This is a genomic window from Brotomerdimonas butyrica, assembly GCF_025567305.1.
GTDB lineage: Bacteria > Bacillota > Clostridia > Peptostreptococcales > Anaerovoracaceae > Lentihominibacter > Lentihominibacter butyricus.
Genome location: NZ_JAOQJP010000007.1, coordinates 1 through 57,671 on the forward strand (window position 1 = coordinate 1; position 57,671 = coordinate 57,671).

54 protein-coding genes, 2 rRNA genes and 1 pseudogene (1 of these 57 running past the window's edge) are annotated in these 57,671 nt (G+C 46.7%); 52 read left to right on the plus strand and 5 right to left on the minus strand.

Annotation, left to right across the window (positions count from 1 at the left end):
- The 14 genes and pseudogenes from OCV59_RS05940 to OCV59_RS06005 form a co-directional block, all read left to right on the plus strand.
- Window positions 1–133: ribosomal RNA gene (locus tag OCV59_RS05940) — 23S ribosomal RNA — on the plus strand; the annotation flags it as partial.
- A gap of 67 nt (window positions 134–200) precedes the next feature.
- Window positions 201–317, plus strand: a 5S ribosomal RNA gene (rrf, locus tag OCV59_RS05945).
- Entirely contained in the window at window positions 317–535 is a 219-nt protein-coding gene (locus OCV59_RS05950) for a hypothetical protein (protein WP_147593583.1), read from the plus strand. Before rrf ends, OCV59_RS05950 begins: the two co-directional genes overlap by 1 nt.
- Before the next feature lie 36 nt (window positions 536–571).
- The gene (locus OCV59_RS05955) at window positions 572–2,071 is read left to right on the plus strand and encodes a TIGR02677 family protein (RefSeq protein WP_147593584.1); all 1,500 of its coding nucleotides are present in this window, start codon (window positions 572–574) and stop codon (window positions 2,069–2,071) included.
- Entirely contained in the window at window positions 2,068–3,204 is a 1,137-nt protein-coding gene (locus tag OCV59_RS05960) for a TIGR02678 family protein (protein ID WP_147593585.1), read from the plus strand. The genes OCV59_RS05955 and OCV59_RS05960 overlap by 4 nt, the downstream gene beginning before the upstream one ends.
- Entirely contained in the window at window positions 3,194–7,297 is a 4,104-nt protein-coding gene (locus OCV59_RS05965) for a TIGR02680 family protein (RefSeq protein ID WP_147593586.1), read from the plus strand. Before OCV59_RS05960 ends, OCV59_RS05965 begins: the two co-directional genes overlap by 11 nt.
- On the plus strand, window positions 7,294–8,595 hold the full coding sequence (locus tag OCV59_RS05970) for a TIGR02679 domain-containing protein (RefSeq protein WP_147593587.1): 1,302 nt from the start codon (window positions 7,294–7,296) through the stop codon (window positions 8,593–8,595). Before OCV59_RS05965 ends, OCV59_RS05970 begins: the two co-directional genes overlap by 4 nt.
- Before the next feature lie 112 nt (window positions 8,596–8,707).
- Complete coding sequence (locus OCV59_RS05975) at window positions 8,708–9,553, plus strand: tyrosine-type recombinase/integrase (RefSeq protein WP_262584154.1); 846 nt, start codon at window positions 8,708–8,710, stop codon at window positions 9,551–9,553.
- Between the two features lie 451 nt (window positions 9,554–10,004).
- The gene (locus OCV59_RS05980; protein WP_147593588.1) at window positions 10,005–11,591 is read left to right on the plus strand and encodes a vWA domain-containing protein; all 1,587 of its coding nucleotides are present in this window, start codon (window positions 10,005–10,007) and stop codon (window positions 11,589–11,591) included.
- 194 nt (window positions 11,592–11,785) lie between these two features.
- A complete protein-coding gene (locus OCV59_RS05985) occupies window positions 11,786–13,162 on the plus strand; it encodes an MATE family efflux transporter (protein WP_262584155.1) in 1,377 nt (458 codons plus the stop codon).
- 3 nt (window positions 13,163–13,165) lie between these two features.
- The gene (locus OCV59_RS05990) at window positions 13,166–13,915 is read left to right on the plus strand and encodes an EFR1 family ferrodoxin (RefSeq protein WP_147593589.1); all 750 of its coding nucleotides are present in this window, start codon (window positions 13,166–13,168) and stop codon (window positions 13,913–13,915) included.
- 40 nt (window positions 13,916–13,955) lie between these two features.
- Complete coding sequence (gene sfsA / locus OCV59_RS05995; RefSeq protein ID WP_147593590.1) at window positions 13,956–14,621, plus strand: DNA/RNA nuclease SfsA; 666 nt, start codon at window positions 13,956–13,958, stop codon at window positions 14,619–14,621.
- 274 nt (window positions 14,622–14,895) lie between these two features.
- Entirely contained in the window at window positions 14,896–15,099 is a 204-nt protein-coding gene (locus OCV59_RS06000) for a hypothetical protein (protein WP_147593591.1), read from the plus strand.
- 13 nt (window positions 15,100–15,112) lie between these two features.
- Window positions 15,113–15,442, plus strand: a pseudogene (locus OCV59_RS06005) (EamA family transporter); the annotation flags it as partial.
- Between the two features lie 115 nt (window positions 15,443–15,557).
- On the opposite strand, the gene OCV59_RS06010 reads toward OCV59_RS06005, so the two are convergent.
- Complete coding sequence (locus OCV59_RS06010) at window positions 15,558–16,178, minus strand: DUF2238 domain-containing protein (protein WP_147593592.1); 621 nt, start codon at window positions 16,176–16,178, stop codon at window positions 15,558–15,560.
- Between the two features lie 281 nt (window positions 16,179–16,459).
- Here OCV59_RS06010 and OCV59_RS12000 point away from each other — a divergent pair, with 281 nt between their 5' ends.
- The 15 genes from OCV59_RS12000 (at window position 16,460) to OCV59_RS06090 (ending at window position 31,240) form a co-directional block, all read left to right on the plus strand.
- Window positions 16,460–17,653, plus strand: coding sequence for a DUF6198 family protein (locus OCV59_RS12000; RefSeq protein WP_147593593.1), 1,194 nt, complete (start codon window positions 16,460–16,462; stop codon window positions 17,651–17,653).
- 532 nt (window positions 17,654–18,185) lie between these two features.
- On the plus strand, window positions 18,186–19,184 hold the full coding sequence (locus OCV59_RS06025) for a metal ABC transporter substrate-binding protein (RefSeq protein WP_147593594.1): 999 nt from the start codon (window positions 18,186–18,188) through the stop codon (window positions 19,182–19,184).
- An 11-nt stretch (window positions 19,185–19,195) separates the two neighbouring features.
- The gene (locus tag OCV59_RS06030) at window positions 19,196–19,852 is read left to right on the plus strand and encodes a metal ABC transporter ATP-binding protein (RefSeq protein WP_147593595.1); all 657 of its coding nucleotides are present in this window, start codon (window positions 19,196–19,198) and stop codon (window positions 19,850–19,852) included.
- 3 nt (window positions 19,853–19,855) lie between these two features.
- Window positions 19,856–20,710: a metal ABC transporter permease gene (locus OCV59_RS06035; RefSeq protein ID WP_262584157.1), complete on the plus strand. Its 855-nt coding sequence runs from the start codon at window positions 19,856–19,858 to the stop codon at window positions 20,708–20,710.
- Entirely contained in the window at window positions 20,707–21,204 is a 498-nt protein-coding gene (locus OCV59_RS06040) for a hypothetical protein (RefSeq protein ID WP_147593596.1), read from the plus strand. The genes OCV59_RS06035 and OCV59_RS06040 overlap by 4 nt, the downstream gene beginning before the upstream one ends.
- A 148-nt stretch (window positions 21,205–21,352) precedes the next feature.
- On the plus strand, window positions 21,353–21,700 hold the full coding sequence (locus tag OCV59_RS06045) for a hypothetical protein (protein WP_147593597.1): 348 nt from the start codon (window positions 21,353–21,355) through the stop codon (window positions 21,698–21,700).
- A gap of 234 nt (window positions 21,701–21,934) precedes the next feature.
- Entirely contained in the window at window positions 21,935–22,231 is a 297-nt protein-coding gene (yhbY, locus tag OCV59_RS06050) for a ribosome assembly RNA-binding protein YhbY (protein ID WP_147593598.1), read from the plus strand.
- Window positions 22,232–22,303: 72 nt separating this feature from the next.
- Window positions 22,304–22,960: an HAD family hydrolase gene (locus OCV59_RS06055; protein ID WP_147593599.1), complete on the plus strand. Its 657-nt coding sequence runs from the start codon at window positions 22,304–22,306 to the stop codon at window positions 22,958–22,960.
- 45 nt (window positions 22,961–23,005) lie between these two features.
- A complete protein-coding gene (locus tag OCV59_RS06060; RefSeq protein WP_147593600.1) occupies window positions 23,006–23,992 on the plus strand; it encodes an MBL fold metallo-hydrolase in 987 nt (328 codons plus the stop codon).
- Window positions 23,993–24,000: 8 nt separating this feature from the next.
- Window positions 24,001–24,729, plus strand: a complete 729-nt coding sequence (locus tag OCV59_RS06065; protein ID WP_147593601.1) for a metallophosphoesterase — start codon at window positions 24,001–24,003, stop codon at window positions 24,727–24,729.
- A gap of 172 nt (window positions 24,730–24,901) precedes the next feature.
- Entirely contained in the window at window positions 24,902–26,296 is a 1,395-nt protein-coding gene (locus OCV59_RS06070) for a C69 family dipeptidase (RefSeq protein WP_262584158.1), read from the plus strand.
- Window positions 26,297–26,573: 277 nt separating this feature from the next.
- A complete protein-coding gene (gene uraA, locus OCV59_RS06075; protein WP_147593603.1) occupies window positions 26,574–27,851 on the plus strand; it encodes a uracil permease in 1,278 nt (425 codons plus the stop codon).
- Between the two features lie 281 nt (window positions 27,852–28,132).
- Window positions 28,133–28,546, plus strand: coding sequence for a potassium channel family protein (locus OCV59_RS06080; RefSeq protein ID WP_262584159.1), 414 nt, complete (start codon window positions 28,133–28,135; stop codon window positions 28,544–28,546).
- Window positions 28,547–28,561: 15 nt separating this feature from the next.
- Window positions 28,562–29,842, plus strand: a complete 1,281-nt coding sequence (locus OCV59_RS06085; protein WP_147593605.1) for a chloride channel protein — start codon at window positions 28,562–28,564, stop codon at window positions 29,840–29,842.
- A 117-nt stretch (window positions 29,843–29,959) separates the two neighbouring features.
- Window positions 29,960–31,240: an MFS transporter gene (locus OCV59_RS06090; RefSeq protein WP_147593606.1), complete on the plus strand. Its 1,281-nt coding sequence runs from the start codon at window positions 29,960–29,962 to the stop codon at window positions 31,238–31,240.
- Window positions 31,241–31,412: 172 nt separating this feature from the next.
- On the opposite strand, the gene OCV59_RS12040 is transcribed toward OCV59_RS06090, so the two are convergent.
- Both OCV59_RS12040 and OCV59_RS06095 read right to left on the minus strand, forming a co-directional pair.
- Window positions 31,413–31,502 (minus strand): putative holin-like toxin, encoded by a 90-nt coding sequence (locus OCV59_RS12040; protein ID WP_147593607.1) that lies wholly within the window; start codon window positions 31,500–31,502, stop codon window positions 31,413–31,415.
- A gap of 121 nt (window positions 31,503–31,623) precedes the next feature.
- A complete protein-coding gene (locus tag OCV59_RS06095) occupies window positions 31,624–32,388 on the minus strand; it encodes a YlmH family RNA-binding protein (protein ID WP_147593608.1) in 765 nt (254 codons plus the stop codon).
- Between the two features lie 156 nt (window positions 32,389–32,544).
- Here OCV59_RS06095 and OCV59_RS06100 point away from each other — a divergent pair, with 156 nt between their 5' ends.
- From OCV59_RS06100 to OCV59_RS06180, 17 genes are all read left to right on the plus strand, one after another.
- Window positions 32,545–33,501 carry an alpha/beta hydrolase gene (locus OCV59_RS06100; protein ID WP_262584160.1) on the plus strand — a complete coding sequence of 319 codons (957 nt, stop codon included), beginning with the start codon at window positions 32,545–32,547 and terminating at the stop codon, window positions 33,499–33,501.
- Window positions 33,498–35,249: a B12-binding domain-containing radical SAM protein gene (locus OCV59_RS06105; RefSeq protein ID WP_147593609.1), complete on the plus strand. Its 1,752-nt coding sequence runs from the start codon at window positions 33,498–33,500 to the stop codon at window positions 35,247–35,249. Before OCV59_RS06100 ends, OCV59_RS06105 begins: the two co-directional genes overlap by 4 nt.
- 472 nt (window positions 35,250–35,721) lie before the next feature.
- Complete coding sequence (locus tag OCV59_RS06110; protein ID WP_147593610.1) at window positions 35,722–36,264, plus strand: phosphatase PAP2 family protein; 543 nt, start codon at window positions 35,722–35,724, stop codon at window positions 36,262–36,264.
- Between the two features lie 85 nt (window positions 36,265–36,349).
- A complete protein-coding gene (locus OCV59_RS06115; RefSeq protein ID WP_147593611.1) occupies window positions 36,350–39,064 on the plus strand; it encodes a translation factor GTPase family protein in 2,715 nt (904 codons plus the stop codon).
- A gap of 102 nt (window positions 39,065–39,166) precedes the next feature.
- Window positions 39,167–40,438 carry a CpaF family protein gene (locus OCV59_RS06120; protein ID WP_262584161.1) on the plus strand — a complete coding sequence of 424 codons (1,272 nt, stop codon included), beginning with the start codon at window positions 39,167–39,169 and terminating at the stop codon, window positions 40,436–40,438.
- A complete protein-coding gene (locus tag OCV59_RS06125; RefSeq protein WP_147593612.1) occupies window positions 40,435–41,181 on the plus strand; it encodes a type II secretion system F family protein in 747 nt (248 codons plus the stop codon). Before OCV59_RS06120 ends, OCV59_RS06125 begins: the two co-directional genes overlap by 4 nt.
- 173 nt (window positions 41,182–41,354) lie before the next feature.
- Window positions 41,355–42,362 carry a hypothetical protein gene (locus tag OCV59_RS06130; RefSeq protein ID WP_147593613.1) on the plus strand — a complete coding sequence of 336 codons (1,008 nt, stop codon included), beginning with the start codon at window positions 41,355–41,357 and terminating at the stop codon, window positions 42,360–42,362.
- Window positions 42,363–42,392: 30 nt separating this feature from the next.
- Window positions 42,393–42,551, plus strand: coding sequence for a Flp1 family type IVb pilin (locus OCV59_RS06135; RefSeq protein ID WP_147593614.1), 159 nt, complete (start codon window positions 42,393–42,395; stop codon window positions 42,549–42,551).
- A complete protein-coding gene (locus OCV59_RS06140; protein WP_147593615.1) occupies window positions 42,511–42,984 on the plus strand; it encodes a TadE/TadG family type IV pilus assembly protein in 474 nt (157 codons plus the stop codon). Before OCV59_RS06135 ends, OCV59_RS06140 begins: the two co-directional genes overlap by 41 nt.
- On the plus strand, window positions 42,974–44,188 hold the full coding sequence (locus tag OCV59_RS06145; RefSeq protein ID WP_147593616.1) for a DUF5702 domain-containing protein: 1,215 nt from the start codon (window positions 42,974–42,976) through the stop codon (window positions 44,186–44,188). The genes OCV59_RS06140 and OCV59_RS06145 overlap by 11 nt, the downstream gene beginning before the upstream one ends.
- The gene (locus OCV59_RS06150; protein ID WP_147593617.1) at window positions 44,172–44,927 is read left to right on the plus strand and encodes a hypothetical protein; all 756 of its coding nucleotides are present in this window, start codon (window positions 44,172–44,174) and stop codon (window positions 44,925–44,927) included. The genes OCV59_RS06145 and OCV59_RS06150 overlap by 17 nt, the downstream gene beginning before the upstream one ends.
- A 93-nt stretch (window positions 44,928–45,020) precedes the next feature.
- Window positions 45,021–45,572: a DUF6382 domain-containing protein gene (locus OCV59_RS06155; protein ID WP_147593618.1), complete on the plus strand. Its 552-nt coding sequence runs from the start codon at window positions 45,021–45,023 to the stop codon at window positions 45,570–45,572.
- 192 nt (window positions 45,573–45,764) lie between these two features.
- On the plus strand, window positions 45,765–46,286 hold the full coding sequence (locus OCV59_RS06160) for a hypothetical protein (protein WP_147593619.1): 522 nt from the start codon (window positions 45,765–45,767) through the stop codon (window positions 46,284–46,286).
- A 49-nt stretch (window positions 46,287–46,335) separates the two neighbouring features.
- The gene (locus OCV59_RS06165) at window positions 46,336–47,628 is read left to right on the plus strand and encodes a replication-associated recombination protein A (protein WP_147593620.1); all 1,293 of its coding nucleotides are present in this window, start codon (window positions 46,336–46,338) and stop codon (window positions 47,626–47,628) included.
- Window positions 47,606–49,558 carry a bifunctional 4-hydroxy-3-methylbut-2-enyl diphosphate reductase/30S ribosomal protein S1 gene (locus OCV59_RS06170; protein ID WP_147593621.1) on the plus strand — a complete coding sequence of 651 codons (1,953 nt, stop codon included), beginning with the start codon at window positions 47,606–47,608 and terminating at the stop codon, window positions 49,556–49,558. The genes OCV59_RS06165 and OCV59_RS06170 overlap by 23 nt, the downstream gene beginning before the upstream one ends.
- A gap of 128 nt (window positions 49,559–49,686) precedes the next feature.
- Window positions 49,687–50,163, plus strand: coding sequence for a DUF523 domain-containing protein (locus tag OCV59_RS06175; protein ID WP_147593622.1), 477 nt, complete (start codon window positions 49,687–49,689; stop codon window positions 50,161–50,163).
- A 33-nt stretch (window positions 50,164–50,196) separates the two neighbouring features.
- Window positions 50,197–50,703, plus strand: coding sequence for a shikimate kinase (locus tag OCV59_RS06180; RefSeq protein WP_147593623.1), 507 nt, complete (start codon window positions 50,197–50,199; stop codon window positions 50,701–50,703).
- A gap of 64 nt (window positions 50,704–50,767) precedes the next feature.
- Here OCV59_RS06180 and recN read toward each other — a convergent pair whose 3' ends face one another.
- Together recN and OCV59_RS06190 are read right to left on the minus strand one after the other, a co-directional pair.
- The gene (recN, locus tag OCV59_RS06185; protein ID WP_147593624.1) at window positions 50,768–52,387 is read right to left on the minus strand and encodes a DNA repair protein RecN; all 1,620 of its coding nucleotides are present in this window, start codon (window positions 52,385–52,387) and stop codon (window positions 50,768–50,770) included.
- A 14-nt stretch (window positions 52,388–52,401) separates the two neighbouring features.
- A complete protein-coding gene (locus OCV59_RS06190; protein ID WP_147593625.1) occupies window positions 52,402–52,854 on the minus strand; it encodes an arginine repressor in 453 nt (150 codons plus the stop codon).
- 202 nt (window positions 52,855–53,056) lie between these two features.
- On the opposite strand from OCV59_RS06190, the gene ruvC reads away from it, so the two are divergent.
- From ruvC to tgt, 6 genes are all read left to right on the plus strand, one after another.
- Complete coding sequence (gene ruvC / locus OCV59_RS06195; RefSeq protein ID WP_147593626.1) at window positions 53,057–53,560, plus strand: crossover junction endodeoxyribonuclease RuvC; 504 nt, start codon at window positions 53,057–53,059, stop codon at window positions 53,558–53,560.
- A complete protein-coding gene (gene ruvA / locus OCV59_RS06200; RefSeq protein ID WP_262584163.1) occupies window positions 53,557–54,159 on the plus strand; it encodes a Holliday junction branch migration protein RuvA in 603 nt (200 codons plus the stop codon). Before ruvC ends, ruvA begins: the two co-directional genes overlap by 4 nt.
- A gap of 12 nt (window positions 54,160–54,171) precedes the next feature.
- A complete protein-coding gene (ruvB, locus tag OCV59_RS06205; protein WP_147593628.1) occupies window positions 54,172–55,215 on the plus strand; it encodes a Holliday junction branch migration DNA helicase RuvB in 1,044 nt (347 codons plus the stop codon).
- Between the two features lie 94 nt (window positions 55,216–55,309).
- The gene (queA, locus tag OCV59_RS06210) at window positions 55,310–56,380 is read left to right on the plus strand and encodes a tRNA preQ1(34) S-adenosylmethionine ribosyltransferase-isomerase QueA (protein WP_147593629.1); all 1,071 of its coding nucleotides are present in this window, start codon (window positions 55,310–55,312) and stop codon (window positions 56,378–56,380) included.
- A gap of 143 nt (window positions 56,381–56,523) precedes the next feature.
- Window positions 56,524–57,021: a DNA-deoxyinosine glycosylase gene (locus OCV59_RS06215; RefSeq protein ID WP_262584164.1), complete on the plus strand. Its 498-nt coding sequence runs from the start codon at window positions 56,524–56,526 to the stop codon at window positions 57,019–57,021.
- Window positions 57,022–57,084: 63 nt separating this feature from the next.
- Window positions 57,085–57,671: the 5' portion of a tRNA guanosine(34) transglycosylase Tgt gene (gene tgt, locus OCV59_RS06220; RefSeq protein ID WP_147593630.1), read on the plus strand. It continues 532 nt past the right edge of the window; only the first 587 of its 1,119 coding nucleotides appear in the window; it begins with the start codon at window positions 57,085–57,087; its stop codon lies beyond the right edge, outside the window.

Consider the following 57,671-nt stretch of genomic DNA (forward strand, 5'->3'; position numbering starts at 1 on the left):
GAAGCCCCCCACAAGAAGAGATCTCCTCCAGAGATGGTAAGACCCGTGAGAGACTATCACGTAGATAGGCCTTGGGTGTAAGTGCAGTAATGCATTGAGCTGAAAGGTACTAATAGGTCGAAGACTTGACCAAGGTTTCAAGGAAGGAAAGAAGCTTGACACAAAGGTTATTCAGTTTTGAGTGTGCGAAGCACGCTTGATGCGGTGATGATAGCGAGGAGGATACACCTGTACCCATACCGAACACAGAAGTTAAGCTCCTTAGCGCTGATGATACTTGGCGGGAGACCGCCTGGGAAAGTAGGACGTTGCCGTTTTGGTTAAAAAAGAAGTTCACGAAAGTGAGCTTCTTTTTTTAGCGCAGCGTACCAAAAGGGACAGCGGAGCCGAAGGCGGAGGAGAGAGCGAAGCGAACGTTGCCGCTTTGATTAAAAACACAGCTTACGAAAGTAGGCTGTGTTTTTTCACGTACCAAATTGATGAATCTTATCGGGACATATGTTATACTGGATATAAATTTATAAAAGAGGTATGAGTTATCCATTATATTGCAATGGGAAAGGAACATTGGATGAGATTAAAGGAAACAGTAAGAAAGCCGATGCAGGAAGTGAACTATCTGAACGTTGAAAATTCAGATCGATATCGTTCTATTATGCGGCTTTTTTATTTATATTACGAGAGTTTGAAGTACTGGATGTTTCCGGAGGAAATTCATGCAGAATTGCAGAAGGATCCATATTTTAGAGAATATACATTAGAGCAGTGTAAGCAGGATTTGACGGTTTTAGCAGAATGGGGAAATTTGACCCCAACGCAGGATACACGAAGAGTCTCAACTATTGAGGAATTTAAAAATAAAAAGTTTCGATATCAGATGACGGAAACTTCTGTTGAAATTGAACGAATGGTGATGCGAGTCGAGAATCTGTTTTTAGAAAACTCATCGTTGGAACCAACATTACTGGAACGAATTCGTGTCACGATAAAACGTATGGAGGATATGGCAGAAGAATCTGATGAAAAACTTTATTCCTGGTGGAATGATCTGAATACTGATTTTAAACGATTAAATCAAAACTATCAGGATTATATGCGGGAATTGAACAGTGCAAAAGCTGAGGAGTTAATGCAGACAAAAGATTTTCTGCTGTTCAAAGATCGACTTATCGAATATTTAAGGGGATTTGTTAAGAGCTTGCAGAATAATGCAAATATTATTGAACAGTATTTGCGCAGGCTGGATCCATATCTTAAAGAGAAGGTTCTGAAACGAATCACAGAGTATACCTTTGCCATTCCTCGTGTAGGTACTGAAATTGAGTATGAAGATATTTCCCGGACAGTACAAGGTAGATGGAACAGCCTGGAAGAATGGTTTGCAGCGGGAGATGGTAAGGAGTCAGAAGCATTCAGAGTGTTTGATGCGACAAACGAGATCATTCGTAAAATCACGCGGTATGCAATGCGGATCGGAGAGCAGAGCAGCAGTAGTTCTAACCGGCGGGAAGAGTACCGTAAAATGGCAGAGATGTTCTGGAAATGTGATGATATCGGAGATGCACATCGGCTGTCTGCCTGCGTTTTTGGAATAGAAAAGCCATTTCATTTCAAAGGGATTCCGGAACGAAAAACCGAGAGTATCAACAGTGGCGTTTTTGAGGAGGAGCCGTATGAGATTATAATCAAGCCAAGAGTGCGGACTTATAGAGAAAAAGTTCAAAAAAGCAGTATTATAGATCGTTCGGCAGAAAAAGAAGCTATGAGAACGGCAACGATTAAACGTATACAGGAAGAACGAAAATTGCTTCAAAGCTACATTCGGGATGGGAAACTTGATTTTGCAGCCCTTCCTGAAATAAGTCCATATGTTCGTGATATGTTCCTTTTATGGTTGTCCAAGGCTCTGGAAAGTAAGACTTTAAAAGGGAAGACAGAAGATGGACAGGTATATTATGTAGAAAATGCAGATACGAAAGAATACTGCAGGATCGTTTCCGATGATGGGATCTTAGAATTACCAGCTTACCGGATTCGATTCGAATTAAATAAAGAAAATGAGGAGATATGAGCACACTGGAAATTTTGCTGGAACGACGCTGGATCTTGAAGCATCGTGAAAAAGAATTGTATTATAAGGTAAAAGATGAGATAGGCGGACTGCGCCCGTTTTTCATGGAAAAACTGGGGTATCAGATAGTTATGAATCCATATTTGATCAAAGTAGAAAAACTGCCGGCAAGACCAGAGCCATGGATGGGAATCACAGATTTTAAGGATAAAAGGGAGTATGTGTTTTTTTGTCTGGTGCTGATGTTTCTTGAGGATGCATCGGAACAGTTTATTCTGTCACAGCTTACAGAATACATTCAGGCGCAGTTTAGAGAAGAAGATATCGACTGGAAAGAGTATCTGTATCGGCGACAATTGATCAGGGTCTTGAAATACTGTGTAAAAATGGGGATCCTTACTGTAAATGATGGCAGTGAGGATGAATTTGCAAGTGATGGACAGGGAGAAGTCCTGTATGAAAACACCGGAGTGGCTCGTTATTTTATGAGAACATTTACGCAGGATATAATGAATTATACGGATCCGAAACAGTTTGGAAAAGAAGAGTGGATCGGCGTAGATGAGGATCGAGGTATCGTTAGAAGGCAGCGGGTGTACAGGGCATTACTTATGACACCGGGCTTGTATAAAGATAAGAGTTTGGAAGAAGACTTTGCCTATATCAGAAACCAGAGAAATTTTCTGGGAGGAGATCTGGCAAACTATCTGGATTGTGAACTGCAGGTGTATCGAAATAGTGTTTTTTTGATTTTAGGCGAAAATTGTTATATGGGAAGAACTTTTCCGGAAGAAAATATGCGATCGGATATCGTGCTGCTGTTCCATGGATTAGTGCTTGAAAAAGTGCATAGTGGTGAAATATCCGTGGGAACAGAAGAACTGGTTTTGATTTCGGAGGAGTATTTTCTGGAGCTGCTGGAGCTGTGCAGGGAACATTATAGAAATGGATTCATAAAAACGTTTCGAGATATGACTACACAGGAATTTTGTATGGAAATGACCACATATATGATGCAGATGGGGTTTATTCAATGGGAAAATGGGAACATACGGATCAGTACTGCAGCAGGGAAAATAACGGGTAAATATCCTGAAGCTTTTTTGGAACAGGGAGGACAAGATGAACAGTAAGTGGCAGCTTTCCAGAGTTGGGCTGGTAAACTTTTGGTATTATGATGAGGAAGAGTTTTCTTTTCAGGATGGAAGAATGCTGCTTCGCGGTGCAAATGGTTCAGGAAAATCAGTTACGATGCAAAGCTTTATTCCACTGTTGCTGGATGGAAATATGAGACCGGAACGATTAGACCCTTTTGGTTCCAATGCGCGAAAAATGGAGAATTATCTGCTGGAAGAGGGTGATGAACGGGAGGAACGTACCGGATACCTTTATATGGAGATGAAACGACAGAAAGCTGACGAGTATATAACGCTGGGAATCGGACTTAGAGCCAGAAAAAATAAAAAGATGGATTCATGGTATTTTGGCATTACTGATGGCCGCAGGATCGGGATCGACATTGATCTATATAAAGAGCAGCAGGAGAAAATCGTATATACGAAGCGTGAGCTGACCAATCGCATTGGTGAAGGTGGATGGGTGATAGAAAGTCAGCGGGAATATGCTGATCAAGTCAATCGCCTCTTGTTTGGTTTTGAAACCGGTGAAGAATATAAGGAACTTCTCGATCTGCTGATCCAGCTTCGGACACCGAAATTGTCGAAGGACTTTAAACCAACGGTGATCAATGAGATCTTAAGTGGATCGCTGCAGACGCTTTCTGAAGATGATCTGCGTCCGATGTCTGAGGCTATTGAGAACATGGACAGCATTAAAACAAATCTGGATGCATTACAGGCAGGGATCGAAGCGGCAGAGCAGATCAAAAAAGTATATGATCAGTATAATGAAATCGTACTGTGTGATAAGGCGTTATTGTATCAGAATGCCTGTGCAGAGCATCGCGATTTGAAGGAGCGAACAGATTACTTGAAGCAGGATATTGAGGACCATAAAAGAGAGGAAGAGCAGGAAATCCAGCATTTTGAAGCTTTGCAGCGAGAAATGGCCGTTTTGCAGGAAGAACGGGATTCTTTAGCGGAAAGTGATGCAGCAAAGCTGAAAGAGAATGAAGAAAAATTAAAATCACAGCAAGAAGAGATCGAGGAAAGAAATCGTCAGAAGACACAGCAGGAAGAAGATAAAAAGGATAAATTACGGGAAACCGAGATGCTGATCAATGAAAGTGAAGAACGCTGTGACAGATACTGGAGAGATGTGGAAAAATCCCTTGCTGCAATGGAAGAAGAACTGCAGGAAATCCCATATGATGATGCAGCGTTTCTAAGAAAAGAACTGATAGCGTCAAAGGGCACTTTATATCAGTTTTCCTCTCATGTTCAAATCTGGAAAGAATACTGCAGGCTTGTAGATCATGGAAAGGAAAAACTGAAAGAGGAGCGAGAATGCAGGAAACGATACAGCAAAACCGTAGAAGACTTGGATCGATATCGTGAGGATGTGGATCAGGCGGAACGGATTTTGCGACAGCATGAGAATCAGTTGCATGAAATAAAACAGGAACTGATCGAGAAGATCTATTCATGGAGTAAGGAGAATCAGGAACTGCAGCAGGTGGATGACAGTGTATTACAGGATATGAATCGAAAGATCGATGGATACCGGTCGGGAGCAGATTATTGGGAAATCCGGAATCTCTGGAAACCAGTCTATGATGAAAAACAGCGTGAACTCGACAGACTGGTACTTGATCAGGGGTGGAAGATAAAAGTTGCAGAGGAAGCTTTACAGATGAAAGAGGAAGAGCTGCAGAGCTGGCGCGATAAAACAGATCCGGAGCCGGAATGTGATGAAGCGACAGCAGCCAGTCGAAAGGCGCTGGATGAAAAGAGAATCCCATATTTGCCGTTTTACAAAATCGTAGATTTTGATGACAGCCTTTCTGAAGAAGCAAAAGGTATGCTGGAAGAAGCTTTGCTGCGGATGGGAGTTCTGGATGCTTTGATCATTTCTGCCGAATATCGTGAACAGGTATTGCAGATGGGTAAAGGGATTTGTGATAAGTATCTGTTTACGGACATAACTGCGGTACAGGAAAATCTGATGAATGCTCTTCATATCGATGAAGAAAAAAACAGTATTTTGTTGTATCAAAAGGTAGCAAGAATTCTTTCGGCAATCGGATGGAATGAAGGCAAGGCTGGAACGTGGGTCGATGCACAGGGGAATTATAAACTGGGTATCATCGAAGGAACTGTTACAAAGCAGTATGAACCCAAGTATATAGGAACCCTTGCAAGAAAACGTCATCAGCAGGCTATGATCCGCGAGCTGGAGAAAGTATGCGAAGGACAAAGGGACGTGCTGGAATCACTGCGAGAGGGAAGAATGCAGCTGCAGGATCGCAGCGGTAAGCTGGAGAAAGAATGGCTTGCATTTCCGAAAGAAGATGATCTGAAGCTGGCTGCGAGAGAATATGAGCGCCAGGAGGAAATGCTGGAACATTTACAGGGCGTCGTTCAAAAGCAGCGTGAAGCGGTGGAAAAAGAGAGGGCGCAATTAGATACAGTCAGCATACAGGTGCAGGAAATCTGCAGAAAGTGTGAATTGAATGCTACTTTGTCCGTTTTTGAGGATGTACTGGAACGGCTGCAAAGTTATGGAGAACTGTTGACTGCGCTACAAATCTGTTATGCAAGATATGTTGGAGAGATAGAGCAAATCAATTCGCAGAAAAGCCATCTGGAGGATCTGGAGCATGATCTGGATGATATTCGTTATGAGCTGGGGCAGATCGAGAAAAGCAGGAGAAAGATCGCAGAAAGCCTGAATTCGGTTTCGGAGCAGTTGAAGCTGACAGATTACGATTCGATCAAAGTGCGTCTGGATCATTGTATAATGCGGCTGCAGCAAATCCCGGAAGAACAGAATACTTCTGCTGCAAATAAGTCGCGCCTGCAGACCGAATCGAAACAGCTGGAAGAAAAGTTAGAGCAGACAGAACAGAAAAAAGATGATATGCTGATCCGTAGAGACTGGCTGAAACTGGCCTTTGAGGAAGAATATCGTCTGGGATATGTGGAGTGTGAGATTCCAGAAGAGAGAGAGCAGGTAAGCCTGGAGAATATTGCAAATAAGATCTGCGGGATGCTGTCAGGGAAATTTGGTAACCAGAAACAGGCGGATCTTTTGAGACGGCTTCAGGAAGTTTATCACCGATGCCGGAGTGCGCTGCTTGAGTATCAGATCACACTGAAAACTCTTTTTGCCTCACGCGACGAGGCCACCGATTTTCAGGTCATGAGTATGAAGCGGATCGACATTTCCGGAAAATATCGGGGTGCGGCGGTTACTTTTGTACAGCTTATCCGGCAGATGAAAGAAGATGCAGAAGTTCAGAAAAAATTGCTGAGCGAGAAAGACAGGGAGCTGTTTGAGGATATTCTGAGCAATACTATCAGCAAAAAGATCAGGGCTAAGATACTGGACAGCAAGCGCTGGGTGGAGAAGATGAATGGACTGATGGAGTCTATGCAGACTTCCAGCGGCCTGACTTTGAGCCTGCGGTGGAAAAACAAGCGTGCGGAAAAGGATGATCAGCTGGATACAAAGGCTCTTGTGGAATTACTGCAGAAAGATGCAGATATTATGCGGCCGGAGGAGGCAGCACAGTTATCAAGGCATTTCCGATCGAAAATAGAGGAGGCTCGCAGAATCACCGGAGAGGGTTCCAACATTCAGTCTTTCCATGCGGTTATGCGTGAAATCCTGGATTATCGTCAATGGTTTGAATTTCAGCTGGAGTGTCAGAAAACCGGAGAGAAAAAGAAAGAATTGACAAATCGGGTATTCTTTACTTTCAGCGGTGGTGAAAAAGCCATGGCAATGTATGTGCCGCTGTTTTCTGCCGTTGTTGCGAAGTATGCAGGAGCCAGACCGGATGCACCGAGACTGATATCGCTGGATGAAGCCTTTGCAGGTGTAGACGAAACCAATATTCGTGATATGTTCCGACTGATGGTAGAATTTGATTTTAATTTTATGATAAATTCACAGATTTTGTGGGGTGATTATGATACAGTTCCGGGACTGGCTATTTATCAGCTGATCCGTCCGGAAAATGTAAAGTACGTTACGGTGATACGTTACCTCTGGAACGGAGAGGTGAAGCGAATGTTGACAGGAAAAGAAGAGAATCTGCTATGAATGGGGAAGAAAAAAAGTGTCTGTTGTTAAATGAATGTGTAACTTATTTTAAAAAATATCCTGTGTTTCAGAAACTGCTGGAAGGATTTTGGGAAAAGTATCGCAGTCTGGGACACTGGGGCGGTACTGTTACTTTAAAAGCATTGTCACGTGAAGAAAAAGCTGATCTTGGCGGATTTCTGGCAAAAGACTTTATTGGCAGACAGGTCGTTCGTATTACGGCGGCACAGATGGAGAATGCTTTAAAATCCACCAGGTTTGCAGAAGTGGAATGGACGGAGATCCTGGAACAGTATTTTGAAAGATCCCTGGTCAGCAAAAAAGATGATCTGGCTGCGAAGCAGACAGAAAAAGAAAAATTTTTTGAAACGATTTTAGCACTATATCATGAAACTTACATGGGAAAATGGCTGAAACGCGTTTTAGAACACCGGACGGATGGCTATGCAATGATCATGCAGCATTACCGGGAAAACTCTTTGCAGTTGGAAGAAGGGTTGCGAAATGTTTTGCGAGCAGAAAACGAGCTGCCGAACCTTGAGCGGGGCGAAAACAGGAAACTTTTAGCAGTGTTTGCAGCGGAAATAACAGGAAATCCTCATGCATTCGACGATGGTACATTTGAGGACAAACTGCTGCAGGCATTTTTGAAGGAAAAAACCGGGTTTCAGAAAAAGAGCGGAATGTCTGAAACGGAATATAAGAAGGAACTGTATTATCGTGCCGGAATCATAAAAGATAAGGTTTCCAATGACGTTTTAGTATACGGAATCCACGGATGGGACGATAGCGGTAAGAGTCATGAGGGGCTGGAAGGTTTCTGCAAAAGACAGGAGCCTGTCAGGCTGACTTTGCAGACAACAGGAAATTTGAAGCGGGCTGCCGGAAAAGAAAATAGTGTTTACATAGTAGAAAATCCGGCAGTTTTTTCTGTTTTACTTGACCATTATCCTGAAAAAGCTTTTGTCTGTGGAAATGGACAGTTAAATCTGGCGACGTACATTTTACTGGACAAACTGGCAGAGTCGACAAAACTGTATTATACGGGAGACTATGACCCGGAGGGGCTTTTGATTGCTCAAACTCTGAAGCAGAGATACGGAGAGATCCTGACTCTCTGGAACTATGATGTGGAATGGTATAAACGATACTGTACAGATCATATTTTAAAAGAGGCTCGTATAAAAAAGCTGGAAAAAATCGTGCTGCCGGAATTACAGGAACTGAAAAAAACAATGCAAATAGAGAAGAAAGCTGCTTATCAGGAAGCTATGCTGAAAACGTATGTTATACAATGAAAAGTTCTGAAAAGGGTTCATCTTTATATTGAAAATATTTTATATAAACGGTAGCTTTATGGTTTAAAACAGCATATAGTAATAGCATTACAAACGAAGGAGGGAGAATGATTTGTCTGACAGATTTATTACAGATCAGAATATAGCGGATTTTCATATGTTTCTTATTGATGAAGAACGCAGCAGCGGAACTATCAAGAAATATATCCACGATTCCAGGATGTTCAAGACATGGCTGGGAGAGTGTCCGGTAAATAAGGAAAAGGCAGGACAATGGAAGAGAGAGCTGATTGAAAGCGGCCGAGCACCGGCAACGGTGAATTCTATGCTGGCGGCAGTCAACACGTTTTTTCGATTCATGAGATGGGAGGATCTGCATTTGAAGTCGATCCGTCTTCAGAGACGGTTTTTCAGAGAAAATGAAAGAGAACTGACAAAAGATGAATACGAGCGACTCATGGAAACTGCGAGGAAGCGCGGCGATGAAAGACTGGCTCTTCTGATGGAGACCATTTGCTCCACGGGTATACGGGTCAGTGAAGTGCAGTATATAACAGTAGAATCAGTAAAAAAAAGACGGGCACAGATTTCTATGAAAGGAAAGTTGCGTACTATTCTGATACCGGCTCAGCTTTGCAGGAAATTGCGCAGATATGCAGTGAAACATGACATTCGGCATGGTGAGATTTTCCTTACAAAGTATGGTACGCGGCTTAGCCGAAAGCAGATCTGGGCTCAGATGAAAGCTTTATGCAAATATGCAGGTATCGAGAAGGAGAAGGTTTTTCCACATAATCTGCGGCATTTGTTTGCAAGGTGCTTTTACAAAATTTCACGTGATATTTCAAGTCTGGCAGACGTGCTTGGGCACAGCAGCATTGAAACTACACGTATTTATCTGATTTCGACGGAAAATGAGCACATTAAAAAAATAGCCCGGCTGGGGCTTGTGCAATAGACAAAATAAGTATTTTGTCTATTAAAATCCATGTATGGCTTAGCACTAATTTTCAGATTTTATTATATCATTATAGAACGAATTCTACAATATATTATTTTTGATATTCGAATCAGTATCATATTGCATATTTATGGCATAACAAAAAAGCGTTCATAAAATCTGAAGAACGATGTGTTTATCCTCTATTTTCTTCATTTCTATTTTTTAACAACCCCCCCCTCTAAATCCATTCATAAAAAAAGCGGTAACCTGTTACCGGGAGATATTCGTTGAAAAATTATATTTATTGCAGTTTTTACAGCTGCTTTTTTATTACTTTCAATGCTGACAAAGACAAAATACTTATTTTGTCTTATATCCGCCGAAGTTGTTTGGTGCGGGTTTTCAAAACGTGAAATCAGTTATCATTTGGGGCTTTGATTCTTAAAACCCGGAAAAGGAGAGAAACATGAGGAAACACAGATTTTTAGGTGTACTGCTCTCACTTGTGTTATTGGCAGGGCTGATACCGGCAATGGCATTTGCGGCAGACACTGGAGAAAGTGGAGAACCGGCGGCAGCGACATTTGATATTTCGAAATCAAAGGAAGCGACCGAACTTAAAAAGGCAGGCGATAAATATGAGTCTACAGTTACGTTATCACTGCCAAGTGCAGAGAAAGAGTTAGTAACGGATGTAGTGTTCGTTCTGGACAAGTCGACGAGTGCCGAGCTGGAAGAACAGGCGTTAAATATGCTCAGCGATTTAAAAACTGAAATAGCAGAGTCGGGAGCCAAGGTAAAAGTCGGCGTTGTTATTTTTAATAAAAAGGCAAATGTGACAGATTTCATGGATCTGGAAACGCAGTATGGCGATATCGAAGAGGCTATCCAACAGAAGATAAGCTCAGGAACAAATACTCATGCAGGGCTGATCGCAGGCAGGAAGATGCTCGACGATGACACAGCTGTATCAGCAGACAGGAAGTATCTCGTATTTGTCAGCGACGGCATAACTTATATGTTCAATGAAGATCCGACAGCTGTTGCGTGGAGTTTCATGGCAGATGCAGAAAAGCATTTTGCGGGTCCCGACAACTGGGCGTCGCAGTATGGAAATAATGATGCACCTAAAGACTGGTCAGACACACTTGCAAAGATCGGTGCGAAATCAGATGCTCAGGACGATGCGCATGATTATCAATATGGCACAGAGCCGGATCCTGAAAAGCTTACAGATGTAAGCAGGCAGGATGCTTATGCAAATTCTGTCGAAAAAGCTCTTTATCTTACAGAACAAGAATATAAAAATATATGTTCAAAGTATCACTGCTATGCTATGAATGCTACAAAGAACATAGGACAGCAGTATGCATGGGGTCCGTCATTCATGGAGTATCTGGCAGATGGAAAAACGGTGGATTTCAGCGATATCCAGAATGATATCTTATATCTTGTAGATCATGGAAGCAGCATAGAAGACTATATGGGCTATGTCGAGGGCGACTACAACTTCGATCTTAAGGATCTGGAAAGCGTGACGCTGACAGTAAACGGTAAAAAGCTGGATGCGGCAGTTGACAAAGAAAACAATATGATCGTGTTTGGAGACAAACAGTTCAAGCTTGAGTATTTCCCTGCAGATAATGAGAAAGAACACTTTGTTCTGCACATTAATCAGAAAATCATGATCACTGAACCTGTACAGCTCACTTACAAGGTAGTGCTGCAGGATCCTAAGACGAAAGCAGGTACTTACGGTAAGTATGACCAGTATGGAGCAAACGGATACGACGGTCTGTTCACAAACAACAGCGCAGTTATCAACCCGGTAGATTCCGCTGGTACAGAATATGCTGCACAGGCATTCAACAAGCCGACTGTTTCATATACAGTAGCTGCACCGGCACCGGCTCCTGCTCCGGCAGACAAGCCTGCAGCAAGTGAAACTAACACGGGTGATAACAGCAATATGATGCTGTGGATCGCAGCAGCAGTTGTATCAGCACTGGCACTTGCCGGCATCGCATTTGTATCAAGAAGAAAACGTGCATGATTTTCCGATCGTATTTTGCATATTTGAAGCCATATCTATATACTGATAAACATATTCATTAAAAAACGGGGCTCGCAGGTCACATTATTGCGGGCCCTGTTTTTTTGTTTCTTTAAGGCGCAAGATTCCTGTTGCCGTTTAGTTCCTCAGAGGATAATATATAGTAGGCAGTATGGAAGGGGCTTGAATAAAACATGAAACAGAAGATTAAAAATAAAGAAATGGATATGATAAATGGCGGCATTGCAGGAAATCTGATAATTTTCGCATTGCCGGTGGCTTTCAGCAGTATCATGCAGCAGCTATTCAACTCGGCAGACGTGGCTGTAGTCGGTAGATTTGCGGGAGACAATGCACTGGCGGCGGTAGGAAGCTGCGTGGCGCTGGTCGGGATATTCGTGAATCTGATCGTAGGACTTTCTGTCGGGCCGAATGCGGTACTGGCAAACCTGATCGGACAGAACAAGCGGGAACGTATCAGCGGGATGATGCACACTATCCTGGCGTTTGGACTTATACTCGGAGTCGGCCTTATGGCAGTCGGGATGCTGACAGCTCGAACGATCCTGGAGCTTTCCGGCACACCGGAAAGCGTGATGGGGCAGGCGCTGCTTTACATATGGATATATTTCACGGGCATACCATTTATCGTAATATGCAACTTCGGGTCAGCGATACTTAGGAGTTTCGGCGACACGAGGCATCCGATGTATTATCTGATAATTTCAGGTATCGTGAATGTGGCGCTTAATCTGTTCCTGGTGATATGCTTTCACATGGGAGTCGCGGGTGTTGCGATAGCTACAGTGATCTCGAATATACTGAGCGCTGCGCTGGTGCTTATATGCCTGTATCGCAGAGACGATGAGTTTCAGTTCCGTTTTCGAAGGCTCAGGCTGGAAAAGGACGGGCTGTCGAAGGTGCTTGTGATAGGCATACCGTCAGGAATACAGGGAGCGATCTTTTCGATCTCAAATGTATTCATACAGAGCGGCATCAATTCTTTCGGAGAAAATGCCATAGCGGGATCTTCACTGGCGCTGAATTTCGAATACTTCACATATTATATAGCAAATGCGTTCGCGCAGGCGGCAGTGACATTTACGAGCCAGAATTTCGGTGCAGGCAAGCTGAAGCGATGCAGGAAGATATTCAGGCTCTGCATGATTTTCGGTGTAGTGTTCACGGAACTCCTGGCAGTTGTTTTCATGGTGTGGGATGATTTTTTCGTGAGTATTTACACGATAAGCGATGCTGTCGCGGCTTACGGACTGATCAGGATGCATCATGTATGTTCTCTCGAAGGGCTGACAGCAACTTATGAAGTCGAAAGCGCTGCACTCAGAGGCATGGGCAAGTCAGTGGAGCCGTCGATCGTAACGATCCTGGGAACGGTGGTATTCCGTATGATCTGGATGGTAACGGTGTTCAGGTGGGTGCCTACTTACGAAATGCTGATGGATGTGTATGTCGCTTCGTGGATCTTTACGGGCGGAGTGATATTCTTCATATATCTTTATCACATGAAAAAGGCGGAAAAGCGTTATCAGCTTCAGGAGAATGAGAGGTAAAGCATGGTTCTATATTTTACAGGTACAGGCAACAGCCGTTATATCGCAGAGCGTATCGCAAAGGCGCTGGATGACGAGCTGTTCAGCATCAATGACCGTATAAAGGCGGACAGCAGAGAGGCGGTAGATACGGGCAGCCGGGTCGTGATAGTTGCACCGACGTATGCATGGCGTCTGCCTGTGATAGTATCGGAATGGATTTCTGAGACTGACTTTGCAGGAGCGGAAAAAATATGGTTCGTGATGGACTGCGGATCCCAGATCGGCAATGCTGCAAAGTATAACAGAGCTTTGAGCGACAGGAAAAATCTGCAGTACATGGGAACAGCGCAGATCATCATGCCGGAGAACTATATCGCGATGTTTCCTGTACCGGACAGTGAGGAAGCTGCTGAGATCATCGCGAATGCGGACCCCGACATAGATGACGTGATCGCCGGGATATCCGCATCGCAGAAATTTGCAAAACCTCGAAATAATCTTCTCGATCGCATGATGAGCGGACCTGTGAACAGGATGTTTTATCCGTTCTGTGTAAAGGCGCGCGCTTTTGCAGCGGGAGACGGGTGTACAGGCTGCGGCAGATGCGTGGAGCTTTGTCCGCTGAACAATGTCAGTCAGAAAGACGGCAGGCCTGTATGGGGAAAAGATTGCACGCACTGCATGGCGTGCATCGCGTACTGTCCGACGGAATGCATTGAGTACGGGAAAAAGAGCATCGGAAAACCGCGCTATCATTTTGAAGAAAGATGAGGATATTGAACGGTTTTGTTTTATTTGATATTATGGATAAATGAAATACAGAGAGATAAAAGAAGGCAGGTTCATAGACCGGCCTAACCGTTTCATTGCTCATGTGGAGATCGGCGGGCGTGAGGAAACGGTACATGTAAAGAATACAGGTCGCTGCAGGGAGCTGCTGAAGGCAGGGGCGGCGGTGCGTCTCGAGGTGTCAGCTAATCCCAGGCGCAAGACGAAATACGATCTCGTATCGGTTTTCAAGGAAAATGTGGGATGGGTAAATATCGATAGTCAGGCTCCAAATAAAGTAGTCAGGGAGTGGCTGGAAAAGCAGGATTATGATCTCATAAAGCCGGAGTATACATACGGAAATTCACGGATCGATTTTTATATGGAAAAAGGCAGCAGGAGGTATCTGATGGAGGTCAAGGGCTGTACTCTTGAGAAAGACGGAATTGGATATTTTCCTGATGCACCTACGGAACGAGGCGTAAAGCATCTTAGAGAGCTTATACGTGCTTCCGGTGAGGGATATGAATGTATGGCTGCTTTTGTGATACAGATGGAGGGCGTCACGGAAATACGGCCAAATGTGGAAACCCATCCACAGTTCGGGCAGGTACTTGAAGAAGCTGAGGAGGCAGGAGTAAGGATACTGTGCCTGCAGTGCAGCGTAGGCGAGGACACTCTGGAGATAATCGCTGCAAAAGAGCAGTAAATGAACATAACAGAATATCTATGTGCAAATGAAGACAAAGATGATAGAGCTGGGGATGTGTTCATCTGTTCATCGCATTTCCGGATGGCGCATGTATTCTTGAGGAATATATGAAAAGTGTCGATAAGTGAGCATGCTGCGGCTGATTGATTTGATCACGGAATGAAGGTATAATAAAAAGAGAACAGAAACTTTGAAACTGAGAGGCCGCGCGCCAGGAAGTTTTACAGAATCATAAACAGCTGTATGTCAGCTGTGCAAAGGAGAAAAAATCATGAACGAGACAAGAGTAAAGGTAATGCCTGTGACAGATCTGCTTGAGTACAAGATACGTTCGGGCCAGATATCGAATGAAGGCGGACACAAGATCTTTGGCATCGCGCTGAAAAATCCGGATCTGGTAGATGCGATCATGAACATACTGGATCTTGATCTGTCGGAGGCAGATACGATCGCAAAGGTAGAAAGGCTGGTATAGGTAGGCTTTAACGATGTGGATATTTTTTGCGTTCGGATCGGCGTTTTTTGCGGGTATCACAGCGATCCTGGCAAAGTGCGGCATAAGAAAAACCGATTCCGACGTGGCGACTGCGGTCAGGACTATAGTCGTGCTGATCTTTGCATGGATAATGGTCTGGATAGCAGGCTCGGCGCACGACATAACAGCGCTCAGTGCAAAGACGTGGGTGTTTCTTGTGCTCTCGGGGCTTGCGACAGGGGCGTCATGGCTCTGCTATTTCAAAGCGCTGCAGGACGGACCTGCCAGCGCCGTAGTACCGATCGACAAGCTGAGCATACTTGTGTCGATCGCGTTTTCGTATTCAAAGAGCGGCTGTCAAAGAAAGCAGCTGCAGGCCTTGTGCTGATCGTCGCAGGAACGATGATGATGCTCGTTTAACTCGTATAACAGGATCATGCGGAGCGGCGCTGATTTGTCTAATTGAGCAGCCTGTCGTCGATGCGGGCTTTCCCGGCTACGATCATTATCACGAAGATGATGAAGTACACGAGTGCACCGGTGTTGCCTGCGATGATATCGGTAACTGTATCGACCATACCGCGCTGCATCTCACCTCCGGCGAGTCTGTCAGCCGTGAATTCGAATATTTCCCATATGCCTGCGAAGGCAGATGAAAAGAAAAATGCGAATGCTGCCTGCGCGAACAGGTAGCATTTAGTGCTTTTTACGGTATGTACAGCTTTTTTCAACAGTGTGGACATTATCATCGCGCCAAAGCTTGCCAGCAGCACACCGCTGAAAAAGTGTACGATCTTGTCATAAGGGCCGAAGCTGCGGTACATGTCGAGGACCGAACCGACCGGTGATGCGAAGTAAACGAAGATCATCCCGCAGAAAAACAGATCGTCGCACACTTTGAGCACATATGCGATGATCATAAGCACTGCGATCGATCCGAAAGATCCTGCTATCGTCGTTACTGCAGGATCGACGCCTGTTCGGCAAGCATAGACCGCTGTGAGAGCAGTTGCAAATATTAGAATGATGAGACCTGCCCATCTTTTTCCTGTCATGAATGGACGTTTTTTTGTTGTCATATTATTATGATACCTCCCCCTGTATATCTTATTTAAGTTTACTCAAAATATTATAGCTTTGCAAGAGCTAGCGAGGTACATCGATGATATATGATCGTAAAATGAAATAATGTACCGTCAGACGTGGCATGTGCGTTCGCCTTGGCGGTATTCTGCATTTTTGCATAAAATCTTATCTCTGGGATATCTTGACAAAAAATGAAATACAATTTAAAATAGTTAGGAAGCTAATTATTATCCGTGCAAGACGGATCCTATAAAAACAGAAAGAAAGAGGTAGTATGAAGAAAGAAGAAAATCAAATCAACACTGATGTTACAGCAGGCCGGAGAAGCAGCAATATCGTCGTAAGATGCATCATCTATTTTTTCGGACTTCTGATCATGACGCTGGGAGTAGCGGTTTCGGTCAAGTCGGATCTGGGAGTGTCGCCGGTAAGTTCCATACCGTACACGATGACGTGTGTATGGGGTATCGAGATGGGAAAGGCAACGATAGTTTTCCATGCGGCGCTGGTGCTCGTACAAGTGATATTGCTGAGACGAAAGTTCCAGCTCAAGAATCTGCTGCAGATACCTGTAGGGGTGCTGTTCGGGTATATGACGACGTTTTCAAATCATCTGATGACGTTCCTGCCTGATCCGGGCAATATATACATAAGACTGGGAATGGTCGTGATAAGTACTGTTCTTGTGGCTATCGGACTGTTTTTCTATGTTCCGGCTGATATCATACCGCTTGCAGGAGAAGGTGTCATGCTGGCGATCTCAAAGGTCGCAGACAAAGCATTCTCGACTGTCAAAATCGCATTCGATGTGACCATGGTGGTGATATCGCTGATAACATGTCTGATACTGATACATTCACTGGGAAGTGTCGGAATAGGTACTGTGATCGCTGCAGTGATGGTGGGAATGGTGCTGAAGCTGATAACAAAGCTGTTCGGAGAAGCGAGAGACAGACGATTCCGCATCGGCAGATATGCAGCAAAACCTGCTGCGGTGTCAGATGGTGCAAAGGCTGCAGGTCCGCTGATGGAGATAATGAAGACAGACGTCTACGCTATAGATATGGACGCAGAGCTTTTCGATGTGCTCAGGCTCATAACTGAAAAAGGAGTCAGCGGTGTACCTGTCGTAAACGGAGACGGCAAGCCTGTAGGATTCATCTCTGACGGAGATATAATCCGCTTCCTGGCGTCAGAACATCCGCTCGTTGTCAATCCGTCATCGTTCATCGAGATCGATTTTGACAGTAAACTCAGGGCACTGATGAAGCGAAAAGTAAAAGAGATCGCGAAAAAACGAGTCATCACAGTGGATTCTGATGACAGTCTCAGCAACATATGCGGTGTGATGGTCGAAAACCACATCAAAAAAGCACCTGTGATGTCAGATGGAAAGATGGTCGGGATAATAAACGTGAGCAATATCACGAAGTACGCTTTTAAGATGATGGAAGAAGAAAGTGCTTGAGCCATGTGTTTATACACAAATACATATGCATTCCTGTCATATATCAACGCAGGTAGTGTTGACAAACTTGTGGAGCCTGTTTATAATGTCAGATAATAATGGACAGAAAGGGGCACACAGCATGACAGCAAAAAAACGTATATTAACTGCAGTAACTATGTTCATGATCGTTTTTGTCGTGATTTATGCGTCCTTTTATATTGCATATGAAACAGAACATGAATGTACAGGAGATGACTGTCCGATATGCTGCCAGATCGAAATATATGAAAGCGCACTGAAAAATATCGCTTCGTCAGTTGTGGCGGCAGCAGCGGCAGTTGTGTTCGGGTACGGATCATGTGTTCAGGTGGTGAGGTGTGCAGAGATCATATCTGCACGAACTCTGGTATCATTGCGTGTAAAACTTTCGAATTGAGTAAGGATCGTATACAGGGGTGAAGTCTGTTTTTGCAGATGCACAGTAATTATTGCTGCACCCTTGTATTTTTGTACCTGTTTTTAAGTTCTTATGAAATACGGAGGTTATTTTATGAAAAAAATCATCATAGCAGTTCTGTGCATGCTGCTGACAGCAGGAGCGCTGGCAGGATGCGGAGAAAAAAACAAATCTGAAAAAAATGCAGATCTAAGCATCGTTGCGACTATTTTCCCGGGATATGACTGGGTGCGTGAGATCATGGGCGATGAAGCGGAAAATGCCGATATAACGATGCTGATGGATAACGGCACGGATCTGCACAGTTATCAGCCTACAGCTGATGATATCAGCAAGATTTCCAAATGTGATCTCTTCATATATGCAGGAGGTGAATCTGACGAATGGGTGAAAGATGCACTTAAGCAGGCAGAAAACAAAGATATGAAAGTAATAAACATGATGGAGATGCTGGGAGATTCGGTAAAAACTGAGGAAGTCGTGGAGGGAATGGAGTCGGAGCACGACCATGACCATGATGAAGACGGCGCTCATCATGACAGTGATCAGGAAGTCGAATACGATGAACATACATGGCTTTCGCTTAAAAATGCAGAGATGATATGTGAAGCCATAGAAAATGATCTTTCGTCGCTCGATCCTGAAAATAAAGATATTTACAAAAAGAATTCAGAAGAATATATAAGTAAACTTTCTGAGCTTGACAGCAAGTACCGGGAGACTGTGGATGATGCGGCACGAAAGACGGTGCTGTTCGGCGACAGATTCCCGTTCCGTTATCTTACGGATGATTACGGTCTGGATTATTATGCAGCTTTTGTCGGCTGTTCTGCTGAGACAGAAGCAAGCTTTAAGACTGTAAAATTTCTTGCAGAAAAGGTAGACGAACTGGATCTGCCTTGTGTCATGACTATAGAGGGATCGGATCACAAGATCGCAGAAACTATAATCAGGAATACTGCGGATAAGGATCAAAAGGTATTAACTATGGATTCTATGCAGTCGGTGACAGCATCTGATCTGAAAGATGGAAAGACATACCTTTCGGTGATGGAAAAGAATCTTGAGGCTCTTAAAGAGGCCCTGAATTAAGGAGGCAGATCATGGCACAGCTTGTTTGCCGGGATCTTGTAGTCGGATATGACGGTAAAAGTGTCCTGGAGGGAATCAGTTTTAAAGTGGAAAAAGGTGATTATCTGTTTATTACAGGTGCAAACGGCACAGGCAAATCTACTTTGATGAAAACGATACTGGGGCTTTTGTCACCAGTTGAAGGAAAGATAATGACGGGAGACGGCCTGAAAATCGGTGATGCAGGATATCTGCCGCAGCAGAAGGATTTTCAGAAGGATTTCCCCGCATCAGTAAATGAGATAGTGATTTCCGGCTGTCAGGGAAAATGCGGTCTGCGGCCGTTCTACAGCAGAGAAGAAAAACATCTTGCGCGTAAGGCAATAGAACGGATGGGGATATCACATCTGGCAAACAGGTGCTACAGGGAATTGTCCGGAGGTCAGCAGCAGCGTGTGCTGCTGGCTCGTGCCCTGTGTGCGGCACAGAAAATGCTTGTTCTTGACGAACCGGTTTCAGGGCTGGATCCTGGAGCTGCTGCCGGTATGTATGAATCGTTGTATGATTTGAATAAAAATGATCAGATAACGATCATAATGGTATCGCATGATCTTTCTGCAGCGGAGAAATATGCAAGCCATATACTGAATGTTGGGGAAAGGATATTTTTCGGAAAGAAGCGGAGGTAGATCATGACTGAGATTTTTGGTAAGATAGATCTTTATTTTCAGTATCCGTTCGTTAGATATGCTCTTATTGTAGGTGTGCTGATAGCATTGTGTTCATCTCTGCTGGGAGTGACACTGGTGCTGAGGCGGTTTTCATTTATAGGAGATGGTCTTTCGCATGTGGCGTTTGGCGCTCTGGCTATAGCTTCTGTACTTGATATGACAGTAAAGACACCGCTGGTAATGGTCGTGACTATCATATGTGCTGTGCTGCTTCTCAGGACAGGTGGAAATACGAAGATCAGGGGAGATGCAGCAGTGGCGATGATATCCGTAGGATCACTTGCAGCAGGGTATATGCTGATGAATATTTTTTCGTCGTCAGCAAATGTTTCGGGTGATGTATGCAGTACGTTGTTCGGCTCGACATCGATATTGACGCTTTCGGAAGCAGATGTATGGTTATGTGCAGTGATGTCAGTCATAGTCACGGTGTTTTTCGTGCTTTTCTATAATAAAATATTCGCAGTTACTTTTGATGAAGCTTTTGCAAGGACTGCAGGCACGCGAGCCGGTCTCTGCAATTTTCTGATAGCGGTTGTGACTGCGGTGATCATAGTTCTTGCGATGAATCTTGTCGGTTCGCTGCTAATATCGGCATTGGTGATTTTTCCGGCACTGTCGGCTATGCGTGTTTTCAGAAGTTTTAGATCTGTTACAGTGTGTTCAGCAGTTCTTTCAGTGATGTGCGCTTTTACAGGGATAGTTGCATCTGTTCTTGCGGGTACACCTGTGGGCTCTACGATAGTGATCGTTCAGATAATAGTGTTTTTTGTTTTCTGTTTTGCAGGTACTGTTGCAGGAGGTATCAGGAAATGAAAAAAGTTATATACATGATGGTGCTGATGATGGCGATGTCGTTTTGTGTATCATGCGGCACAGATAAAATAGAAACAGGCAGTACGGAAGCTTCAGAGACGACAGAAAAGCAGGCGGCCGAAAAAGGCAGTTCGAGCAGCAGTGCCGCAGGCGGCGTTGATCTTGATCTTACTGTCATGAGCAGTACTATGGTATATTCGGAAGTGTACAACATAACGGTTGCGCCGGAAGAATATATCGGAAATATCGTCAGGATGAAAGGCGAGTTCGCTACACAAGTCGATCCTGAAAGCGGCAAAAGATATTTCGCATGCATAATAAAAGATGCCACTGCATGCTGTGCGCAGGGAATCGAATTCGTGCCTTCAGAAAATTACAGTTATCCGGAGGATTTTCCGGAAGATGGTGCAGAAGTGACAGTAACAGGCGAGTTCAGGACATATGATGAAAACAGACGGACATACTGTCATCTTATAGACGCTGTATTTGAATAAGACAGCGGTGCTTTTCATATCTTGGATATATCAGCCATGGCATTTAAAAGGCAGGCATGTTTGATTTTTCCTTAAAAATATATTATTATAGATATGATCTGAAAACAGGAAATATCAGCTGAAGAGAGGGATAAACATGGATGTCGATATGAAAGAAAAATTTATGGAACTGCTGACTGGCAGCGGTGTCACTGCGGAGATGGGAGTGACTCCGGTAAAGTTCACATATGTGCTCAACTGTACCAGAGACGATGATGTGATAGATTTCTGGTTCCTGGAGACTGACGGGGCTGTGGACACAAAAGTTCCTAATTTTGTGAAGTGGAACATAGAAGACTACATATTCGCGTGCGTCAAAGATGGCGATTACGAAAACGGAAAATACATGATCGGAAAGACGCATGATCTGGAAGGATACGGAACGCCCGAAGGTGTGCATGCGGATGAGGCGCTCATGACGATGAGCTTCGCAGAGCTTGCAGACGCTTTGAAATAGTGCAGGATACGGAATTACAGACGGTCCATAAATGCTGGCAGGAAAGGCTGGTGTTTGTGGACTGTTTTTTGTATGACGGAAAATGCTATTGCATTGTAGCTATAAAATTTGTCAAATATCATCCTTTTTTAAGGCTGCGCGCCGGAACAATCTCCCCGGTGACGCAGTCTTTTTTAGTGGAAAGCGCCGGGCGTCTATGGTAAAATCAAAATAAAAACTACAGGGAGAAAATACATGTTATCAGGTAAACAGAGAAGTTATCTCAAGAAAATGGCTCATGAGCTGGATCCTACGGTATACATCGGAAAGTCCGGCCTTACAGAGAATATAAAGAAGGAAATGCTGACGGGTTTTGAAGCCAGAGAGCTCGTAAAGGTAAAGATACAGGAAGGCTGCACGCTCGAACCTAAAGAAGTGGCCAATCAGCTGGCAGATGAGCTTGACGCTGAGTTCGTACAGGCGATCGGAAGGAAGTTCGTGCTTTACAGAGAATCAAAGGATCATAAGAAGATAGAACTGCCGCGCGCATAGCGATGCGCGGCCGGGAACAGTTTTGAAAACGGCGGCAGATCAAAAGATACATGAGAAAAGGAGCGGGATAAGATGAAATACAGACTTGCGGTCTTCGATCTGGATGGAACTATACTGGATACGCTGGAGGATCTTGCCGACAGTACGAATCATGCGCTCGCAGTGAACGGTCTTCCTGAGAGGAGCATCGATGAGGTGAGGCGGTTTGTAGGCAACGGGATACGCAATCTCATAGAAAGGGCAGTGCCGGAGGGCACCGGCGATGAACTCACGGACAGGGTCTTCAGCGAGTTCAGGGAATATTACGCGATACACTGCTTTGACAAGACAAGGCCGTATGAAGGTATACTCGAGTGCATGGAAAATATACGCAGAGACGGCATGCAGGTGGCGGTCGTTTCGAACAAGGCGGACTTTGCGGTGCAGGAGCTGTATGAGCGGTTTTTTGCGGGGCTTTCGGATATCTCCGTAGGGGAGAGAGAAGGAGTGAGGAGAAAGCCTTATCCGGACAGCGTGCTGCACGTGCTCGATTCACTTGGAGTGGAAAAGGAAGACGCTGTATATATCGGTGATTCGGAGGTCGATATAAAGACTGCGGAGAATGCAGGACTGGATGAGATCGCAGTAGAGTGGGGATTCCGCGACAGCGAATATCTAAGGACTCAGGGGGCAAAAACCCTGGTGAAGACACCTGCAGATCTTTACATGAAGCTGACACAGGACGCATGAACAGGAGCATACGAACAGGTACTGCGATATAAAACAGGAGGAAATATGTTAACGAAAATAGCTGACAATATATATAAAAAGGTAGTGCCGCTGCCGAACAATCCGCTGAGAGAGATCAACGCATACATAATAACCGGCGAGAAGCCGGGAGACAAGAGTCTGCTGATCGATACGGGGTTCAACAGGCCGGAATGCGAAGAGGCGCTGCAGAGCGCTTTTGACGAGCTTAAGATAGACAAGGTGGATGTGTTCATCACGCATCTGCATTCGGATCACTGCGGTCTTGTACCTAAATTCGCAAAGAAAGACAGCATCATCTATTCGGGAGAAACAGACGGAGAACTGATGAATTTTGAAGCGGGCAATCTCTACTGGGCGATACTGGACGACATGTTCCTGAAGTTCGGGTTCCCGAAGGCTGAGTTCGGAAGGAACACCGACATACATCCGGGAAGAAAGTATGTGCACGATTCGAAGATTGACTTTACATATGTGAATGAAGGGGATGTGCTGGAGTATGGCGGCTACAGGCTGAAAGCGATACTCACACCGGGTCATACGCCGGGGCACATGTGCCTGTATGACGAAGAGAAAAAGATATTTTTCTGCGGAGACCATATCCTCGGTACGATCACACCGAACATCACTATTGAGCTTGGGGCGGACAATCCGCTGCAGTCTTATCTGGACAGCCTTGCCAAGGTGGAAAAGCTCGACGTGGACCTGCTGCTGACAGCTCACGGCACGCCTGTGGAGGATATGTATGCGAGGATAAAAGAGCTTTATAAACATCACGAAGACAGGCTCGCTGAAGCGGAATATATCCTGGGAGACGAATGGAAGACGCCGTACGAGGTGGCCAGAGACATGACGTGGGAGATCGACTGCAGGAACTGGGATGAATTTCCTGCACCTCAGAAATGGTTCGCGACAGGCGAGGCGATATCACATCTGCAGTACATGTATTATTCAGGCAGGATCCTTCGCGATGAAATAGACGATATCTATCATTATCATAAAAAGGCAGAATAGAGGAAATTATGACGGAAAGCACGACAGGCAGGATTTTTATTACAGGAGACAAGCACGGCTCGACACTTCCTTTTTTCGGGCTTCATGAAAAGGGCGAGATGTGTGAAAACGATGTGCTCATAATCGCGGGCGACGCAGGATATGTCTGGAATGAGGACTATATATACAAGCTCGAGACACTGCAGCAGCTTTTCCCGGGTATCATAGCGTTCATAGACGGAAACCATGAGAACCATGCGCTGCTCGGCAGCATGGAAGTCACAGAATGGAACGGCGGCAGAGTGCATAGGGCCGGCGAGCGTGTGTATCACCTGATGCGAGGTGAGATATATTCGATATACGGCAGCAGTATATTCACCTTCGGCGGGGCCAGATCGAACGATATCGACAGACGTACAGAGGGCGAGAGCTGGTGGAGAGAGGAAGAACCGACGGACGAGGAAACGGAGTATGGCAGAAGACAGCTGACGGACAGTCTCGACAAGATAGATTACGTCATCACTCACGAGACACCGGGCTTTGCACGGGACTCGATCTCGCGTTTCAAGGAGATAGAGCCGGATTATCATCTTCCGGGCATACTGGATGAATGGTATGAGGCTGTCTCAAAGGGAAAGCGCTTTAAGAAATGGTATTTCGGACATATGCATGTGGATCAGCAGATCACACCGGATCTGCGTGCGATACATAACGACATACTGGTGCTTGGCGAGGAAACGCGGATCAGATGGGCATAATATTAGATTTTTGTTACAAAATTCGTATTTTTGTATAATATGAAGGTTGAAACACAAAATCATTGCACATTAATTAGTATATATACCATATACTTCTCGCGAGGTGTATGGTATATTTAACATAGAGTTAACATGAATGACAATTTTGATAATTTTGGAAGGAGGCGTCTTTATGGCAGCTAAATCATGCTCATCTTTTATCATAGCAGGTTCAGAGACAAAGACGGGCGACATAATATTTGCCAAGAACAGCGACAGACCATTTAATGAATCACAGCCACTGATATATTATCCTGCACAGGACTATCCTGAAGGAACATTTACAGAGTGCTCCTTTATAAAGATCCCGCAGGTGAGACATACATATGCATGCATCGGCTCAAAGCCTCATTTCTTCTGGGGATTCGAGCACGGTATCAATGAGTTCGGTCTTATGATAGGCAATGAACAGGTATCAGGCCGTGAGATCCCAGAGAGAAGATGGGGACTGATCGGTATGGATATACTCAGACTCGCACTGGAAAGAGCGAAGACTGCAAGAGAAGCTATCGAAGTCATTGACGAGCTCCTTACTACTATAGGTACAGGCGGAGCACCGGGACACAGGATCACGCCGTTCAACAGCAACTTCATCGTTTCTGATCCTAATGAATCGTTTACATTCGAATCACATCAGAGAAAATGGGTAGCTAAGAAAGTGGATCGCTATGCATACATAGGCAACTGCTATTCTATCCAGGAAGATTACGACATGATCGCAGACGGAGCTATAGAAGAAGCTTGTGAAAAAGGCTGGTGGCATCCGGAAGTGCCGTTCAATCCTGCAAAGGCATGGACTGTTGACGAGCTTATGTATGATGAATCTGAAGGCTTCGTAAGATGGGCCAGAGTCGGAAGACTTATTTCAGATAAAGTGAATTCAGGTCACAAGATGGATATAAGAGATGCTATGAGCATTCTCAGAGACCACTATGACGGAGTACCTGAGCTCCAGTCGATATTCAGTAAAGCTGCGAACAAGACATGCTCGATCTGTACACATCCGGGTGGTGTAGGCTATGGATGCGCATCGGCAGCAAGTACAGTAACTGTACTGAGAAAAGACGTTCCGGACGAACTGAGATTCACATACTGGGGAAGCATGGCACCTCCGTGCTGCTCGATATTCAGACCTTACTACAATATCGGATTCCTTCCTGACGATCTGCAGCATGCACATGCGCTTTACAGACCTCAGGATCAGTGGTGGCAGTTCATCGAGCTCGAAAGATATATCGCACTGAACTACGAGAAGTTCGCGCCGAAAGTAAAAGAAGAATTCCACAAGATGGAAGAGGAATTCATACAGCAGGCAGAATATGTCGAAAGCTCATACAACGGAGATATCAGCAAACTGAGAGATTTCTCCGCCGAAGCTACGAAGAGAAGTTCGGATAAGGCTATAGAGCTCACCAACGAGATCAAGAGCAAGCTTGTGACCAAGGATATAGACAGAATGCTCCTGAAATACTTCACTGAAGCATCTGACGAATGCGGCATGGACTACGACAAGAGCATCATCAAATAGATGCCGCGCTCATTATCTGGTAAATAAATAGATGTATTTGGATGTCACACATTCGGATACCCCCAAATGAATATTATGCATACCGCAGTGCTGGTGTCGGGCAATATCTATGATATATGCCTGATATCAGTGCTGTGGTTTTTTGTAAAGAGATCAAATAAGCAAAATTGTATGCAAAATCTCTTCCCTTTTGTGGTATAATAGACAAAGTGTGTAAATTTGCTGAAAAATGTCAAGTTATAGTTTCATACTATTTAATATTTTAGGAGAAGTAATAATGTCTAAGGAAAAAAAGGAAAGAGAGATTATTGAGATCAATGAGAAGCCGCCTGTCGGCAAATGGATCCCGCTGAGTATCCAGCATACGTTTGCGATGTTCAGTGCATCCGTGCTGGTTCCGGTGCTGTTCGGGATACCGGCTTCGATCGTTCTGCTGATGAACGGTATAGGCACACTGCTGTTTATTCTTATCACAAAGGGCAGATCGCCGGCATACCTCGGTTCGAGCTTTGCATTCCTGTCACCGGGATTCATCGTTATCGGAAGCATGGGATATCAGTACTGTCTGGGTGGATTCATCTGTGCGGGGGCGATATTCTGTATCGTTGCGATAATCATAAAGTTCGCAGGTGTAAACTGGATAGACGCGGTGCTTCCGCCTGCTGCAATGGGTCCTATCGTTGCACTGATAGGTCTTGAACTGGCAGGCTCGGCAGCAAGCACAGGCGGCATCATCAGTTCAGAAGGATCGTCGATAGACCCTAAATTTGTATTCGTGTTCATTTTCACGCTGGCTCTGGCTATCGTGGGGCAGGTAGTGTTCAGAGGGTTCGCGGCAGCTATAGCTATCCTGATCGCGATCGTTTCAGGCTACGTGCTCGCTATGATAATGGGGCTTGTGGATTTCAGTGCGGTAACAGAAGCGAGTGTGTTCGCACTGCCGGCATTCATGGCGCCTAAGTTCAACCTTGGAGCTATCATCATAATCATACCAGCATCGCTTACAGTCATTTCGGAACACATTTCGCATCAGATCGTAACAAGCGAGATCGTAGGAAGAGATCTCCTCAGAGATCCGGGACTTCACCGTTCACTGCTTTCAGACGGAATCTCAACGATGCTGTCAGGTCTCTGCGGTTCAGTCCCTACGACTACATACGGTGAAAATATCGGCGTTATGGCAGTTACAAAAGTTTACAGCGTGTGGGTAATAGGCGGAGCAGCTGTATTCTCCATCCTGCTTTCTTTCTTCGGCCAGGTAAGTGCGCTGATCAGCACTATCCCGGGACCGGTAATGGGAGGCATCAGCTTCCTGCTGTATGGTATGATCGCTGCATCCGGTATCAGACTTCTCGTCGATAAGAAGGTGGATTACTCCAAGCCGAGAAACCTTGCGATGACAGCAGTAGTTTTCGTAGTCGGACTTTCTGGAGCATCCATCCAGATAGGTGAGGTACAGCTCACAGGTATGTGCCTTGCTACGATCGTAGGTATCGTGATGGGTCTTCTCATGTTCATCATAGACAAGTGCGGATGGGCAAACGATGCAGAATAACAGATAATACGCGTGCCTGTTCATGAAACTCGTAAAAAGCAGGTGTGCGGGATCTTTGCATAAAAACGATACGCCGCGGGGAACCGCGGAAACCAAAGACGTTGAAGCATGCAGCCAGTGTCATGTAAAGTATGGACTGGCGGCATGCTTTTTTAATATATCACAGGGTTACAATGTATGCTTTTTTGGTATATAATAGACAAAGCCGGGTCTGCCGGGGTGGCTGAATGATGATATATGCAGGCGGAGCCGGGAGTGATCAAAGATACAGGAGAGAAAAAATGAAGCAGATAAGACTGCTGTGGATGATAATAAAAAGATGTAATGCTGACAAGGTGCTTTATGCATTCGTGATAAGCTTCTTTGCATCAGCTTTCGTGGTGATGCTCGCAGAGCCGGGGATCAGCAGCTATGGTGAAGGAATGTGGTACTGCTTTGTAGCATGCACGACGATAGGGTTCGGTGATTTTGCGGCGGTGACGCTGATAGGACGCATAGCTACGGTATATATCGCACTGTGCCAGATAATGCTCGTCGCGATACTGCCGGGCATAATAGTGACATATTATATGGAAGTGATACACAGACGCGAACAGGAGTCGCTGACGATGTTCATGGACAAGCTGGAGAGGCTGCCTGAGCTTTCGAGGGAGGAGCTCGAGCAGATAGCTGAAAAGGTCAGGAAAATCAGGTGAGGAGAAGGAGATAATATGAGTAGGAACAGGACAGGGAAAATATTGATGTTCGGAGTCTTTTCGCTGGTGCTGGGTGCGGCGGCGGGAGCTGTGGTATGGATTGTGGTGAGCCTTGCGAATCTCGGCATCATGCTGTTGTGGGATCTGCTGCCGAAAGCTGTAGGTGTGACTGCGGAGCCGGGAAAACTCGGGTTTGTCATCTACAGCCTCTGCATATGTATCGCGGGCGGCATTATCATCGGTCTGTGGCAGAGAAAAAACGGGATACTGCCTGATGAGACCGAGCAGGTGATGGGCAGGATAAAGCGCAGCGGTTCATATCCGTACAACAGGATCCATATCCTCGTGATCTCTGCGCTGCTGCCGATAATATTTGGAGGGACGATCGGACCGGAAGCGGGTCTTATAGGCGTGATCGCAGCGATATGCTGTCTTGTGGGAGATATACTGAAATGCAAGGGCGATGAGGTGGCTGCGCTCGCAGAGGCCGGAATGGCAGCTGCTGTCGGCGCGATATTCAATGCTCCGCTTTTTGGTATCGCAGATAATCTTGAATCGGTCAGAGGAAAAGGAAAAAACAGAAAGAGACTGGTGAGCAAAAAGGCCAGAGTGTTCATTTATGTGATGGGAGTCATAGGCGGGATGGCCGTGATGATGCTTCTCAGCAAGGCTTTTGGCGGCGGCAGCGGTCTGCCGAGGTTCGACGCGCGTCATGCGATGGGACTGGCTCAGTGGAAATGGTTCGTTCCTATGCTCGTGCTCAGCGTGCTGTTCGGGCTGTATTATCTGCTGATGAGATATATGACTAGATCGATAGGAGGTCTCCTTGAAAAGTACAGGGTGACGAGCTGTGTGATCGCAGGTGTCGTGGTAGCGATCGTGACTTCACTGGCTCCGTTCACTTCTTTTTCCGGGGAAGAGGGGATCTCTCAGCTCATGGAAAACTGGCAGGCGGTATCGCCTGCGGTGCTCGTGGCAGCTGCAGTGCTGAAGCTGTTTACAGTGAATGTGTGCGTGGATCTAGGATGGAGAGGCGGCAGCATATTCCCGCTGATATTTTCCGGAGTTGCGGCAGGTTATGCCTTCGCATCTCTTGCAGGCATGGATGGCGCATTTGCCGTAGCTGTGTTCTGCGCGGGGATCTATTCGTACGTGAACAGGAAGCCTGTTTCGGTGATAATGATACTGCTGATGTGCTTCCCTGTGACGTACATACTGCCGATAGCTGCGGCGTCCTTTGCAGCATCGTTCATACCGGCGCCTAAAGTGCTGCTGAGAAGCGTGAAGACAGAGTAGACGCCGATGTACCGGATCGGTATATTAAATATGTATGATTTCTGTTCATGATATGTAAAAATCTTCAGATTTATGGTATATTATGTATATCAATAAGTTAGCGGAGGCGATTTGCAGATGAGTAGAAAATTCATACTCAACCTCGATTACGCCCTTATACAGGGCGCGTACTGGGGATTTTACATAGTGACAGGTATCTTTGTGTCGGTCTATATGCTGGGGAAGGGATATTCAAATACTTCCATCGGCATCGTGATCGCGCTGGGAAATATCCTGTCTGTTTTTGTGCAGACGATACTTGCCAATATAACGGACAGCGCGGAGAAAATAAATGATATCTCGGTCATAAAGATACTGCTGTTGGTGCTGTTCGTGCTGACCGGCGGTGTGCTGCTGATAGGAACGAAATCTTTGCTGCTGACTGTAGTGTATACGGTACTCATAGTTGTGCACACTGCGCTGCACCCGTTTGTAAACGCGCTGAGTTTCACGCTGAGTGAAGGCGGGGATCACGTTAGCTTCGGGATCGGCAGGAGTATGGGGTCGCTGGTGGCAGCGGTACTCGGGCTTGTCATGGGATATATGGTTTCGGATCATGGCGTAGATGTTATACTGATAACCGGGCTGGTGCTGCTCGCAGTGATGGAAGCGGTGATGTTCATAACCGGGAGGCATTACAGGAATCTGTGTGCCGAGGGGAGATCTTTCCCGGGAAATGTCAGTGGAGCAGGCGATGCAGCGGCGGCAGGCAGCAGTACCGGCTATGAGGATACTGATGGTATTGTGGACGGTGCTGGATGTGCGGACGACGCACAGATCGGGTTCGGTGAGTTCATTTCGGGAAACAAGGTGTTCATGCTGCTGAGCGCAGGCGTTGTGGCGCTGTTTTTCGGGAATGTGATACTTGAGAATTTCACGATACAGATCGTTGACAGCATTGGCGGTGATACTGAGCAGATGGGTATGGTCGTGTTCGTGATGGCTATACTGGAAATGCCTGCGATGCTGTTCTTTGACAAGCTCAGGAGCAGGTTTTCATATATACTGCTGCTTCGAGTATCCGCAGTGTTCTTCGCGATAAAGATAATAATGATATGGCTGGCGCCTTCGATGACGTTCATATATCTTGCACAGGTGAACCAGGTGCTGGGATACGGTCTGATGTTCCCTGCTATGGTCGGGTTTATCGATGATATCATGTCAAAAGGTGAGGCAGTCAGAGGGCAGGCTGTGTTCACGACTGCGATCACTGTCGGGAACGTGCTGGGCTGCGTGTTCGGGGGCAGGATACTGGATATCGCTTCAGTCAGGACGCTGCTCTTCATCAGTTCGCTTATCACTGTTGCAGGTACACTTGTGATCTGTGCGGCTGTAAATCATGTAAAACACAGGAACTGATGCGGAGCAGAAGCATGGAGCTTTTTCGTAGGGAGATATTGACAAAAGCCTGGTGCAGATGTATATTTTAAATATAAAAGAGAAGCCGATGAACGGCTGCTCAAAATTGTTTGGAAGTAAAAACTCCGTCACAATATGAGGGCATTGGACGGAGTTTTACTTTTATGTAAAACTATCGCCTGATTTCAATAACCAGGGCGATGAGGGATATAACGAACATACCAAAAGCTAAGAGCTCTGAAAGTGTTATATACATCCGCATCACCTCCTCTCAGTGAGGAGCAGCCGTCCACCGTGTCTCAGGCTTCTCTGTATCGCATTATAATATTAATATCAATTATTTACAATATTTCACATAAAGGAATTTGTAAAATATTGGATAATCATATATACCTTTCGATCAGGATGTAAGTCCTGTCTTTTCTGGTCTGTCCGCCGATTTCGCGCAGATATGCCTTTCCTTTTCCACGAAAAACAAGCTTATCGCCCTGTTCGACTTTAGCGTCGGGCTTTTCTGTCTGCATGCTGTTGACGAACACGAGTCCGGAACGGATGGCTTCGGCCGCCTTTGCACGTGAAAGACGGAACGCCGAGGATATCACGTTGTCCAGGCGCAGGGAAGCGACCGTATCTTTTATCATTTCAGTGTGTGCATCAGGAATGTGGAGCTGATCGATCGGCAGTGCTTCGGTCGTCAGTGCTGTGCGGCCGGCATTGGCGTAATTCGTGAGTATGAAATCGCGGATGTCGTCCATGATTATGATGTCGGCGCCGTTTTTGTGGACAAGTATGTCTCCGGTCATCTCGCGTCTGATGCCTAGCCCTGTGAGCGAACCGAGGTAATCGCGGTGTGTCAGTTTGCGGCCGCCTTCGCGTGCTGTGATACGGATGACCGATACCGGACAGTCGGACACATCTGCATAATCAGGGAGAAAGCATGCGATCGTGCGCTCTGCATCATCGTATCCTCCGTAAAATACGCATCGTACGTCACCGCCGCCCGTCAGTTCTCTGCAGAGCTTTTCCGCAAGTGATCTCTGACGCAGATCGAGAAAATTCGAGCATGTCAGTCGATACTGCGAAAGGCACTGGTCGAATTTATCTTCTATATTTGCAAGCATTATTTTATCTTCTTTGGTCATTTCCATAATGTTATGCCACTCTTTCTTTTTTCTGATGTGCCGGGGCATTACAGCACCCGGATGTGTTTTTCTTATTCTAATTATAGGAGAGCGGGAGGCGGAGCGCAACTTTTTCATTGTCGTTTTCTGCAGACTGCTGTGTGATCTTCATTCTGAGGTTTTATGCAAAAGCGCAGTGTGCAGACAGTAAGAGCAGGACGTCAGGATGCGGCGCGCTTTGCATATGGCAAGAATCGGCGCTCTGTGCTATCATGGATGAGACGGATCGCCTGCAGGAGGCAGGCGGCCAGGGGAGAAAACAAGTCAGGCTCTGCCGCTAAGTACGGCAGAGCCGTAAAGAAGATTGAAACGGAGGCTATGATGATAAATGGAGAACTGAAGTGCCCGGGAAGCTATGACGTGCCGTATTCCGCAGAGATAAAAGGCGGAGAAAAGACTGCGGTCATCGTTGTGCACGGATTTGCGAGCAGCAAGGAAAGCCCGACTGTGAAAATGCTGATGGAAAATCTGCCGAAGCACGGCATCGCTGTGATAGCGTTCGATTTCCCGGCACATGGTGTGAGTCCGGTGAACGGAGATTTTCTCACGGTGGAAAACTGCACCGCGGATCTCGCAGATATGGAAAAGCACGTCAGAGAGCTGCTGCCAGAGGCTGAGATCGGATATTTCGGGTCGAGTTTCGGCGCATACATCACGCTGATATATCTGATGGAGCGCGATGCAGAGGGGACGAAGGCATTCCTCAGAAGCGCGGCGGTGAACATGTCTGAGTATTTTCTGGAACTTACAGCGGAAGAGCGTGCTGCTCTTGACGAGCACGGATATTTCATGCTGGATGACAGCGTGAGACCGGTGAAGATCACGGCGGGATTCATAGAAGACCTCAAAGACCACGATATAATGGAAGGATTTGAGCGAAAGGGTCAGGAGCTGCTGATGATCCACGGAAGTGAGGATGAGGACATCGCCTACGACAGAGCGAAAGCATTCGCGGAAAAATACGATATAGATCTGGTGACGATCGACGGCGGCGACCACAGGCTGTCGATACCGGGAGCGCCGGAACGGGTACTGAGCGAAGCGGTCGGATTTTTCGGAGGAGACCAGGAGACAAGATGAAGATACTTCTAACAGCAGTAAATGCCAAGTATATACATTCAAATCTCGCCGTGTACAGCCTGGCGGCGTATGCGTCAGAGCGATTCGCATGTGATGGAGCGCGCCCCGAGATAGAGATCGCGGAATACACGATAAATCAGCCGGTCGGCAGGATCATCACGGACATTTATATGAAAAAACCGGATCTGATAATGTTCTCGTGCTACATATGGAACCGCAGAGAGATAGAGGAGATAGTTACGGATCTGGGAAAAGTCATGCCAGATGTGGATATATGGGCGGGCGGACCGGAAGTGTCCTTCGATGCTGCTGATGTGCTTGGAAGGGTGCCGTCATTGAAAGGTGTGATCTGCGGCGAAGGCGAGGAGATATTTTTTGAGCTCGCGAAAATATATCGGGATGCGGCGCTCCGTTCAGAGCGACCGGATGACAGTCAGCTGCAGGCGACAGCGGGTATCGTATTCAGAGACCGCAGCGGAGAGATGATAACGACGATGACGCATATGCCGATCGACCTGAGCTGTGCCCCTTTTCCATACGACAGTCTGAACGACTTCGAGAACAGGATAATATATTACGAGAGCAGCCGCGGGTGTCCGTTCAGGTGCAGCTACTGTCTGTCATCGGTGGAGAAATCACTGAGATTCAGAGATCTGAAACTGGTCGAAAAGGAACTCAGCTTTTTTCTGGAGCGGAATGTTCCGCAGGTGAAGTTCATCGACAGGACTTTCAACTGTGACCGTGAGCGCGCGCTGAAGATCTGGAGATTTCTTAGGGACAATGACAACGGTATAACGAATTTTCATTTTGAAATAGCCGGAGACATAATGGATGAAGCGCAGCTCGAACTGCTGTCGGAGCTGAGACCGGGCCAGGTGCAGCTCGAGATAGGCGTGCAGTCGACAAATGCGAAAACGCTGGAAGAGATAAACCGTCCGATGGATTTCGAAAAGCTCAGCGGAGTGGTGGATCGCATCAAGTCACCGGGAAATGTCCATCTGCATCTCGATCTGATAGCAGGGCTGCCGTTCGAAGACTATGAAAGCTTCAGGGCTTCGTTCGACGATGTGTTCGCACTGAGACCGGAGCAGCTGCAGCTTGGGTTCCTCAAGGTGCTGAAGGGATCGCCTATAGCGGGGAAATGCGAAGAATACGGTCTGAAATTCACGGAAGCGCCGCCGTATGAGGTGCTCGAAACGAAATGGATCTCGTTCGACGAGCTGATAAAGCTGAAAGGCGTGGAAGAGATGACGGAAGTGTACTACAACAGCGGACAGTTCGAAAACACTGTGGAAATGCTGCTGAAGCACTTTGACAGTTCGTTTGAATTCTTTGCGGAGCTCGCTTCGTGGTACGGCAGATCCGGCATGGAAATGTTCAGCTTTTCGAGGAATCAGAGATATGAGAACCTGCTGAGGTTCGGCATGGAGATCGTTTCTGCAGGCGATGTGGAAACGCTCAGGAATGCGATGATAATGGATTATTATCTCAGGGAAAATGTAAAGACACGTCCTGGCTTTCTCGGCGAGGATATGGTAGAAAAGAGATTTTCAAAGGAATTTTACAGCAGGGAGTCGAGAGAACACCGATACCTGAGCGGTGGGCGCTATGATACCGATGATCCGAGACTGCTGAGAAAGCTCACTCATATAGAAAAGATGGGCGATGACTACTATCTATTCGATTATACGCGCCGTGATCCGATGAACAACAATGCGCTGATGATAAAGCTGCATCCGGAGGACTGACAGTGAGTCTGCGGTCTGCATGTGTAGTATTATGACATGACGGGCGAAGTGCCGCTTAAAGCTATACAGGTCATCATTCGTCATGTCTGCGGTCTGCGGGGGATCAGTTTGCCGGTCCGCTGATCATGCCTGTGGCAGTCAGCATCTTGTTGTGGAATAAATAGTTGAATGCGGCTATGCATCTGCCGACACCTATCATCCCCATGATCGTGCATGTTTATAAAAAATTTATAATATGAGATGGTTTATGTTTAAAATTCAATATTATGATCATATCAGACAAGGGAAAAAGAGGAAAGTGCATACGGTGCAAAGGAGGAATTTACATGAGGACAGTGGATCACAGGATACTTGCAGGATCACTGATATATATTGCAGGCATCATCGATGGTAATGGCACAGTTTGCTGAGCACCATGCCGGCGCATACAGGCGTGGCGCTCTGGATCTGTGCAGAGAAGGAGGCAACAGATATGGGATTTGAATTCAGCATTCTGGATTTTATCCAGGGCATCAGGACACCGGCGCTGGATACGATAATGTGTTTTATAACTAAACTCGGCAACGCGGGGATACTGTGGATACTGCTGGCCGCAGTGCTGATCGCGATACCGAAGACGAGAAAGAGCGGCGTGATCGTGATGGTGGCGCTTGTCTTTGATGTGATACTTTGCAACGGCATACTTAAAAATCTCGTGGGAAGGATAAGGCCGTGCGATATAAATACAGCAGTACAGCTTCTCGTGCCGCGCCCGACCGATTTTTCGTTCCCGTCGGGGCATACCGCAGCGTCATTCACAGCAGTTACGGCCCTTTATTGTGCAGGTGAAAAGAAGCTGTGGAAGATCTCACTCGTACTTGCAGTGCTGATAGCTTTCTCAAGGCTGTATCTGTATGTGCATTATCCGACAGATATCCTAGGAGGCATCCTGGTAGGACTGCTCTGCGGATACATCGGCAGTGTGGCAGGAAAGTATCTGTATAAAACTGCAGAAAAAAAGCTTGCGAACAGATGACATATCACCTTGCTTATCGACTGATCTCCCTTTGTGTGATATGATAAGAAGCAGAAAAGCACAGATACAGAAGGGGGCATTTTCGATGGCGGGATCATTCGAAAAAAGACCGGAAAAACATATATGCGCAGCCCTGCTGGCACATGTCGATGCAGGCAAGACGACGCTGTCGGAGGCTCTGCTCTACAGGACGGGAGCGATAAGAAAGCTCGGCAGAGTAGATCACGGGGATGCGTTTTTAGATACAGACTCACAGGAGAGAGAACGCGGCATAACCATATTTTCAAAGCAGGCAGAGCTGGAATACGACGGTACGACATTCATGCTGCTGGACACACCGGGACATGTGGACTTTTCCGCGGAAATGGAAAGGACGCTGCAGGTGCTGGATATCGCGATACTGGTGATAAGCGGCAAGGACGGAGTCCAGGGGCATACGGCTACGCTGTGGAAGCTCATGGAAAAATACAGGCTGCCTGTTTTTATTTTTGTAAATAAAATGGATCTGGACGGTACGGACAGAGCGGCGATAATGGCTGAGCTGAGGCGAAGCCTTGGCAGCGGGTGCATGGAGTTTGATGTTCAGCGCGATGCAGCCTGGCAGGAGCAGGTCGCGATGTGTGACGAAGAGATGATAGAAGAGTTTCTTGAGAGCGGCAGTCTTGACGACGGCAGCATAGCGGCAGGTATCGCAAAGCGCAGGATATTCCCGTGCTGCTTCGGTTCTGCACTGAAGATGCAGGGGGTAGACGAGCTGCTTGAGATCGTATCGCAGTTCAGTCTGCAGAAAATATATCCTGCACAGTTCGGTGCGCGTGTGTTCAAGATCAGCAGAGACCGTCAGGGGATGCGGCTGACTCACATGAAAATCACCGGCGGTGCGCTGAACGTGAAGGATGCAGTCGTGACGGCGCACGCGGATGACGGTACGGACAGCGGCTCGGATGACAGCACCGAAAAGATCGAGCAGATCAGGATATATTCGGGAGAAAAATACAGGACGGCGGATACCATCCGAGCAGGCGATGTGTGTGCGGTGACAGGGCTGAAGAATACATATGCCGGACAGGGACTCGGATACGAGCAGGATACATCGGGCCCGCTGCTGGAATCGGTGCTCTCCTATCAGGTGATACTGCCGGATGACGTAGATGTCCATGACGCGCTAAGCAGACTGAGGATCCTCGAAGAAGAAGATCCCCAGCTCCATGTGGCATGGAACGAGCAGCTGCAGGAGATACAGATGCAGCTGATGGGAGAGGTCCAGACGGAGATACTGAAAAATATCATTTCTGAACGTTTCGGTTTCGATGTGGAGTTCGGGCAGGGTTCGATAGCATACAAAGAGACGATCGCAGAACCTGTGTACGGCGCAGGTCATTTCGAGCCGCTCAGGCATTATGCCGAGGTGCATCTGCTGATGGAGCCTGCAAAGCGCGGCAGTGGTCTGACTCTCGATACAGCGTGCAGCAGCGATGAGCTCGATACGAACTGGCAGCGTCTGATACTGACGCATCTTGCGGAAAAGGAGCACATCGGCGTGCTTACGGGGTCACCGCTGACGGATATGAAGATAACACTCACCGCAGGGCGTGCGCACCTCAAGCACACGGAAGGCGGAGATTTCAGGCAGGCGACGTACAGGGCGCTCAGACAGGGTCTGAGGAAAGCGCGGTCTGTGCTGCTGGAGCCGTGGTATGAATTCCGTCTCGAGGTGCCGCAGGAGGCTACAGGACGGGCGATATCGGATATCCAGAGGATGAGCGGCAGCATCAGCGAACCTGAGCATATGGGGGATACTGTGGTGCTTACAGGAAAGGCGCCGGTGTCCGAGATGAAGGACTATGCGGTGGACGTCGCGTCTTATACTAAGGGGCACGGACGTCTGAGCTGTTCACTTTCGGGGTATGATAAATGTCATGACCTGGAACGTGTGATCGAAGCGATCGGGTACGATCCGGATGCTGACCTGGAAAACACGGCTGATTCGGTATTCTGCAGTCACGGCGCAGGATTCAATGTGAAGTGGGATGAATCTGACGTGCTCATGCACATACAGCCGGAGCGAAAAGATACAAAAACCCTGAACGGAGCGGACAGCTGCGCCTTTACATATGAACGGGCAGGCGGCATGCCGGAAACTCCGCATGGCGGAAAAAATGCGGAAAAACGCGGCAGGAAGAAAGGCCTTACGGAAGAAGAGGAACTTGAGCGTATCTTCGAGATGACGTATGGCAAGCCGAAAAAGCGCACGGTAATACCTAAGCGGGAGATCCTTCCGGAGCATGAAAAGAAAAAGACGAAACCGGCTGTCGTGACTGAGGAGTATCTGCTTGTCGACGGCTACAATATAATTTTCGCGTGGGACGAGCTGAAGGCGCTGGCGAAGGTGAACATGGATTCCGCAAGGCAGGCGCTGATAGAGATACTGGCGAATTACCAGGGATATAAGAAGTGCCATGTGATAGCGGTCTTCGACGCGTACAGGGTCAAGGGCGGTGAGCGTCACTACGAGCAGCACGACGGCGTCGAGGTCATCTATACTCAGGAGGCGGAGACGGCGGATATGTACATAGAAAAGGCCGCGCACAGGAAAAGCCGTGAGTATCATGTCAGGGTGGCGACTTCGGACAGGCTCGAGCAGTTGATAATAACGGGCGGCGGGGCTTTCAAGGTGTCGGCCGACGAGTTCAGGCTGGAGATACAGCAGGCTGACTTTGAGATATCTAAGCTCATAGAGGAGCACAACAGGAAGAACAGAGAGGCAGGCAGCAACAGGATAGTGATACCGGAAATCTGATGCATGTGCGTGTCGAAAAAAGTCGAAATTTGTCGAGATAAAACACTTGTAAAAAAATTACAGGTGTTTTATTATATTGTTGAAAGGAAAATAATGTAATTTATGGCTAAAAATTCAATAGATGTGAGGCGTGTGACGCATGCGGAAAAGGTGAGCTATACGCAGGAGGAGATCAGGCGCTATATAGCTGAGATCAGGCTGATGATAACAGATTCGGAGGGCACTCTCAGCGACGAGGAGGCGATGGAGCGGATAGAGGAGTTCGTGTTTTCGCAGAAAAAGGCGGGCAGCTGCAGTCATCGCGAGAACCGTAAGGTGATAGAGCGCATATTCCTGTCGCTGAGAAAGGAAATGGACATACTGCAGCCGTATATAGATGATAAGAGTATTTCTGAGATAATGGTCAACGGGAAGGACTGCATTTTTATCGAGAGAAACGGTATACCGGAGAGGCTGCCGCTGCAGTTCGACACGACGGATGATCTCGAGGAGCTGATACGGCGGATCGCATCAAGGGTACACAGGGAGATAAACGAGCTGAATCCGATCGTGGATGCCCGGCTGTCGGACGGTTCCAGAGTGAATGCGATATACCGGAACATTGCGCTGAACGGGCCGATACTGACAATAAGAAAATTTCCGGAGAAGGTGATGGATATGGAAGATCTGCTGAGGAACGGTACGGTGACAGAGGAAGAGGCGGGATTTCTGAGGGTCGCGGTATCAGCGGGCTACAACTGTTTCGTATGCGGAGGGACGTCTTCGGGAAAGACGACGATGCTGAACGTGCTTTCCCAATCCATCCCGGAGCAGGAGAGAGTCGTGGTGATCGAGGATTCTGCGGAGCTGCAGATAGATCAGGTGGAGAATATAGTGCGTCTGGAATGCAGGAATGCTAACGTTCAGGGAAAAGGCGGCGTTGACATGTCGCAACTGGTAAAGGCGAGTCTGAGGCTCAGGCCGGACAGGATAATCATAGGGGAAGTCAGAGGAAAGGAGGTGATGGACATGATACAGGCGATGAACACGGGTCATGACGGCAGTCTCAGCACGGGACACGCCAACAGCATAGAAGGTATGCTGAAGCGGCTCGAGGCGATGTTCCTGCAGGCGGCCGATTTCCCTGTCGAAGCGATACGCAGTCAGATAACGGAAGGGATAGACATCATGATACACATGAGCAGGATGAAGGACGGGAGCCGAAGCGTGACGGAGATATCGGAGCTGAAAGGTATGGAAAACGGAGAGATAGCGGTAAATCCTCTGTTCAGGAAGGGCAGCAGAGTCGAGGGGAGCAGGCTTATCCATCGTGAAAAGCTGCAGCTCGCAGGTTATGAAGCTGCAGTAGAGAGTATGCCGGAGGTGGCTACATGATAAAGGATTATTCTGTCTACGAGCTGTCTGGAAAGGAGAAGCTGCTGTTTTATTCGGCGGGGTATGCGTGCATATTCATCATCACGTATCTGTTTTATCACAGTCTGTGGCTGTCCGTGCCGGCGGGCGCGGCGGTGCACTGGATCGAGCCGTATTTCAGCAGGCGCATGGCACAGCGCAGGATGAATGAACTGAATGTGCAGTTCAAGGATCTGCTATACTCTCTGTCTGCATCTGTCGCATCGGGAAGGCAGATGGATGAGGCGCTGATAGAGGCTGAGGATGAACTGTCGTCAATGTATGGAAGGGACGATCTGATAATGAAGGAGCTCAGACATATGAGGATCAGCATGGTGGAGAACAAGGAGAGTGACAAGGTGCTGCTCAGGGATCTCGCAGTGAGGAGCGGGAGCGAGGATATAAGCGATTTCGTGCAGGTATATATAACGTGCAGGAACATGGGCGGAAATCTCGAAAAGATAATAGGTCATACGACGGAGATCCTGACTGACAAGATGAATATAGACAGGGAAATACGCACGATAACTTCGCAGAAAAAGGTAGAGGGAAGGCTGATCTCTGCGATGCCGCTGATAATGCTGATGATGCTCAATATATTTTCATTTTCGTATATCGAGCCGCTGTATACGACTCTGCAGGGAAGGATCCTGATGACCGGTGCGCTGGCAGCATCAGTTTATGGCGTGTATCTGATGGAGAAGATATCGGATATAAAGGTTTAGATGCGCTTGCGGCAGTATTTGGTATGTGATGTTTGCAGCAGTGTATGGAATATGTGAATTATATGAAGGCGAGTGATTTGAAAGGAATTTTTGATAAGAGTAAAAAAGATAAAAGTATGCAAGGTCCGCAAAGCATGCAAAATCAGCAAAGTCCGCAGGGGGGATCGCGAAAAGTGGTTACTGCCGATGAAGCTGCGGCAAAAGCGAGAAAAAGCATCATTGCGGTACTTGCAGCAGGTGTGCTGCTGGCTGCCGCGGACATGGCGTTTTCGGTGCAGGGTCAGTCTGCGGGAATCGTTGAATCAGGCGGCAGCATTTATATAGTCAGGCCTGCAGAGGATCAGGATCCGGATCATCTTGTGCTGAGGGCAGAAGTTTCTGACGGAGATAAAGTCATTGAAAAGAAGATAGATCTGACGATGGATCCGTATGAGAAAGAAAGCAGTGAAGAAAAGCAGGATGACGGAGATGGAGAAGCTGCCGGCAAAAGGAACCGTGAGGCGGTGGAAATGGAACTGAGAGGAATAGCTTCGGAGCTGAACAGCGATAAAGCTGTGAAAAAAGTGAAGCTGCCGGATTCGCTGGCGTCAGGTGAAAAGATATCGTGGGAGGTGGAGGACAAATCCGGTTCGAACGGTATCGCGATCATGGCAGTGACGGTGCTGACCGCATTCTGCATATACAAAAAGCGATTTTCGGTGCTGGAACAGCAGCGCAGGCTGCAGCGTGAATCCGTGATGAGGCAGCTGCCGGAATTCGTGAACAGGCTCGTGCTTCTTTTGAACGCGGGACTTGTGCTTACGAGCGCATTTGAAAAATCGGTAGAAGAGAGTTTTGTGGAAGATAGCAAGGGGGATGACTATTTTTACGGAAAGCTGCGCGAGATCTATGTGCTCTGTACTACGACGAATGCATCGATGCATGTCGAATTCAGGAAAATGGCCAAAGAAAGCGGGATAAGAGAACTTATGAGGGTGTCGAATATAATAAGCGACAATATCAGGAAGGGAGTAGAGCTGACAGGGAAGCTGCAGGCTGAGAGCGAACTGCTGTGGATCAGCAGAAAGAAGAGCTGTGAGGAAAAGGGGCGGCTTGCAGAGACGAAGCTGACACTGCCGCTGATGATATTTCTGATGGTGCTGATAATCATAACGGTAGCGCCGGCGCTTATGGAACTGTGACACCCGGGTATCAGGGAAAAGGAGGATAATATGAGAACGAAAACGATAAGATTGAGAAGCAAAAAGGGGATGGAGCTTGTACAGGTCGCGATTTTAGTTGCCATCGCGGTGGCACTGGGTCTGATATTCAAGACGGAGATAACGGATTTTGTCAATAAGACTTTCGAAGGACTCAGTGATTTCAACTGATGCGGCAGAGGGCATGACAGATAAGGCAAAGCTCCGCAGCAGAAAGGGCAGTTACATAATGGAAGCGGCAGTAGTGCTCCCCGTGATCATTTTCGTGCTGATAACCATCGTCCTGATAGTGATGTTTTTCTACAGTCAGATGACGGAACGCAGCCGGCTCCACGTAGCCATGAGGTGTGAAGCCGGACTGGCGGCCGGGAGCACGGTGTATGCAGGCGATAGTGAGAGGAGCGCAGATACTGATGCGGAGATATACACCGAGAAAACAGTATCAGGAAGCGAAGCAAGCGGCAGAAAATACCTGATAATGAAGTACCGCGGCGTTTTGGAAAAAAGGGGGATATTCGTCGTGGAGGGAAAATGTTCAGGAACCGACGGGGCGCGATATGTACGCTACTATGATCTGATAAAGGGTATTGGGAATGAAGAATAATAAAAGAGGCAGCAGTGCGGTCTTTCTGATGGTGGTGCTTGCAGCGCTGATAGCAGTGACGCTGGCGCTTATATATGGAGCAAGGGCAGAGTGTGTCAAAAGCAGAGCAGACGGAATCATAAACCTTGCAGGAGATTCCGTTATGTCTGAATACGACCGCGATATCCAGAAAGAGTATGGCATTTTTCTGCTAAAAGGGGATGATGCTGCATTGAGTAAGAAGCTGCGCAGATATCTGGAGTATTCGTTTAAAAATATGAAAGACGTTGACATAGAAGCTGCAGAAGTATCAGGCAGCAGATTTTCGACATCCAATATCGATCCTGTAAAGGAGCAGATTTTGGAATATATGGAACTGGCAGTTGCTGAAGACGGGTTCGGTATGTGGAAAGGCGGTACAGAGCGGGACGAGGATGAAAGCATTACAGAAAGCAGGAGCCTGAGACACGGTCCCACAGCTGTATCGCTGCCTTCCGCATCGCTTCCGGACAAGAGCCTGACGGCGCTTGCCGAGTCTTTGGCATCGGATATAAAGGAGATAGACAAGGCGTTTGAAAAGGGAACGGATACATATCTGCTGAACAGGTATATACTGACTCATTTCAACAGCAGGACATATAAAGCGAAGGAAGAGCATTTTTTCAACAGTGAAGCGGAGTACATACTGGGAGGTGAGCTGACTGACCGGAAAAATGAAAAACGCGTGGAGATGGCGCTCAAGGCTATGAGGTTCCCGCTCAATCTTGCTCATATATACAGCGATCCTGCCAAAAAGGCAGAAACGCTCGCTATGGCAGAGATACTCACGCCGGGTGCCGCGGCGCCTGCGACTCAGGCACTGCTCGCGTCGACATGGGCGTATGCGGAGTCCGACAATGATGTGAAGCTGCTGTGGCAGAGCGGCAAAGTACCGGTGACAAAAGATGAAAGCACATGGGCTGTGGATCTTGACAGTGCGGTAGACGGGATAACACAGGGGATATTCAGACCGGATATTGAGAAAGGCTATGATTACAGTCAGTATCTGCAGGTACTGTTGTTTTTCAAGGATGAAAACGTGAAAGTAAGCAGGATCATGGATCTGATACAGATAAACACCAGGATGAAGTACGATAGCGATTTTCTTATCAATGAATGCTTTACAGGTATAAGTATAGATGTGAAGGTGAACGGTGTTGATTACAGTTATGAAAAAAAGTACTAAAGGGTTTTACACGCTTGAAGCGGCGATCTTCCTTCCGTTCGTGATCCTCGCAGTGTTGTCGCTGGGGTATTTCATCAGGATAGAGGGCACATGGGAAAACTGCATCCACGGCGCTGTCGATGAAAGTGCAGTCATAGCTGCGAGATCGTGCAACGGTGTCGAGCCGTACATGACAGCGGAAAAAGTCAGAAACAGGATACTTGAGGACAATCCGAAGCTGGATGATCTTGAGATAAGGAATGTCAGGATATTTTATTCGGATCTTCAAGGCGACAAGCTGATTTCCTACAGGATCAGGGCAGGGCAGGAGATCTCATTTCCACTGGGATTCCGGAAAGATTTTGCGCTTGACTGCAGGATAAAATTCAGAGGGTTCGTGGGCAGAGAATGTCGTGGAGATCCGATGGGAGTATCAGGACTTGAAACCGATGCGGCTAAACAACCGGTATGGTATTTTCCTCATTCAGGCAGGAGATATCATAAGGAAAACTGCACATATGTAAAGGCATCGGTGCATCCTGTGATACTTACGGAAAGTGTGAAGAAGCGATACAGCGCATGCAGGACGTGCAGATCGGGGAAGATTGCAAACGGAAGTGTCGTATTCTGCTTTGAAAACAGCGGCAGTTCGTATCACGACGGGACGTGCAGGACGATCAGGCGCAGAAGCGCAGTCATAGATAAGGCAGAGGCCGAGAAAAAGGGATACAGTCCATGCAGCAAATGCGGCGGCAACTGATATGAGTTGATATGAAATGCCGCAAGTGTGATGAGTGTGTGTCGGCATAATGGTATGTTGAGATATATAACGGTAGAGAAAGAAGGAACAGCAATGTGGGAAAATAAGAATTTCAGAGTGAGGCTAGAGGAAAACGCGATGCAGGATTTCGAGAAGGTGATGCTCACGTCGGGTGAATGCAATCTGTTCATACCGATGGGGTTCGTCAGTGAAAACGGCAGGGAATACGGCAGCTACAACTGCAGCGGATTTGCCCCGCTCAGCAGCTATCGCATAGAGCGTACGGAAGATGCACTTTATATACTGGAAAATGTGCTGATAATACTGAAAAGTGCAGTAGAATATTACATAGACCCGGCGAAAGTGACGGTGACGAGCGACACTGTTTTTTACAATAAAGACACGGGTCAGATAAAGATCGCATACATTCCGCTGAGAGAAGAAAATATAAACCTGAGAAAAAACATGGTGAGCTTCATAGGACAGCTTAAAGCCGAGCTTCGCGATGAGAAGGAAAAGTATCTGATCGAAGCAGCGAAATATATCTATTATCATAATTACTCTCTGCGCGAGATGATAAATAAGGCAGGAATGCTGAAAAGACAGCTCTATATGGAGATGCACGGTGATGACAGGGCTTCGTGATATATGTGGTGAGGCATGGATATATGGTCACTCTGCACGTGTGAAAGCAGTTCACGGTGCAGAGGTTTTTCTTTTGATAAAAAATGTAGTATAATGTAAAATATATTTATCGTACATCTTGTCTGCAAAGTGTAATAAAGCTCTCGCCTGATTAATAGTATTTAATATACTACAGGAAGAGAGGAAAAAGTGATGCAAAGAAGAAGGCAGCCCAGAAGAGGTTACAGAGGGGCCCAGAGGCACGGTGCGAAGCCGAATTTTATTCCGGTGATACTGATATTGTGTCTTTCGGTCGGATGCGGATATGCCACAGCTAAATATGTCGTGGATCCGGTAGTGAATTATGTGCCGCAGATCGCGGCAGGATCAGATGTATCGGATCAGAGCACTCAGAAGCAGGACGGATCTGCAGCATCAGACAAGGCGGGATCCGGGAAAGAAAGTAAAAGCAAGGCATCATCAGGAGTTGTGGAAGATGAAGCTGATGTAAAGGAAACCGAAGTCGCAGGATATGCAGTGCAGTATGGATGCTATTCCGGGAAAGCGGCGGCTGAGACTGCGATGTCTTCGCTTGGGATTTCAGGCCTTCAGGTGGTGGAGCAGAACAAGATGTATAAGATCATAGGTGAAATATTCGAAAGCAAGGATAAAGCAAAAGAAGCGCTTGATTCGGCTGGAACAGACAATGCATTCGTTACGACTGTATACAAGTAGGATGCAGGAAGATCCTGCCGGGGATTATAAAGAGAAAAGGAAAGACTATATGATACCATTATCTACCAGGATGCGGCCTTCGAAACTGCAGGATTTCGTGGGACAAACTCATTTCATGTTTGAAGGCTCGCTGTTTTACAACTCCATAAAAAACAAGACCTTTGATTCTGCGATCTTTTTCGGTCCGTCAGGCACCGGCAAGACGACTCTTGCCAGGATAATAGCCAGTGAGATCGACAGCAATTTTGTTGAGATAAATGCTTCTACTACAGGCACAAAGGAGCTCAAGGTCATACTTGAGAATGCATCGACTAGATTTTACGGTCTGCAGCAGGAGACGACATGTCTTTATGTGGACGAGGTCCACCGGTGGAACAAGCTGCAGCAGGATTCGCTTCTAAAGGCTCTGGAGGAGGGGGTCATAAAGTTTATAGGAAGCACGACGGAAAACCCGTATTTTTCGGTAAATAACGCTATCATAAGTCGTGTCAGGAACATATATGAGTTCAGAAGACTTGAAACAGGTGAGATACTCGGGATACTTAAAAGAACTCTTGAAGATACTGAAAAAGGGTTCGGCGGGCTGCAGATAAAATATGATGAGGACGCACTGCGCATACTTGCAGATATGAGCGGCGGAGACTGCAGAGTAGCACTCGATACGCTTGGTTTCATAGTTGACAACCTCAGCGAAGGAATGACTCTGGACAGGAAAATAGTGGGTGAAGCTATGCAGCAGCAGACCACTTTTTACGATAAAGAAGAAGACAAGTACAATCTCCTTTCGGCACTTCAGAAATCCGTGAGAGGCAGCGATCCGCATGCGGCGGTCCATTATCTCGCAAGGCTGCTGGAGGGCGGCGCCGATATAGTGATGATAGGAAGGCGTCTGATGGTGATGGCCAGTGAGGATATAGGGATGGCGTATCCGAGTGCTATATCTATAGTCACTTCATGCGTCCAGGCGGCACAGATGATAGGACTGCCGGAAGCGAAGATAAATCTTGCACAGGCAGTGGTCCTGCTGGCATCATGTCCGAAATCGAATGCATCTAACGAAGCACTGAACAGAGCGATCGCAGATCTCAGAAGCAGGAAGATCGATGATGTGCCGGCACACCTGATGGATTCTCATTACGGCGGTGCGGAGAAACTCGGCAGAGGTCTCGATTACAAGTATCCGCATGCGTACGGAGGATATGTGACGCAGCAGTATCTGCCGGACAACCTTTACAGGGAAGGTGTAAAGTACTACATCCCTACGATGAACGGCAGTGAAGGTGCATTCAAAAAATATCTTGAGGAGCTGGAGAAAATAGATGAAAAAAATAGTAAGGGCTGAGAATGCGGGGTTCTGCTTCGGCGTCAGACAGGCGATAGAAAAAGCGGAAAAGGCGGCGGAGGAAAACGAAGGAAATATTTTTTCCATGGGTCCGCTGATACATAATGAACGTGTGACGGACGATCTTGAGAAGAAAGGAATAAAAATAGCGGAGTCTCTGGATGAGGTCAGTGAAGGCGATATCGTGATAATAAGGTCTCACGGAGAAGGCAAGGCTTTTTATGATGAAGCAGCCGCAAAAAAAATAAAGCTGATAGACGCGACCTGTCCTTTCGTTGCGAAGATACACAATCTGGTGCACGACACTGAGAAACAGGTCGTGATAGTGGGGGACAGGAATCATCCGGAAGTGATGGGTATCTTCGGATGGTGCAGAAATCCTGCAGTGGTAGTCAGCTCATATGATGAAGCAGCTGCGATAGAGGCAGATGACCTGTTCGTAGTTACACAGACGACTATAAAAGAGGAGATGCTGAACAGTGTCACAGATGCGCTTTCCGCAGCCGGCAGGGATTTCACTGTAAATAATACGATATGCAGCGCTACGACGAAGCGACAGCAGGCATGCGAGAAGCTGGCACGTGAGTCTGACCTGATGATCGTCATCGGCGGTCGGAAAAGTTCGAATACTAAGAAATTATGTGAAATTTCTAAAAAGTTCTGCGCAAATACCTTTTTTGTTGAAAATATTGAAGATTTACCGTTGAAAGAAGTGCAAAAATGTAATAGAATAGGAATAGCGGCGGGCGCTTCGACACCCGAATGCACTATTAAGGAGGTTATTGCCAGAATGAGTGATGTTACACTTGAAAACAATGAATTAAACATGAACGATCTTATGGACGAAATCGAAAAGTCCCTGAGATTACCAAGAGGTGGCGAGATCGTCACAGGGAAAGTTCACCAGGTTACTGACAAAGAAGTTATTGTAAATTTAGGATGCAAAAAGGATGGAATTCTCCCTATCTCAGAGGTGAGCTTAGAAGAAGGTCAAACTTTATCAGACGCGTTTAAAGTCGATGACGAGATCCAGGCAAAAGTTATCAAAACAGATGACGGAGACGGCGGTATTTTACTTTCAAAGAAAAAGCTTGAAATCAGTGCTAACTGGGATGAAATCGTCAAAGCACTTGAAGATAAAACAGTACTTGAAGTCAAAGTAACAAGACCGGTAAACGGTGGAGTTATTGCTGAATACAAAGAAGTATCAGGATTTATTCCGCTTTCACAGCTTTCCGACCACTACGTTGAAAATGCAGAAGAGTTTGTTGGTCAGACTATGGAAGTCAGAGTTTCCAGAGTAGATCAGAGAAGAAACAGAGCTGTGTTCTCACACAAGCTGTTCCTGAACGAAGAAAAAGACAAGCTCGTTGCAGAAATTTGGGAAAACCTGAATGTCGGCGATGTTGTTGAAGGTACTGTAATGAGATTTACAGATTATGGTGCATTCGTAGATATCGGCGGAATCGACGGACTTCTGCACATTTCAGAGATTTCGTGGGGAAGACTCAAGCACCCTCAGGAAGTTCTCAGCATCGGACAGAAGATCAACGTCAAGGTTCTTTCAATGAACGCAGAAAAAGGAAAGATCTCATTAGGTCTCAAGCAGAATCAGCCTGAGCCTTGGAGCGTTATCGATGAAAACTACCAGGTTGGACAGGTTATCGAAGGCAAAGTAGTTCAGATCAAGGAATACGGCGCATTCGTTGAGCTCGAGCCGGGTCTTGACGGACTTGTACATATTTCAGAGGTTGCTCACAAGAGAGTAGGAAATATAAATGATGAACTGGAAGTTGGTCAGGTAGTTACAGCTAAGATTCTCGAGATCGATAAGGACAGAAAGAGGATCAGCCTGAGCATCAGAGAAACTATCGAACCGCCTGCAGAAGACGAAGCAGCTCCACAGGAAGCTGAAGCAGACGAAGAATAGTTCATATTTAAACTGTTGAATTTAAGAGATGGTTCGCCATCTCTTATTTTTTTAACATATGCGTTTTCGGCATATGCGGTCGATGTACCGGCCGGTGGGTCGAAACATCAATGAAAAAGGTATTTTAGATGAAAAAGATATTAGTGAGTCAGTGCCTTTATGGCGGCGAGCCTGTAAGGTACGATGGAAAATCAAAAGCAGAGAATGATCCGAGATTCTCAGGCTGGAGGGAAGAGGGAATGCTGATCCCTGTCTGCCCGGAGGTTTTCGGCGGTCTGCCGGTGCCGCGTACAGATGCGCAGCGCAGAGGAAGCAGTGTAGTTACGCGTGATGGACGCGACGTCACCGGGCAGTACTCCGCAGGTGCAGAGGAGGCGGTCAGGCTGGCTCTGGAACACCGGGTCGTATGTGCGATCATGAAAGAAAAGAGTCCGTCGTGCGGAAGCAGCATGATATATGACGGCAGTTTTTCAGGGGAACTTATAGAAGGTGAAGGACTTGCATCAGAACTGCTGAGAAAAGCAGGAGTCCGGGTCTTTTCGGAAAATCAGCTTGATGAAGTGGAGAAACTGATCAGTGATAATGAGGTTGACGAAGACGTATAAGCCGTATTTGTTATGGCACAGAAGGGGAAATGAATGAAAAATATAATTCTTATAGGAATGCCGGCATGCGGCAAGAGTGTTACAGGAGTGATACTCGCAAAATCTCTGAAGATGAATTTTATAGACGCCGATCTTCTTATACAGGAGAGAGCCGGAAAGAGTCTTCAGGATATAATAAATGCTGACGGGATAGAGACTTTCAAAAGCATCGAAGAGGAAGTCCTCAATGCTATAAATGTTAAAAACACTGTGATCGCAACAGGTGGGAGTGCGGTGTATTATGACAGCGCTATGCGCCACCTTAAGGAAAACGGCGTGGTCGTTTATATAGAAGCATCGCTCGCAACGATAAAAAAACGTTTGAAAAATATAAGAACGAGGGGAGTTGCCATGGAAAAAGGGCAGACGATCGACGGCCTGTATGAAATGAGAGTGCCGCTTTACGAAAAATATGCGGACTGCACGGTGCGCTCGCACAGATACAGAGCCGAGAATACCGTTGAAGATATAATCTCCGGACTGGAAAAAATCAAAATATGATATAGCACCTGCTGACAGTTGCAATAGTCGGCAGGCGCTGTTTTTTAAATCTGTTTTTGCAAATCTATTTTGACGCTTCGATCAGTTCCTCTGCTGATCTGAGGGTCGTATCTGTTATATTCGATCCTCCGAGCAGGCGCGCGATCTCATGCACTTTTTCTTCGTGAGAAAGAGGGAGGACAGTCGTATATGTCATAGTATCGTCAGATGCCTTGGAGATCTTGTAGTTATGCGCTCCATATGCCGCTATCTGAGGCAGGTGGGTGATGCATATTATCTGATGCGTCTGTGCGATCTCCTGCAGCTTATGACCGACTACGCTGGCTGCGATACCGCTGATGCCGCTGTCGATCTCATCGAATATCATCGTAGGAATCTCGTCGTAATCGCCTGTGATCTTCTTGAAAGCCAGCATGATCCTGGACATTTCTCCTCCGGATGCGATACGGCTCAGAGGCTTGATCGGTTCTCCTCGGTTGGTGCTTATCATGAATTCGACATCATCTGCACCGTTTGATGTAAAAGCTTCGGCTTTGCGGAATTCTATCGAAAATATGGCATCGTTGAAGTTCAGCTCTTTGAGCTCTGCCGTTATTTTCTGTTCAAGGATCTCAGCTGAAGCTCTTCTGACCTCTGAAAGCTTTTCACACGCTGAAAGCAGCTCTTTCTTATATTTTGCAAGATCAGTCTCAAGGCTTTCTTTCATGGAATCTGCGTTTTCGATGCCTGCGAGCTTTTCATCGAGCTCCTGCTGATAGTTCAGCAGTTCTTCCACTGACATACCGTGTTTGGCTTTGAGCTTGTTTATCACTTCCAATCTTGCTATCGCACAGTCGAGTTCCTCAGGTGAAAAAACAGCACTGTCACGGCAGTCGCGTATGGAAGATGAGATGTCTTCGAATTCATAATATATTTCGTCGAGACGGCGGCTCAGTTCGTCCAGCTCCTGCGAATAGGAAGCTGTCTCGGCCACCATATCGTGTATCCGTCTTATAGTGGAAAGCGCAGCGTATTCATCGTCAGAAGCAGCCTGATATGCACCGGCGAGATTTTCATATATTTTCTCGCTGTTCTGCAGCATCGAGATCTTTTCTTCGAGCTCTTCATCCTCACCGATAACAAGACCGGCTGCACGCAGTTCATCAGCTTCAAACTGCATGAAATCGCGTTCGCGCCTGTTCTTTGCAGCGTCGGCAAGGAGTGCTCTCAGCTGTGAACGGACACGTGAATAGTTGTCGTATGCATTTGAAACAGCTTCTTTTGCAGGCGTGATCTGATCTTTATGGTAAAGGTCGACAAGCCTGATATGGTATTCTGGATTCAGCAGAGACTGATGATCGTACTGTCCGTGTATATCGGCCAGTTTTTTGCAGAGGGAGCTGAGATGAGCGAGCGTGACGATCTCATCGTTTACTCTGCATATATTCTTGCCGGAAGAAGATACTTCTCTGGTTATTATGTATTCTTCGCCTTCATGCTCGGCGATCATCTGCACGATCGCCTTTTTTTTCCCCGAACGAACAAAAGCAGTATCCGCCCGGCTTCCGAGAGCCAGGCTAACTGCTTCTATAACTATCGATTTTCCGGATCCTGTTTCGCCGGTTATGATATTCAGTCCGTCGTGAAAATCTATATCCGCATTTTCTATGATTGCAAAATCTCTGATTTTCAGGTGTCTGATCATAGTTGTCACCTCTGCTATTTTTTGAGCATGCTGTTCAGTATTTCTTCTACCATCGGTGAATTCGCAGGATCATCGGTGACAAACATTATTGTGTTGTCGCCGGCAACTGATCCGATAACGTGCGGGATGCCTATGGAATCAAGTGCCTCAGCTGCGGCGCTCGCACATCCGGAGAGCGTCTTGAGGAGGACTATATTGCCTGAGTGTGAAGTGGATTTCACGGTTTCACGGAAAATATTTGAAAACCTGTCAGACATAGGTCCTTCTGCATGTGCAGGCTGTGCATATTTATACTTGCCTGTGGAGGACAGTGTTTTGACGAGCTGAAGCTCTTTGATGTCTCTGGAAATAGTGGCCTGAGTGACTTCGTATCCGAAATCTCTAAGCATTGAGACAAGTTTATCCTGTGTCTCGATCTCGTATTTTTCAATGAGTTCGAGTATTTTATTCTGTCTTGAAATTCGCATGTTTGCCCCTCTCAAAAAACGATTGCATTATACTGCGGCAGACTTTTGCACGAGCGATGGGCACAAAAGCCGCCAAACATCATATGATTTATAATTATACCATACAGCGTATAAGTTTTTCAATAGACAAACGTATGTTCATGTGATATACTTTAATAAAACATCGGACGTGAATTGTGAAAACGGCAGAACAGGTAAAAATATGAAGATTTTAGGTATAGATCCGGGATATGCGATCCTGGGGTACGGAGTTGTGGAAAAGACGGGCAACAGGTTTCGCGCGTGCAGATACGGGGCAGTCACTACGGATGCGGGAATGCCGATGACGGAGAGACTTGAGTATCTTTATGACTCGCTTCGAGAAATAATAGATGAAGAGAGGCCGGACGTGGCGTCTATAGAGCAGCTCTTTTTCAATACGAATGCAAAGACCGCGATAATGGTCGGACAGGCGCGAGGTGTAGCGGTGCTTGCCTGTGTGAAAGGCGGACTCGAGGTGGAGGAATATACGCCTCTGCAGATAAAGCAGGCGTTAGTGGGCTACGGAAGAGCTGATAAAAAACAGGTCCAGATAATGGTAAAGACCATATTGAACCTCAAGGAGATACCGAAGCCTGACGATACTGCGGATGCTCTGGCAGCCGCTATATGTCACGGCCATTCGGCAGACACCAGAAAAAGACTGAAGGAGCTTGGTATAAGATGATAGGTTTCATAAGAGGAGTATTGGCTGAAAAGGGCAGCGGGTATATAATAGTCGATGTCAACGGAGTAGGATACGAGATATTCGTTCCGGCGAATTCGCATGCATATCTGAGCGCAGAAGGCAGTGAGGTGATGGTCTACACTGCTATGATGGTACGCGAGGATGACGTGAGTCTGTACGGCTTCATGCGCAGAGGAGAACTCGATGCGTTCAAGAAGCTCATAACTGTAAGCGGTGTAGGTGCAAAGGCTGCGATATCCATTCTGTCATCGTTCACTATGGAGCAGCTGCAGCAGGCGATTGTTTTTGAAGATGCGAAAACACTTACCAAAGCAAGCGGTGTAGGCAAGAAGACAGCTGAAAGGATCGTCCTTGAGCTTAAAGATAAATTCAGCATGGAAGGCGTCAAGGCTGATGAGATGATCCCGGCGAACCCGGAACTGCTTCACGGTGTTCAGGATGCCAGAGGCGAGGCGGTCGATGCACTTATCGCACTGGGGTACACGAGAGCAGAAGCGTCTGCAGCTATGGCAGGTGTAAAAGATCAGGATCTGACCGCAGAGGAATATATAAAACTGGCACTCAAGAATCTATTTTAAAAGGAAGTAAAGATGGACTACGAAGAGAGGATAACGGCAGCGGAGCTCGGGCAGGGTGAAGAACGTACGGAAGTCACGTTAAGACCGCAGACGCTGGACGATTACATAGGACAGAAAAAAGCTACCGAGAACCTTAAAATATTTATCGAAGCAGCTAAGATGAGAAATGAACCGCTGGATCATGTTCTTTTTTACGGACCTCCGGGACTGGGCAAGACTACACTGGCGGGCATCATAGCAAATGAAATGGATGTAGATATAAGGATAACCTCGGGACCTGCGATCGAAAGAGCGGGAGATCTGGCGGCCATACTTACTAACCTGAATGAGAACGATGTGCTGTTCATCGATGAAATACACAGACTGAACAGGTCGGTCGAGGAAGTGCTCTATTCTGCAATGGAGGATTTTGCACTGGATATAATAATAGGAAAAGGACCGTCGGCAAGATCGATAAGGCTTGATATAGCGAAGTTCACGCTTATCGGAGCCACGACAAGAGCGGGGAGCCTTTCGGCGCCGCTGCGCGACAGGTTCGGGGTTAGCTGCAAATTTGAAATGTATACGCCGGACGAACTGAAAAAGATAATAGGCAGATCGGCAAGTATACTTGGAGTTTCGGCAGATGAGAAGTCAATGGATGAAATGGCCAGAAGATCCAGGGGGACTCCGCGTGTGGCGAACAGGATGCTGAAAAGAGTACGCGATTTTTCACAGGTAAAAGGCGACGGCAATATAGACATAGACATAACAAACAGAGCGTTGAGCGCACTCGGAGTAGATGAGATGGGCCTGGAAAGCCTGGACAGGGAGATACTCAGGACTATCATCGAGCGTTTCAGGGGCGGTCCTGTAGGGATAGATACGATAGCTGCATCGATCGGAGAAGAGAGAGTCACGATAGAAGATGTATACGAACCGTATCTCATACAGATCGGGTTCCTTCACAGAACGCCAAAAGGCAGAGTCGTATCAGAGGCAGCGTACAGACATATGGGTATAGAGCCTGATGGCGATACGGGAGCAAAGCGTGTGACTGTCAGCATAAGTGACTGATTTATGGTGCAGCGTCATCGCGATAAAACAGATCGCATGCGCTGCGGGATGCTGCAGTCAGCAACAGATATATTTATTTACAGAGGAAAATTAAATGAAAATAAGTGATTTTGATTACTATCTGCCGGAAGAACTGATAGCTCAGAAACCGGCGAACAGAAGAGAGTGTTCGAGACTGCTCGTCGTGCACAGAGATACAGGAAAAATCGAACATCGGCATTTTTACGATATAATAGACTACCTTAAAGCGGGAGACTGCCTTGTTTTGAATAATTCCAAGGTGCTTCCGGCGAGACTTTACGGAGTGAAAGAAAAGACGGGAGCAAAAGTCGAATTTCTGCTCATAAAAAGGATAGAAGGCGATACATGGGAAACTATGGTCAGACCGGGCAGAAAGCTGAAACCGGGGGACATCGTAGTGTTTTCACAGGAACCGCTTCTCAAGGCGACGATAAAGGATTTCGGCACTGACGGAACCAGGATAGTGGATTTTGAGTACGACGGTGTTTTCATGGAACGGCTCGAAGAGATAGGCAGCATGCCGCTGCCTCCGTATATAGAGCGAAGCAGTGACTCGGAAGACAGGGACAGATACCAGACTGTATACTGCAAGGAAGAAGGTTCGGTAGCGGCGCCTACAGCGGGTCTTCATTTTACAGAGGAGCTGCTGAAGAAGGCGGAAGACAAGGGTGTGGAGCTCGTCTATGTGACTCTGCATGTCGGGATAGGCACGTTCAGGCCTGTTAAGTGCGAGAATATAGAAGATCATACGATGCATTTCGAGGAATATTCCATCAGTGAGGAAAGTGCAGAGGTGATCAACAGAGCAAAGCGTGAAGGTCGCAGGATAATTTCTGTAGGAACGACATCGACAAGAACTGTTGAAAGTGCCGCCTATTTTGATGCGGATGCGCAGACCGCAGATGGAAAAGCGGGATGCTGGCAGGTCAGGAGCGGAGAGGGAAGTACCGGTATATTCATTTATCCGGGATATGAGTTCAAGATCATAGAGAGTCTGATAACGAATTTCCATCTGCCGAAATCGACGCTTCTCATGCTGATATCGGCTTTGTATGACCGTGAAAAGATACTTGCGGTATATGATGAGGCGGTTAAACAAAAATACAGATTTTTCAGCTATGGTGACGCGATGTTCATAGAGTAGTGACCTCAATGGTGTCTCTGCAGATCGCAGTCAAAAGGATGTAGGTGAGATGAAGGTGCTGCTATGATCCGGCAAATAAGGAATGCATACGCTGCGATGATGCGGCAGATGAGAGCAGAAGAGGGAAAAGCAGAGGAAGACAAATGAGTGAAGTGATGAAAGTGGCCCATGAATTCGGGCCATTTTATGATAAAGATTCAAAAGTGCTTATACTTGGGAGCATACCTTCTCCAAAGTCGAGAGAGCAGGGATTTTATTACGGACATCCGAGAAACAGATTCTGGCCTGTTCTGGCAGCGCTGTTTGGAGAAAGAATTCCGCAGACTGTACCTGAGAGAAAGGATTTTCTGACAAGGCATAATATAGCTTTGTGGGATGTGCTGGCTTCATGTGACATAAAAGGCGCGGATGACGGGAGCATACGAAATCCGGAAGCGAATGATATGCGTCTGATAACAGAGTCGGCGGATATAAGAGCGATATTCACTACCGGTGGAAAAGCCACGAAACTTTATGAAAAGATGTGTGAACCGGTATGCGGCATCAGTGCTCAGGGTATGCCATCTACAAGTCCGGCGAACTGCAGATGCTCCATGGATAAACTTACTGAAGAATACTCGAAAATATTGAAGTATCTGTAGGCGTTATGGTATCATATTGTAGTTTGAGTTTTTAAAACAGGATCATAACTAAAGGGAGAGAACATGACAGCAGTTACATATGAACTGATAAAGACAGATACAAGGACAAAAGCAAGACGAGGTCGCGTGACTACACCTCACGGAGTCATAGAGACACCGGTGTTCATGCCGGTAGGTACTGCAGCCACCGTGAAAGCGATGCGTCCGGAGGAAATAAAAGAGATGGGTGCTGAAATAATACTTTCAAACACCTATCACCTCTATCTCAGACCGGGACATGAGGTAGTCAAGGCGGCAGGCGGACTGCATAGATTCATGAACTGGGACAAGCCGATACTTACTGACAGCGGCGGTTTCCAGGTGTTCAGTCTGGGTGCGATGAGGAAGATAAGAGAAGAAGGTGTGGAGTTCCGTTCTCATATAGACGGTTCTAAGCACATGCTTTCGCCTGAAAAATCTATGGAGATACAGAATGCACTGGGATCGGACATAATAATGGCTTTTGACGAGTGCGCACCGTATCCGGCAGACCGCAAATATGTAAAGGATTCGCTGGAAAGAACGACAAGATGGCTGAAAAGATGCAAGGAATATCATAAAAACACTGAGCGGCAGTCACTTTTTGGCATAATGCAGGGCGGTATGTACAA

Excerpts from the sequence above, each read along its gene's own strand:
- OCV59_RS05965 (WP_147593586.1), top strand. The coding sequence starts at position 3,194 with ATGAACAGTAAGTGGCAGCTTTCCAGAGTTGGGCTGGTAAACTTTTGG.
- OCV59_RS06150 (WP_147593617.1), top strand. The coding sequence starts at position 44,172 with ATGAAAAAAAGTACTAAAGGGTTTTACACGCTTGAAGCGGCGATCTTC.
- OCV59_RS05955 (WP_147593584.1), top strand. The coding sequence starts at position 572 with ATGAGATTAAAGGAAACAGTAAGAAAGCCGATGCAGGAAGTGAACTAT.
- OCV59_RS06045 (WP_147593597.1), top strand. The coding sequence starts at position 21,353 with ATGAAAGAAAAATTTATGGAACTGCTGACTGGCAGCGGTGTCACTGCG.
- OCV59_RS06165 (WP_147593620.1), top strand. The coding sequence starts at position 46,336 with ATGATACCATTATCTACCAGGATGCGGCCTTCGAAACTGCAGGATTTC.
- OCV59_RS05970 (WP_147593587.1), top strand. The coding sequence starts at position 7,294 with ATGAATGGGGAAGAAAAAAAGTGTCTGTTGTTAAATGAATGTGTAACT.
- OCV59_RS06085 (WP_147593605.1), top strand. The coding sequence starts at position 28,562 with ATGAGTAGGAACAGGACAGGGAAAATATTGATGTTCGGAGTCTTTTCG.
- OCV59_RS06010 (WP_147593592.1), bottom strand. The coding sequence starts at position 16,178 with ATGACAACAAAAAAACGTCCATTCATGACAGGAAAAAGATGGGCAGGT.
- OCV59_RS06115 (WP_147593611.1), top strand. The coding sequence starts at position 36,350 with ATGGCGGGATCATTCGAAAAAAGACCGGAAAAACATATATGCGCAGCC.
- OCV59_RS06215 (WP_262584164.1), top strand. The coding sequence starts at position 56,524 with ATGAGTGAAGTGATGAAAGTGGCCCATGAATTCGGGCCATTTTATGAT.
- OCV59_RS05985 (WP_262584155.1), top strand. The coding sequence starts at position 11,786 with ATGAAACAGAAGATTAAAAATAAAGAAATGGATATGATAAATGGCGGC.
- OCV59_RS06060 (WP_147593600.1), top strand. The coding sequence starts at position 23,006 with ATGTTAACGAAAATAGCTGACAATATATATAAAAAGGTAGTGCCGCTG.
- OCV59_RS06105 (WP_147593609.1), top strand. The coding sequence starts at position 33,498 with ATGAAGATACTTCTAACAGCAGTAAATGCCAAGTATATACATTCAAAT.
- OCV59_RS06180 (WP_147593623.1), top strand. The coding sequence starts at position 50,197 with ATGAAAAATATAATTCTTATAGGAATGCCGGCATGCGGCAAGAGTGTT.
- OCV59_RS06030 (WP_147593595.1), top strand. The coding sequence starts at position 19,196 with ATGGCACAGCTTGTTTGCCGGGATCTTGTAGTCGGATATGACGGTAAA.
- OCV59_RS06055 (WP_147593599.1), top strand. The coding sequence starts at position 22,304 with ATGAAATACAGACTTGCGGTCTTCGATCTGGATGGAACTATACTGGAT.
- OCV59_RS06145 (WP_147593616.1), top strand. The coding sequence starts at position 42,974 with ATGAAGAATAATAAAAGAGGCAGCAGTGCGGTCTTTCTGATGGTGGTG.
- OCV59_RS06095 (WP_147593608.1), bottom strand. The coding sequence starts at position 32,388 with ATGGAAATGACCAAAGAAGATAAAATAATGCTTGCAAATATAGAAGAT.
- OCV59_RS05980 (WP_147593588.1), top strand. The coding sequence starts at position 10,005 with ATGAGGAAACACAGATTTTTAGGTGTACTGCTCTCACTTGTGTTATTG.
- OCV59_RS06065 (WP_147593601.1), top strand. The coding sequence starts at position 24,001 with ATGACGGAAAGCACGACAGGCAGGATTTTTATTACAGGAGACAAGCAC.
- yhbY (WP_147593598.1), top strand. The coding sequence starts at position 21,935 with ATGTTATCAGGTAAACAGAGAAGTTATCTCAAGAAAATGGCTCATGAG.
- OCV59_RS06155 (WP_147593618.1), top strand. The coding sequence starts at position 45,021 with ATGTGGGAAAATAAGAATTTCAGAGTGAGGCTAGAGGAAAACGCGATG.
- OCV59_RS12000 (WP_147593593.1), top strand. The coding sequence starts at position 16,460 with ATGAAGAAAGAAGAAAATCAAATCAACACTGATGTTACAGCAGGCCGG.
- OCV59_RS06000 (WP_147593591.1), top strand. The coding sequence starts at position 14,896 with ATGAACGAGACAAGAGTAAAGGTAATGCCTGTGACAGATCTGCTTGAG.
- OCV59_RS06125 (WP_147593612.1), top strand. The coding sequence starts at position 40,435 with ATGATAAAGGATTATTCTGTCTACGAGCTGTCTGGAAAGGAGAAGCTG.
- OCV59_RS06190 (WP_147593625.1), bottom strand. The coding sequence starts at position 52,854 with ATGCGAATTTCAAGACAGAATAAAATACTCGAACTCATTGAAAAATAC.
- OCV59_RS06040 (WP_147593596.1), top strand. The coding sequence starts at position 20,707 with ATGAAAAAAGTTATATACATGATGGTGCTGATGATGGCGATGTCGTTT.
- OCV59_RS06070 (WP_262584158.1), top strand. The coding sequence starts at position 24,902 with ATGGCAGCTAAATCATGCTCATCTTTTATCATAGCAGGTTCAGAGACA.
- ruvA (WP_262584163.1), top strand. The coding sequence starts at position 53,557 with ATGATAGGTTTCATAAGAGGAGTATTGGCTGAAAAGGGCAGCGGGTAT.
- OCV59_RS06175 (WP_147593622.1), top strand. The coding sequence starts at position 49,687 with ATGAAAAAGATATTAGTGAGTCAGTGCCTTTATGGCGGCGAGCCTGTA.
- OCV59_RS06035 (WP_262584157.1), top strand. The coding sequence starts at position 19,856 with ATGACTGAGATTTTTGGTAAGATAGATCTTTATTTTCAGTATCCGTTC.
- OCV59_RS06090 (WP_147593606.1), top strand. The coding sequence starts at position 29,960 with ATGAGTAGAAAATTCATACTCAACCTCGATTACGCCCTTATACAGGGC.
- OCV59_RS06135 (WP_147593614.1), top strand. The coding sequence starts at position 42,393 with ATGAGAACGAAAACGATAAGATTGAGAAGCAAAAAGGGGATGGAGCTT.
- OCV59_RS06160 (WP_147593619.1), top strand. The coding sequence starts at position 45,765 with ATGCAAAGAAGAAGGCAGCCCAGAAGAGGTTACAGAGGGGCCCAGAGG.
- OCV59_RS12040 (WP_147593607.1), bottom strand. The coding sequence starts at position 31,502 with ATGCGGATGTATATAACACTTTCAGAGCTCTTAGCTTTTGGTATGTTC.
- OCV59_RS06120 (WP_262584161.1), top strand. The coding sequence starts at position 39,167 with ATGGCTAAAAATTCAATAGATGTGAGGCGTGTGACGCATGCGGAAAAG.
- recN (WP_147593624.1), bottom strand. The coding sequence starts at position 52,387 with ATGATCAGACACCTGAAAATCAGAGATTTTGCAATCATAGAAAATGCG.
- sfsA (WP_147593590.1), top strand. The coding sequence starts at position 13,956 with ATGAAATACAGAGAGATAAAAGAAGGCAGGTTCATAGACCGGCCTAAC.
- queA (WP_147593629.1), top strand. The coding sequence starts at position 55,310 with ATGAAAATAAGTGATTTTGATTACTATCTGCCGGAAGAACTGATAGCT.
- OCV59_RS05990 (WP_147593589.1), top strand. The coding sequence starts at position 13,166 with ATGGTTCTATATTTTACAGGTACAGGCAACAGCCGTTATATCGCAGAG.
- uraA (WP_147593603.1), top strand. The coding sequence starts at position 26,574 with ATGTCTAAGGAAAAAAAGGAAAGAGAGATTATTGAGATCAATGAGAAG.
- OCV59_RS06110 (WP_147593610.1), top strand. The coding sequence starts at position 35,722 with ATGGGATTTGAATTCAGCATTCTGGATTTTATCCAGGGCATCAGGACA.
- OCV59_RS06025 (WP_147593594.1), top strand. The coding sequence starts at position 18,186 with ATGAAAAAAATCATCATAGCAGTTCTGTGCATGCTGCTGACAGCAGGA.
- OCV59_RS06080 (WP_262584159.1), top strand. The coding sequence starts at position 28,133 with ATGAAGCAGATAAGACTGCTGTGGATGATAATAAAAAGATGTAATGCT.
- OCV59_RS06100 (WP_262584160.1), top strand. The coding sequence starts at position 32,545 with ATGCAAAAGCGCAGTGTGCAGACAGTAAGAGCAGGACGTCAGGATGCG.
- ruvB (WP_147593628.1), top strand. The coding sequence starts at position 54,172 with ATGGACTACGAAGAGAGGATAACGGCAGCGGAGCTCGGGCAGGGTGAA.
- OCV59_RS05960 (WP_147593585.1), top strand. The coding sequence starts at position 2,068 with ATGAGCACACTGGAAATTTTGCTGGAACGACGCTGGATCTTGAAGCAT.
- ruvC (WP_147593626.1), top strand. The coding sequence starts at position 53,057 with ATGAAGATTTTAGGTATAGATCCGGGATATGCGATCCTGGGGTACGGA.
- OCV59_RS06170 (WP_147593621.1), top strand. The coding sequence starts at position 47,606 with ATGAAAAAAATAGTAAGGGCTGAGAATGCGGGGTTCTGCTTCGGCGTC.